Below are 57,671 nucleotides of genomic sequence, written 5' to 3'. Positions count from 1 at the left end.
TGATCGCTGTCCACCAGCCGCACCGCTATTCCCGCCTGTCCAACCTGTTCGACGATTTCTGCACCTGCTTTAACGATGCCGACGTCGTCGCCATTGCCGAAGTGTTTGCTGCCGGAGAGGACCCAATCGAAGGCGCGTCCCGTGACGATCTGGTCGAAGGTCTGATCCGTCACGGCCACCGCCATTCCCGCGCGATCTTGAGCGAAGATGATCTGGAACGTCTCGTTCGGGAACAGGCTCGTCCGGGCGATATGGTCGTCTGCCTCGGGGCCGGTACGATCAGCGCGTGGGCCAACGGGCTGCCTGAGAGATTGCAAAGAAAACAAGCAGTTTGACGTTCATCCTCATTTGCCGCACAACCTGAAAGTGTGATAGAGTATTCACTGATACCGCGTACCCGTGGAGGGGGCGAATGGACTATTCGATGATCTTTGCCGCACTTTGGGTGATCTGCGCGACTATCGTGGCGCTGTTGCCGATGCGGCTGCAATTCCCTCCGGGTATCTTGCTGCTGATCTGCGCGCCGGTCCTGATCCTGTGGCTGGGTTATGATCACGGCTGGTTCTGGTCGGTTGCGGCCTTTGCCGGGTTCGTGTCGATGTTCCGCAATCCCATCCGCTTTTACTGGCGCAAATGGACGGGCCGGGAGGTCACGGAATGAGCTGGTCGATTGCTCTCGCCGCTGCTTGGGGTGTGGCCGCCAACGTGCTGGCGATGATCCCCAGCAAGGACAACCACTGGACCCGCGCCTACATCCTGATCGCGGTTGGCATCCCAATCGTTGGGTATGTCACGTTCGAGCATGGCCCCTGGATTGGCTTGCTGGTGCTGGGAATGGGGATGTCCGTGCTTCGGTGGCCAGTGATTTATCTGGGGCGGTGGCTGCGTCGGCGGGTCTGAGAAACGTATCCCTTATACGTCTTGCCTTGGACGCCTAAATCCGCGATCTAGCGGCCATGAGCACTCTTCCATCAACACGCGGCAGGCTGTCCCAAAATCGCAGCCTCAACGACCTGACATGGCTCCGTGTCGGAGGGCCGGCGGACTATCTGTTTCAACCTGCCGATCTGGAAGACTTGCGGGGCTTTCTGCGCGATCTGCCCGCAGATACTCCTGTTTTTCCGATGGGCGTCGGGTCTAACCTGATCGTGCGCGATGGTGGTTTGCGTGCCGTGGTGATCCGGCTGGGGCGCGGTTTCAATGGTATCTCCATCGACGGTAACACCGTCACCGCAGGCGCTGCGGCCTTGGATGCGCATGTGGCGCGGAAGGCGGCGGATGCGGGGGTTGACCTGACGTTTCTGCGCACCATTCCCGGATCTGTCGGAGGCGCGGTGCGGATGAACGCGGGCTGCTATGGCAGTTACACAGCGGATGTTCTGCGCAAAGCCACCATCGTCACGCGGCAGGGTGAGGTCGTGGACCTGACCCCAGCGGATCTGAACTTCCGATACCGCCAGACCGATCTGCCCGAAGGCGCGGTGTTGGTTTCGGCGACGTTCGAAGGCCCCTCGGGCAATCCGGAAGAACTGCACGCCCGCATGGACGCACAATTGAAAAAGCGGGATGAGACGCAGCCGACCAAGGACCGTAGCGCCGGATCGACCTTCCGTAACCCGGCGGGGTTCTCGTCAACGGGGCGGGAAGACGACGTGCATGACCTCAAGGCGTGGAAGGTGATCGATGACGCGGGGATGCGCGGGGCCACCAAGGGCGGCGCGCAGATGAGCCCGAAGCACTCGAATTTCCTGATCAATACCGGTGACGCCACCGCTGCCGACCTCGAAGGGCTGGGCGAAGAAGTGCGAAAAAAGGTTTACGAAACAAGCGGCATCACGCTAGAGTGGGAAATCATGCGGGTCGGCGATCCGCTGACAGAATAAAGCCCCAACCGTCAGACCATAACAGGCAAATTCAGGCGACGGATCAAAGGCATAACGCAGTACGGACCACGACATAAGGTCCGGGGACATTGAGGCGCACAAAGTGGGACTGTCGAGCAGGACAAACCCCAAAGTGGCGGTATTGATGGGCGGCCCCTCGGCGGAACGCGAGGTGTCACTCAGCAGCGGGCGCGAATGCGCAGCCGCCCTTGTGGGAGAAGGCATTGAAGTGGTCGAGCTGGACGCGGGTCCCGACCTCTATGCGCGCCTATTGGACATCAAACCGGATGTTGTATTCAACGCCCTGCATGGCCGCTGGGGTGAGGATGGCTGTGTGCAGGGTCTGCTGGAATGGATGCGCATTCCCTATACGCATTCGGGCGTGCTGGCCTCGGCCCTGGCGATGGACAAGCAGCGCAGCAAAGAGGCGTTTCGGGTGGCCGGGCTGCCCATCGCGGAAAGTGTGATTGCCGCCAAGTCGGATGTGATGGCCGATCACGTCATGCCACCGCCCTACGTGGCCAAGCCCAACAACGAAGGGTCCAGCGTCGGCATTTATATCGTGCATGAAAACGCGAACGGCCCGCCGCAGCTGTCCGAGGACATGCCCGATCAGGTGATGGTCGAACAATACGTGGCGGGGCGCGAGTTGACGGTGACGGTGATGGGCGATCGCGCCCTGACCGTGACCGAGATCATGACCGATGGCGGCTGGTATGACTATGACGCCAAATACAAGCCCGGCGGCTCGTGGCATGTGTTGCCTGCCGAGATTCCGTCCGAGATTTTCGATCTGTGCATGGACTACGCGTTGCGCGCCCACAATGTGCTGGGCTGCAAGGGCGTCAGCCGGACCGATTTCCGCTGGGACGACAGCAAGGGGCGCGACGGCTTGTTCCTGCTGGAGACCAATACTCAGCCGGGCATGACGCCGACCTCGTTGGTGCCCGAGCAGGGGCAGCATCTGGGCATGACATTCGGCCAGCTTTGTGTGTGGATGGTGGAGGACGCCTCATGCGACCGCTGACAGCCACCCGCGCGCCAGTGATTCACCGAACCAAGGCCTTGGCCGGTCCGGATGCCGATTTTGAATCTGCGGATACGGAACCCCATGACACTCAGCCCGTTCTGCGCTTGAGCGGAGTAAAGCTGTTCAACCGCACAGCGCGCCGGGCTGATCCTGCGCCGTCGCGGCTCAGCTATCGGTTCCAGCGGTGGATGCTGACGCCGGGCATTCGACTGGGTGTCAAGCTGGGCCTGCCGATTTGCGCGGTGGCTGCTGCCATCGGCCTGTACTTTGCGTCGGAAGATCGGCGCGAGGCGGTCAGCACCTATATCGCCGACATCCGCACCTCGATTCAGGAGCGTCCGGAATTCATGGTCAACCTGATGGCCATTGATGGCGCAGGGGCCGGTCTGGCCGACGATATTCGCGAAGTGGTGCCGTTGGATTTCCCGATCAGTTCCTGGGATCTGGATGTCGAACAGATGCGCGACACGATCACCGGGCTGGACCCGGTGAAATCCGCGACCGTGCGAATCCGGCCCGGAGGCATCCTTCAGGTCGATGTGGTCGAACGGCAGCCCGTGATCGTCTGGCGCACCCGTGACGGCGTTGAGCTGTTGGATGAGACCGGTGTGCACGTGGATCAGGCGGTCTCGCGCAAGGATCATGCGGGCCTGCCCTTGATTGCGGGCGAAGGTGCGGATGCGCATGTGGCCGAGGCGCTTGAGATTTTTCAGACCTCGCGCAGCCTTGGCACTCGTGTCCGGGGATTGGTGCGCGTGGGTGAGCGCCGCTGGGATCTGGTGCTGGATCGTGGTCAGCGGATCATGCTGCCGACCGAGCGCCCGGTGCGCGCGCTGGAGCGTGTGCTGGCGGTGAACGAGGTGCAGGACCTGCTGGAGCGTGATGTGGCCGTGGTCGACATGCGCCTTGGGAACCGGCCAACTATAAGAATGACCAAAGCCGCCAGCGAAGACTGGTGGAATACAAAAGTGAACGCGAGTAACGGGCAGTAGCAACCATGATGACCGATCTTTATCAGTCCCAGCGCGCCATGCGGCAGATGCGCAGACAAGCGATGCAACGGGGCGTTATCGCCATTCTGGATGTGGGCAGTTCCAAGATCGCATGCCTTGTGCTGCGGTTTGACGGGACCGGTCGGCTGAGCGAAGACAACACCATCGGGTCGATGGCCGGGCAGACCGGGTTCCGCGTGATTGGCGCGGCGACCACACGCTCGCGCGGGGTGCAATTCGGTGAAGTCACCGCGATGCAGGAAACCGAGCGCGCCATTCGCACCGCATTGCAGGCAGCGCAGAAGATGGCCGATATTCGTGTCGATCACGTGATCGCCTGTTTCTCGGGCGCAAACCCGCGCTCTTACGGTCTGGACGCGCAAGTCGATCTGGAAGGCCAGCTTGTGACCGAGGCCGAGGTGGGCCGAGTGCTCAACGCTTGCGACGTGCCGGATTACGGGGCAGGGCGCGAGGTGCTGCATGCCCAGCCGGTGAATTTTGCGCTGGACAACCGCTCGGGCCTGATCGATCCGCGTGGGCAGTTGGGGCAGAGCCTTGCCGTGGACATGCACATGCTGACTGTCGACGCTGTGGCGATTCAGAACATCGTGCGTTGCATCAAACGCTGCGATCTGGAATTGGCGGGGATTGCGAACTCGGCCTATGTGTCGGGCATCTCGGCGCTGGTCGAGGATGAGCAGGAATTGGGTGCCGCCTGTATCGACATGGGCGGTGGCACGACCAGCGTCTCGATCTTTATGAAGAAACACATGATCTATGCCGACTGCGTGCGCATGGGCGGCGATCACGTGACGCAGGACATCTCGATGGGTCTCGGCGTGCCGACTGCCGTGGCCGAGCGGATCAAGACCTTTAATGGCGGCGTCCATGCCACCGGGGCCGATGATCGCGACCTGATCGATATCGGCGGCGATACCGGCGATTGGGAGCATGATCGCCGTACCGTCAGCCGGGCTGAATTGATCGGTATCATGCGGCCTCGGGTCGAGGAAATTCTGGAAGAGGTCCGCGTGCGGCTGGATGCCGCCGGGTTCGAACATATGCCCAGCCAGCAGATCGTTCTGACCGGGGGCGGCAGCCAGATCATGGGGCTGGACGGTTTGGCCACGCGCATTCTGGGTCAAAGGGTCCGCCTGGGCCGTCCGCTGCGCGTTCACGGCCTGCCGCAATCGGCGACGGGGCCGGGCTTTTCCTCAGCCGTAGGTCTCAGCCTGTTTGCGGCACATCCGCAGGACGAATGGTGGGATTTCGAAATTCCGGTCGATACCTATGCCGCGCGCCCGTTCAAGCGCGCGGTGCGGTGGTTCCGTGACAATTGGTAAAACCCTTGGCGGCGCCGCTCTGGCGTTGTGGCCGGGTCTCGCCCCGGCCCAAACCCTGATCACGCCCGAGGTTTTTCTGGACGCCGTTATCGGCAAAACCGTCATGTTCTACGAGATCCGCAGCGGTGATCTGGTCGGAACGGAGGAATTCCTGAACCACAGAACTTCGGTCTGGCGGGAAGCAGGGAGGGGCTGCGTCTACGGGCAGATCACCACGCCCAACGGCCAGATCTGCTTTCTATATGACAATGACCCGGATGGCATTCCGGTCTGCTGGTGGCCGTTTCTGCATGAAGACCGCCTGATGGTCCGGCTGGCGTCATTGACAAACGGCGAAATTCAAGAGGTGCGCAGCATCACCGAAAACGGCTTGGACTGTCCAAGTGCCCCGATCAGCTAAAGAAACCGGTTGCGGCTGCGGGATTTATCCCTAAAGATATCCACAAGGCCCGTCAGAGGCCCGGCGGCAGGACATTGAGCAGTTTTCCGCCCTACCAAAACCGGGATTTCCGTCCGTGTGCAAATCAATCGCCACGGCGCGGTTTTCGGCTGTCTTGTGGCATCTTTAGGCCACTCCGCAAGATTTGGCGGCTGGTGCGAAATACCGCCGTTTGATGCCTTATTTCCTCCATATTTTGTGGATTTGCGCGATTTTTGACGTGACCTTTGCGCATCACAAGGATAGAATCGAACAAGGATAGGTAAGAAAAACACCGCTTTGGCGGAACAAAAATACAGGCGGACAGAGCATGACATTGAATCTTTCGATGCCCGGGCACGACGAACTGAAGCCTCGGATTACAGTATTTGGCGTTGGCGGCGCAGGCGGCAACGCGGTCAACAACATGATTGAAAAACAGTTGGACGGCGTCGATTTTGTCGTCGCCAACACCGACGCGCAGGCGTTGCAGCAAAGCCAGTCTTCGGCGCGGGTGCAACTGGGTGTGAAGGTCACCGAAGGTCTGGGGGCAGGGGCCCGTCCGACGGTTGGGGCCGCCGCCGCCGAAGAAAGCATCGAACAGATCGTCGATCATCTGGCAGGTGCGCATATGTGTTTCATCACCGCCGGTATGGGCGGGGGTACCGGTACCGGGGCCGCGCCGATCATCGCGCAGGCCGCGCGGGAACTGGGTGTGCTGACCGTTGGCGTTGTCACCAAACCCTTCCAGTTCGAAGGTGCCAAGCGCATGCGTCAGGCCGAAGACGGCGTTGAGGCGCTGCAACAGGTCGTCGATACGCTGATCATCATCCCGAACCAGAACCTGTTCCGTCTGGCCAATGAAAAGACCACGTTCACCGAGGCGTTCTCGATGGCCGATGACGTTCTGTATCAGGGCGTCAAGGGCGTGACTGATCTGATGGTGCGTCCGGGTCTGATCAACCTCGACTTCGCGGACGTGCGCGCCGTGATGGACGAGATGGGCAAGGCGATGATGGGCACGGGCGAGGCGACCGGCGAAGATCGCGCCATTCAGGCCGCCGAAAAGGCGATTGCCAACCCGCTGCTGGACGAAATCAGCCTCAAAGGCGCGAAGGGCGTGTTGATCAACATCACAGGCTCGCACGACCTGACACTGTTCGAACTGGACGAGGCCGCCAACCGCATTCGCGAGGAAGTGGACCCCGAGGCCAATATTATCGTCGGTTCGACCCTCGACACCGCAATGGAAGGCGGAATGCGCGTTTCTGTCGTGGCAACCGGGATCGATGCCACGGAAAAAACCAGCGATGTGCCGGTTGCGCGCCGTTCGATGTCCGAGCCGCTGACCCGCACCGTTTCGGCCGAAGAACCTGTGCGTGAAGAAGTGCCTGCCGCGGCAGAAGTGGCCGAGGCCGCGCCTCAGATGCCGGAAAACCGCGAACCCTCGCTGTTCGAGGCAACCGAAGAGCCCGCGCAATTCCAGCCGCGTGACGAACAGGACGATGATGGCCTTCCGCCACCCGCCTACCAACCGCGTGTCGCTGAGTTCGAACCGCAGCCGGAACCTGTTGAGCAGGCGCCGGACGCCTACGCCGCGCATCCACACGCGGCGGGAACGCCTTCGCCCGAAGCGCTGCAGCGCTTGCAGGCGGCGGTGCAGAATGTCCCCTCGGCAGCGCAGCGTCTGACCGCAACACGGTCGCCGGAACCCGCGCCGCAGCCGCAAGCTGAAGCCGAAGAGCGCCCCCGCTTTGGCTTTAACCGACTGATCGATCGGATGACCGGTCACGCCGCGGATACCCCCGCGCAGCCGGTCCGTCAGCAGCCCGCGATGCGGCAGGCTGACGCCACGGCACCTGCGCATGAAGAAGCGGATCCCGACCAGGAGCGGATCGAAATTCCGGCTTTCCTGCGCCGTCAAGCCAACTGATCGCGGTAACAAAATGAGCGTCAAGGGTCGCCATCAGGCGGCCCTTTTTCTATATTTGTTAAGGATTTATGAGCAGATAAGCAGGGTTTTGCCGATCTGTTACATTGATGTTTCATTCAGTTGCAAAGAGTGAGTTGAGCCTGACCGCCCGCTTCCTTAACTGGGTGTCCAACACAGCCGTCCGAGGCTGGACACCACTCGCTGAGGCCCATTTTGCAACATACGCTCAAATCTCCGGTCACGTTCAAAGGCGTCGGACTGCACGGCGGTCAGCCTGTTGTCATGGTTCTGAAACCGGCAGCAGCAGGTCATGGCATCTGGTTCAAACGGACGGATATCGAGCTGGGCAACGCTTTGATCCCTGCCATCTATGACATTGTCGAACGTACGCCGCTGTGCACCCGGCTGATCAATGAAGCAGGCGTGTCGGTGTCGACCGTCGAACACATCATGGCGGCGCTGGCGGGTTGCGGCGTGCACAACGCGCTGATCGAGATTGACGGGCCCGAAGTGCCGATCATGGACGGGTCGTCCATCGACTTTGTCCGGGGCATCATGGCCAAGGGTGTGCGCCGTCAGGCCAGCCCGGTTCTGGCTTATGAAGTGCTGAAACCCGTCACCGCATCGCGCGAGGGGGCCAGCGCATCTATCGCTCCGGCGGATGGGCTGATCATCGATTTCCATATCGACTTTGAAGATGCCGCTATCGGCAATCAGACCAAAACGCTGGATATGCGCAACGGATCCTTCGTGCGCGAGCTGAGCGATTGCCGCACCTTCTGCCGTCGCATCGACGTGGAAGCCATGCGCGAAAACGGTCTGGCCCTGGGCGGTACGCTGGAAAACGCTGTTGTGGTGCAGGGTGACGAGGTTCTGACCCCGGGTGGCCTGCGCTATGCGGACGAAGCCGTTCGTCACAAGATGCTGGATGCGTTGGGTGATCTTTATCTGGCGGGTGGTCCGATCCTGGGTCATTTCACCGGTGACAAGTCCGGCCATTCGATGACCAACACCCTGCTGCGCAAGCTGTTCGAGACACCCGGCGCCGTGCGTCCGATCCTGTGCACACCTGAACAGGCAGCCCGCTTGCCGGGTCAGGGCCTTGTTCTGGATGAAATTCCGGCGGTCGCCTGATTCAATCAACTCTGACGACATTTGCGACAGAGCGCGCATAAGGCGTTTTGCACCGGAAATATCTATGCTAGACCATGGCTCAATTCGGGGCAAACCTCGTTGAGTATGATGACAAGGATGGGCGGTATGGTTGGCAGCAAAGCGGCAGTCAGGTTCGCGGGCGCGATTCTTCTGGCAGCAGTTTTGACAGCATGTGGTAACAGGGGCGCTGACCGCGAACAGAACCTTGAAGGCTTCACGCCCGAGCAGATTTATACGCGTGGCGAATATGAGCTGTCGCAGAATCGCTCGGACGACGCGGCTTGGTATTTCTCGGAAGTCGAACGGCTGTACCCCTATTCGGATTGGGCCAAACGCGCGCTGATCATGCAGGCGTTTTCATTCCATGCCGACAAGAATTACGAAGAAAGCCGCGCCGCCGCGCAGCGCTATATCGACTTTTACCCCACCGACGAAGATGCGGCCTATGCGCAGTATCTGTTGGCGCTCAGCTATTATGACCAGATCGACGAAGTTGGCCGCGACCAGGGCCTGACCTTTCAGGCCCTGCAAGCGCTGCGCACGGTGATCGAGGTTTACCCCGACAGCGAGTATGCCACCTCGGCAGTGTTGAAGTTCGATCTGGCCTTTGACCATCTGGCGGGCAAGGAAATGGAGATTGGGCGCTATTACCTGCGTCAGGATCACTATATCGCGGCCATCAACCGCTTCCGTGTCGTGGTCGAGGATTTCCAGACCACGTCGCACACAGCCGAAGCGCTGTATCGTTTGGTCGAGGCCTATCTGTCCTTGGGTCTGTTTGATGAGGCGCAGACCGCAGGCGCGATCCTTGGGTACAACTACCAGTCCTCGGAATGGTATGACGATGCCTACAAGCTGTTGACTTCGCGCGGGCTGGATCTGAAGAGCCGTGGCAACAACTGGCTCAGCCAGATCTATCGCCAGACGATCAAGGGTCAGTGGTTGTAAGCTGGTGACGGTCTGGGGATGCTAACACCCGATGCTGCGCGCCTTAGATATCCGTGACATGCTGATCATCGACCGGTTGGAACTGACGTTCCAGCCGGGTCTGAACGCGCTGACGGGTGAGACCGGGGCGGGTAAGTCGATCCTTTTGGATTCGCTGGGGTTCGTTCTGGGTTGGCGCGGTCGGGCCGAACTGGTTCGGCAGGGTGCAGCGCAGGGTGAAGTTGTAGCCGAGTTTGAGCTGCCCGACGACCATCCGGCCCATGCGGTTCTGGCCGAGGCCGGTTTGCCGGGCGGAGAGGAGTTGATCCTGCGCCGTGTTAATACCGCCGAGGGCCGCAAAACCGCCTGGGTCAATGATCGTCGTTGCTCGGGCGAGGTGCTGCGGGCGCTGTCCGAAACGCTGATCGAGTTGCACGGCCAGCATGATGATCGCGGATTGCTGAACCCGCGCGGCCACCGGGTTTTGCTGGATGACTACGCTCAGGTCTCGGAACAGTTGGCATTGGTACGCCGTGCGTGGTCCGAGATGTCGCGCAGCCGCAAGGCATTGGCCGAGACCGAGGCCGCGCTGGCCGCGATGCGCGCTGAAGAGGAATTTCTGCGTCATTCCGTGGCCGAGTTGGACAAGCTGGACCCGCAACCGGGTGAGGATGCCGATCTGGATGCGCGCCGCCGCATGATGCAGGGGGCCGAGCGGATCCGCGATGACGTCGCCCGCGCATTTGACCTGTTGGGCGGTGAAGGTGCCGAAGGCGCGATGTCGGACGCAATGCGCTGGCTCGAAGGTGTGTCCGACAATGCAGGCGGGCAGTTGGAAGACCCCATCGCTGCGCTGGGGCGTGCCCTGATCGAATTGGGTGAGGCGCAGGACGGTGTGAACGCCTGCCTTCAGGCGCTGGACTTCAATCCGGCGGAACTGGAAGCCGCCGAAGAACGCCTGTTCGCGATCCGCGCGCTGGCCCGCAAGCATGACGTGGCACCGGATGATCTGGGCCCGTTTGCAGATACTCTGCGGGATCGTTTGGGGCAGTTGGATGCCGGTGACGCCGATCTGGCCGAGCGTCGGGCCGCCGTCGAGGCTGCGCAGGCCGCATATGATACGGCTGCGGCCAGGCTCAGCGCGACCCGCCAAAAGGCCGCCGGGCAGTTGGATGCGGCGGTCATGGCCGAGCTTGCACCGCTGAAAATGGAACGGGCGGTGTTTCAGACAGAAATCTCGCCAGCCGATCCCGGCCCCGAAGGCACCGATGCGGTGGCCTTCACGGTTGCCACCAACCCCGGCGCGCCGTCGGGGCCGCTGAACAAGATCGCCTCGGGTGGTGAACTCAGCCGGTTTCTGCTGGCGCTCAAAGTTTGCCTGTCCGGCGATGACAGTGCCCGAACGATGATCTTTGACGAGATCGACCGGGGCGTTGGCGGTGCGACGGCGGATGCGGTGGGGCGGCGGTTGGCGGCCCTTGCGCAAGGCGGGCAGGTGCTGGTCGTCACACACTCACCCCAAGTGGCTGCGCGCGCTGCGCATCACTGGCGGGTGCAGAAGCAGGTAAACGCGGGTCAGACCCTTTCGACGGTTGTGCCCTTGGCCGAAGGTGATCGCGTGGATGAGATTGCCAGAATGGTGTCGGGCGACACGATCACCGACGAAGCGCGCGCTGCCGCCCGCGCCTTGCTGGACGCCTGACGCCGCTTGTGGCGTTTCCTGGTGCCTCCACCGTCGCTATCGCACTTTTATATGGCCGCCCCGTGGCTTACTAAGGGGTATGTATTGATCCCCGAGGGCCAATGACCCAGTCAACCCGCACCGTTCTGCGCAACCAGCTCAATCAGGCCATGGCCGCGATCAAGGATGCGTGGCGGGTGATGCGGCGGCGTGGGCCCAGCCAGATTCAGTTCTGGTTCATCGCCCTGGCCATCGGAATCGCCGCCGGGTTCATGGCGCTGGGGTTCCGCAAGGCGATCCGCGCGCTGCAGGCGTATCTCTACGACACCGAGGATATTCTGCTGCTGCACAGCCATGCAGAGATGCTGCCGTGGTTCATGGTGTTGATCATCCCCATCATTGGCGGTCTAATCGTCGGTATCATCCTGAACAAGTTTACCGATGATGGCCGCGTGCGGTCTGTCGCGGACGTGATCGAAGGGGCCGCCGTCAGCGATGGCCGGGTAGAAACCAAGGCTGGTATCGCCTCGTTCTTCGCCTCGCTGATCACGCTGAGTTCCGGCGGCTCAACCGGTCGGGAGGGACCGGTGGTGCATATGGCCGGTGTCATCTCGACCTGGGTCAGCAACCGCATCCACGCCGACGGGATCACCGGGCGGGATCTGCTGGGGTGCGCGGTCGCCGCCGCCGTTTCAGCCAGCTTCAACGCGCCCATCGCCGGGGCGCTGTTCGCGCTTGAGGTTGTGTTGCGCCACTTCGCCGTGCACGCCTTTGCGCCCATTGTCATCGCCTCGGTCGCAGGGACTGTGATCAACCGGCTGGAATATGGCGATGTCACTGAATTCACGCTGGATACACCCGGATCGCTGCAATTCTACGTGGAACTGCCCGCCTTTCTGATCCTCGGGCTGATCTGCGGGTTTGTGGCCTTGCTGCTGATGCGCTCGATCTTCTTTGCCGAGGATATTGGCAACCACATCCAGAACCGCCTGTCTCTGCCCGGTTGGCTGCGTCCGGCTGTGTCCGGTGCGATGCTGGGCCTGCTGGCGATCTGGTTCCCGCATATCATCGGTGTGGGGTATGAAACGACGACCCGCGCCCTGACCGGCGATCTTGTGTTGACGACGGCCATCCTGTTTGCCGTGGTCAAGACCGTTGCGGTTGCCATCACCATGGGCGGGCGCATGGGGGGCGGGGTATTCTCACCCGCGTTGATGATCGGCGCGCTGACGGGGCTGGCCTTTGGTCTGATTGCCACCGGTTTGTTGCCCGACGTGTCGGGAACCCACACGCTCTATGCCTTTGCCGGAATGGGGGCGGTTGCGGCGGCTGTTCTTGGTGCGCCGATCTCGACCACACTGATCGTGTTTGAATTGACCGGAGACTGGCAGATCGGTCTGGCCGTGATGGTGTCGGTGTCGATGTCCACAGCGCTGGCCTCGCGCCTTGTGGATCGGTCGTTCTTCCTGACCCAGCTTGAACGTCGCAATGTGCATCTGGCCGCCGGGCCGCAGGCCTATCTGCTGGCCATGCTGCGAGCCGGGGCGGTGATGCGACCCATTGGCGACGCGCGCTCGATCACCGCTGACGAGGCGCGCGCGCTGATCGAGCAGGGCCTGTGTGTCAAGGCCAGCGCCACGCTGGAGGCTGCGATGCCCTATTTCGACCGGGACGACATTCCATGCATCCCGGTGATCATCCTGGAAGACGACGGGACCGAAACCCCGGTTGGTGCCTTGTATCACGTCGATGCGCTGAAGGCGTATAACCGCGCGCTGGCGGCCACAGCGGCCGAGGAGCATTCCTAGCCCCGATACACGCTCGCGGCGTCGCCCAGATAGTTGTCCCAGGCAAACCAGTACGAGATATGCCCGGCCACCCGTGGCAATTGGGTGCCATCCGGGCCGATCAGCATTTCTTCGGTCAAGGTCCATTTGCGGCCTGCTTCATCCACCAGACCGCCATCCGCAGCCGTGAACCTGTGGCCGGCACGCTCATAGGCGCGGACGGTGCGCCGATCCGGGTTGCCGATCAAAACCAAAGGCCGGTTTGCAATCGCATCGTTGATCACGCGCGTCCGGCTGAACGCATCCAAAGGCCAGGCCCGTGCCGCACCAAACTGGCGGATCGCAAACACATAGTCCTTTTGCCGGTGCTGCGACTGATCCACCTGCGCCGGGAACATCAGTTCGGATGAGGCAAAATACTCGCGATACACCACGCCCGAGCCATAGTTCCGCCGATGCCCGGTATTCAACGACAAGGCCCGCGTGTCAGGGTGCGAGGTTTTCCAGCTATCCCAGGTGGTGATGACAACCGGCCGCTGTTTCAGTTCTATCCCGCTGTCAACCAGTGGGCCGACGACGGGCTTGCCGGTATATTGGTTCCACAGCGAATGCGTCTCGCGGTCAAACATCAGCTTGTTCGAACGGTAAAGGAACCCTGACGAGCCAAACACAAAGGGCTTGCGCCGACCCGCGACCTGCGTTTCGAACAAAATACCGGACCCGCATAGGGTGCAATAGGCCAGGGCGACAGGGACCCCGCCGATCACCTCGTTAAACATCTCGTGCCAGCCCATGATCCGCAGCGGATAGGCGCGCGTGTCGCCGTTGATCGAGACGCCAAAGACCAGATCATCGTCCCTGAGGTAACTGGCATCCGAGGCCGAGATCAGCGTCGGATTGTCCAATGAGGGAATGCCATCCTTGTAAACGCCGCCCCATGCGATCTCTTCCAGCCGGATTTTCATCCTGTCGCGCGTCAGGTATTCGGGCCGCAGGAACAGATCGAAATTCTGATCGATCCCCAACAGAACTTCGCGTTTGAACGGGATGAGCGACGGATGGGGGACCAGTTGCGGGTTCCGTTCCTGCCAGAGCATCCAGTCAAACCAGTCAGTGCCGTATTTCTGGCCCGAGAGGGTTTCAATCACTTCGGAAATCTCGTCCCGCCGCCGGTCAGAAAACCGCATCGCGGTGATCAGGGCCGGAACCACATCCGGGTTTCCTCGCCGTATCAGGTAAGCCATCTGTGCTTCAAAATCGGTACGACCGGAATACAGCGTGCTGCGTATGGCCTCCAGCACCGAATCGCTTTGCGCCCATACCGACCCCGGCACTAACGCTCCGACCCCGATCAACCCGGCAAATCTGCGACGTGAAACAGACATGGCACCCTCCTGTTCGCATCCACATTCAGTGTGCACGCCACACGCTTCACATGCACACCACAGTCGCGTGAGCAGGATACGCGAATTTGAAATTGGCTTTGCGTCGAAATTCGAATCTCGTCATGGTCGCGTCAGAATCCCGGAAACGGGACCAACACATGCGGTTGTTTCATCTGCCAGGAGCCAGCGATGTCGAACACAAATGGTGCGGTTGCTCTGAAAGATCAGGGGCTTGTTCTCCACACCGGTGGGCAGGACGTCTATTTCAACTATTACTGGCTGCGGGACAATTGCACCTCGTCTTTTGATCCCGAACTGCGTGAGCGCACGTTTGACATTACTTCGCTGACTCAAGCCCCGCAGGCCAGATCGGCCGAGGTTGAGGGCAATGATCTGATCATCGATTGGCTGGGTGAAGACCACCAAAGCCGGTATTCAATCGACTGGCTGATGGGGTTTCAGACACGCGGCGGGCGGGATGATCCGGCGGTGCTTCCCAGAAAGCTCTGGCGGGCCGGGCATAGCGACAGCTTTCCACGGTTCAGCCAACAAGACGTGATCCACGACATGCCAACCCGCGCGGCCTGGGCCCGTGCCTTGATCGAAGAAGGCGTCGCCGTTATCACGGATATGGAGGACAGCGACGAGTCCTTGACCAAACTCACCAATTGCCTCGGGCTGGTCCGGCCCTCGGTCGCTGGTGAATATTTTGATGTGAAGGTCCATGTAGACCCCGTCAATCTTGCGTTCACCGCCAATGCGCTGGAGATGCATACCGACACACCGTCAGAAGAAATGGCGCCCGGTGTTCAGTTTCTGCATTGCCGCAGAAACAGCGTGGATGGGGGCTACAGCCTGTTTGTCGACGGGGCCGCCGTGGCCGAAGATTTCCGCGCCGAACACCCCGAAGACTTTGATCTGCTGGTCCAGCACAAAGTGCCGTTTTTCTATGACCACGAAGATTTCGACTGGCGCGCGCATCAGCACGTGATCGAACTGGATACAAATGGCACCGTGTCAGGCGTGACCATCTCGCAGCATATGGCGGATGTGTTTGATTTGCCCCAGGACGTTCTGGATGCCTATTACCCGGCTTTCAGCAAGTTCCTGCGGGCAATCAACAGCCCCAAATACCTCAACCGCTTTCGCATGCAGGCCGGAGAGTGCTTTGTCTTCGACAACCACCGGATCGTTCATGGCCGCGAGGCATATTCTGCCACAAGCGGAGAGCGCTATCTGCGGGGATGTTACATCGACCGGGGCGAGATGCGATCAAGCTACCGCACGCTGGTGCGCAAGGGTTTTGCCTGATCCGCGCCGCAGCCCAGGGCAAATACAGGTGGACCAAACAGGTTTAAATCTGTTCAACCTTCACTGACTCCGCCGGATAAAACGCCAGATACCCCTTGATGTCGGCCACGGCAGGGATCGGGCTTTCATAGCTCCAGGCGGCGTTTTCTGTCACCGATGACTTGTTCACGATCGAATAATGCGTCGCGTCGCCCTTATGCGGGCAATGCGTAACCTTGTCCGTCTGATCCAGAAACGCCATCGCGATATCCGCGCGAGGAAAATAGACCACTGGATCCAGGTCGCCTTCCAGCAGTACCAGAGCATTGCTGCTTTCGCCCAGAACCGCACCGCCCGAGCGAACGCTCCACTTTCCGTCCGCCTTCTCGATTGTGATCTCAGTCATATTTCGTCTTTTCCTCGCCTTTTTCGGGCCTCTCCTCTGCCCGTTCCATGTAACAGTCCGATGTCAAATCGGCGCTGTTGCGGCATCCAACCACAGTTGAGCCTCAGGGCCCAGCCTTGGCCGGATCTTTTCTGCAACGGCCTGATGATAGCTGTTCAGCCAGGCGCGTTCGGTGGAGGTAAGCATATCTACCAAGATCAGGCGCCGGTCAATCGGCACGTAAGTCAGCGTACGCCATTGCAGCATGGCGCGTTCATCATCGCCGTCAGGCAGGTTGGGGGCTTCTTCGACCACGACAAGGTTTTCGATGCGAATACCAAACGCGCCTTCGCGGTAATATCCGGGCTCGTTCGACAGGATCATGCCGGGCTCCAACGGCACGTGGCTGATCCGCGACAGGCGCTGCGGGCCTTCGTGCACGCTTAGGTAAGCGCCGACACCGTGACCGACCCCGTGATTGAAATCCTGTCCCGCCTGCCACAGCGGCACCCGGGCGATGCATTCAATGTCGCGCCCGGCCAGCCCGACCGGCCAGCGCAGCATCGACAGATTGATCATGCCCTTCAGAACGCGGGTGAAGCAGGCTTTTTCGACCTCTCCGACCTCGCCGATTCCAATGGTTCGAGTAATATCGGTGGTCCCGTCCAGATATTGCCCGCCACTGTCCAGCACCAGCAGATGGCCGTTTTCCAACCTGCTATCGGTCGCCTCGGTCACCCGGTAGTGCATGATCGCACCATGGGGGCCGGTTCCCGCGATTGTGTCGAACGAAATGTCCTGCAACGCATTGTCTTTGCGCCGGCTCTCTTCCAGCCGTGTCACGACCTGGGTTTCAGAGACGGTACCGGGGCCTTGTCCATCCAACCAGCACAAGGTTTCGATCACCGCAACCGCATCACGCAAATGCGCCTCGGCGCTGCCTGCGATTTCAGCCGGGTTTTTACAGGCTTTCGGCACGGCGCAGGGATCGCCGCCATCAACCATCTTGTCCCCCAAAGCGTCTGCAACGATCTGAGGTACCGTGTTCGGATCCACCTGAACGCGCCCCTCCAACCGACCGACAGCATCCAGAAACTCCGCAGGGTCCCGGACCGAGACCTGATCCCCCAAATGCTCGCGTACACCGTCCAGCTTTCCGGCGGCCATGAACAGATCAACCTGCCCGACGGCGTGCAAAATCGCGAACCCGTGCGCCACAGGGTTATAGGCGATGTCCGAGCCGCGAATATTCAGCAGCCACATGATCGAATCCGGCAAGGTGATCAGCGCCGCCGCGCGCCCGGACGTATTCAAACCCTCCGCCAGTCGCGCGATCTTGCTTTCGGCGGTTTCCCCGGCAAATTCAATCGGATGGGCTGCCACAGGGTTCATTGGCGGGGCAGGCTGATCCGCCCAGATCCGGTCTACCAGATTGTCACTGCGCACCAGTTCAATACCGCTGCCCGCAAGCTCTTTCGCCACGGCCGAGACCTGACCGGCCGCGTGCAACCAGGGGTCAAACCCGACCTTGCCGCCCTGCGGCAACTGCTCTTTCAACCAGGTGCTCAGGCTGACATCCGGCCATGGGACCGGAGTGTAGACCTCGGCAACCTGCGCCTTGACTTGCGTCCGATACCGCCCATCGACAAACACACCGGCCACATCGCGCAGCGCAGCGCAGAACCCGGCCGAGCCGGTAAACCCGGTCAACCAGCCCAGCCGCTCATCCCGCGGGGCCACATATTCCCCCTGATGCGCATCCGCGCGCGGGATCAGAAACCCGTCCAGTCCCTCACGCTCCATCTCGGCCCGCAATGCAGCCAAGCGCGGCGGCCCCTGTTCCGGACGCGCCGTAACTTCAAAAGACTGAAACATCGTTCCCTCCCTCAAACCGAAGGACGGCTTGAAACGCCGCCTCTTCTTCTTGTCCAAAATACGGCCGCCGGAGGCAAGGCCAGCCTTAGCTGGCCTTTTTCATTCCCATCACACGGGCGCGGGCGCGTGGATCGCTGTCAAACAGCGCCGCCAGTTGTTCGGTCATCGCGCCAGCCAACTGCTCGACATCGGTGATCGTGACGGCCCGATCATAATACCGGGTCACGTCGTGGCCGATCCCGATTGCCAGCAATTCGACCATCTTGCGTTTTTCGACCATGGCGATCACATCGCGCAGGTGTTTTTCCAGATAATTTGCCGGGTTCACGCTGAGCGTTGAATCATCGACCGGAGCGCCATCCGAAATCACCATCAGGATCTTGCGCTGCTCCCGTCGTGCCAGCATGCGGCGATGGGCCCATTCCAGCGCCTCACCGTCGATATTTTCCTTCAGCAACCCCTCTTTCATCATCAGACCCAGATTGGCCCGCGCGCGCCGCCAGGGCGCATCGGCCCCTTTGTAGATGATATGGCGCAGATCGTTCAGACGCCCGGGCTGTTGCGGGCGGCCATCGTTCAGCCATGCCTCACGCGCCTGACCGCCTTTCCACGCGCGCGTGGTAAAGCCCAGAATCTCGACCTTCACATTGCAGCGCTCCAGCGTCCGCGCCAGAACATCGGCGCAAACCGCCGCGATCGAGATCGGACGCCCGCGCATCGATCCTGAGTTATCCAGCAGCAGAGTCACCACGGTATCGCGGAACTCGGTGTCTTTTTCGACCTTGAAGCTCAGCGGCGTGGTCGGGTTCGCCACGACACGCGCCAGACGTCCGGCATCCAGAATGCCTTCCTCGCGGTCAAACTCCCACGACCGGTTCTGTTGCGCTTGCAAACGGCGTTGCAGCTTGTTGGCCAAACGGCTGACAGCCCCTTTCAACTGATCCAGCTGCTGATCGAGATAGGCGCGCAGCCGTTCAAGCTCGGCCGGTTCGGCCAGATCTTCGGCGGCGATCTCTTCGTCATGCGTGTTCAGGTAGACCTTGTAATCCGGGTCAGCCTCGGACGCGGGCGGTGGGGCAGGCGGTTCCAGTGGAGCCTCGCCATCCGGCATTTCGGCCTCATCGCCCATCTCATCTTCGGCCATCTCATCCATCGAGACCTGGGCCTGAGACTGATCTTGCTGTTCTTCCTGCGTTTGCTCGGGCGTGGCGTCGGCGTCTTGCTCGTCCTGATCATCCTGCCCGGTGCTGTCGGGATCGGGCTGTTCGTCCGCGTCGTCCTCGGCCTGATCTTCCTGCTCGTCATCCAGCTCATCCGGGTCATCGCCCAGCTGGTCGCCATAGCCCAGATCCTTGATCACCTGACGGGTGAATTTGGCAAACTCGGCCTGATCCGAGAGAATATCGTCGAGGTTTTCCAGCGTGCCGCCCGCCTGTTCCTCGATAAACCCGCGCCACAGGTTCATGACGTTTTCCGCTGCAGGCGGCAGATCGCGCCCGGTGGCCAGATGCCGGATCAGATAGCCTGCCGCCACCGACAGGGGCGCTTCGGCCGGTTGCTTGCATTGATCATACCCGCGCCGCAGCGCTTCGTGGCCAATCTTTACGTCGATGTTCGACGCCGTGCCGGGCATATCCCGCGCACCCATCGCCTCGCACCGCGCGACCTCCATCGCTTCATAAAGATCCCGCGCCATGTCGCCCGGAGGCGCATAGCGCGCATGGGTCGCGTCATCATGGTATTTGCGTTGCAACGCCAAGGCATCCGCCGTGCCGCGCGCCAGCAACACCTCTTCTCGAGTCATCCGGCGCGACACCTGAGGCAGCCGCATCGACTCACCCGACATGCCCGAGGGATCGACTGTATAGGTCACCGACAGTTCGGGATCATCGGCCATGACCTTGGTGGCCTCGGCCAGGGCCTTCTTGAACGGATCAGCAGGGTTGTCGTTCTTCTGTGCCATGTCCTAAGCCCTCATCAAAGTGACCTGCCCAACGCGGAGAAGACTAACGGATCCGCCTTCATCTGGCCAAAAATATCCCCGCCGGAGGCATTGCGCCCGAAACGGGCGCAATTCGGGTGCTTACCCCAAGCTCGCGCTCGCCGCGCTTTCCGGCAGTTCCTCATCAAAGCAACGCTGATAGAACTCGGCCACGGTCTGACGCTCCAACTCGTCGCATTTGTTCAGGAAAGACAGACGGAAGGCATAGCCGACATTACGGAAAATCTCGGCGTTCTGGGCCCAGTTGATCACGGTCCGTGGGCTCATGACGGTGGACAGATCGCCATTCATGAACGCGGTCCGGGTCAGGTCGGCGACTGTGACCATCTGGCTGACGGTCTTGCGGCCCTTCTCGGTGTTGTAATGCGGGGCCTTCGACAGAACGATCATCGTTTCGGCGTCGTGGCTCAGGTAGTTCAGGGTCGAGACCAGTGACCAGCGGTCCATCTGCGCTTGGTTGATCTGCTGCGTGCCGTGATAAAGGCCCGTGGTGTCGCCAAGACCAACAGTGTTGGCGGTGGCGAACAGGCGGAAGTTCGGGTTCGGCGTAATGATCTCGTTCTGGTCCAGCAGGGTCAGCTTGCCGTCATGCTCCAGAACACGCTGGATCACGAACATCACGTCGGCGCGGCCTGCGTCGTATTCGTCGAAAACGATGGCAACGGGGTTGCGCAACGCCCAGGGCAGGATGCCTTCGTGAAATTCAGTCACCTGCTTGCCGTCGCGCAGCTTGATCGCGTCTTTCCCGATCAGGTCGATCCGGCTGATGTGGCTGTCCAGGTTCACACGTACGGCGGGCCAATTCAGGCGGGCGGCGACCTGTTCGATATGGGTCGATTTCCCGGTGCCGTGATAGCCCTGGATCATCACCCGGCGGTTATGGGCAAAGCCTGCCAGAATCGCCAGCGTCGTCTCCGGGTCGAACTTGTAGGTGTGATCAATGGCAGGCACACGGTCGCTGGCCTCGGCGAAGCCCTTGACCGCCATGTCGCTGTCAATGCCAAACACTTCACGGACCGAGATCTCTTCGGTTGGTTTTGCGTTGATGTCGATCGATCCGTCAGCCATGCGCCTTGTCCTTATCCTTTGACCCGTATTGCCGGGTTTGAACCCGTGTGTGGTGCAACATATTGCAGGCAAGGGCAAGGGAAAGCCGCCACTTGAAGAAGCTGACCGGATGTTTCTTTTCAACTGGCCTTATCGGTTGGTCTGAAACGATTACTGCAGGATCTCCTTACGCAATCTGATCAGGCTGCGCTCATCAACAAATCGTGGCGTTTGGCGCATGTAGTCCTGAAAGGAGCGGCCATAGCCCTGAAGCAGCCATCTTTCTTCGTTCAGAACGAACAGAAAGTAGATCAGGAACAGAATGGCGGCCAAGGCCAGGGTCAGCCACGATCCGCTGGAGATCCCCAGACCCACCGTTGCCAGCACCGAGGTAACATATTGCGGGTTGCGCGAATAGGCATACATGCCGCTTGTCACCAACCCGTCGCTTTCGCAGTAGGTATTGTCGAGCCCCAGAAAGCGGTACCCGCGCAGCGTGATGCCGAAGGAAAGCACCATGATCGGCACGCCGATAGCGTAGCGCACCCAATGGCCCCAGCCGTTCACCCAAACCTCGGACAAGGCGAACACGACGGTGGCGCCGCAAAACAGCCGAAACAGCCCGAATGCCGCGTGATGCCGCCATCCGCTGGCGCTGGGCCACAGACCCAAACGCGGCAAGCGCAGGTTCAGGGCAAGATACAGGCTCAACATCAGGGCCGAACCGAGGGCCAGCACCACTGAGACCTCGTGAACGGTGTAGATCAGGTTGTCCATATCACAGTCCAAACTCGCTGTTCGCGTCAAATCGGATATGGGCAGAGTACGCGGCCCACGGGACAGGCCGTAACAAGGGTTTGTAACAGGTTGAGGACGACGAGATGCTCTGAACGATCAGGTTCGTATTGGACGTCACGCTTGAGGGCTGTGGGGCCACCGCATGCAGGTGTCAGAGTTGCAATTTACTAGCGCCGGTGATCGGCCAGAACCGCTCAGTCCTGATGCGCTTTTTCATATTCCAGCCGCGCAGCCTTGACCTGCTCCTGTCGCGTGCTGGACCAGAAGACCAACGGTTTCAGATGCTCCAGAAGGCTACGACCCAGCGGGGTCAGTTCGTAAGACACAGCGACCGGAGGACCAGGATCAACGGTCCGTGTCAAATACCCATCGCGCTGAAGCCCCCGCAGGTTTTCGGTGAGAACCCGCTGTGTCACATCGCCGATGCAGCGCTTGATCTCTCCAAACCTTTTCGGTTCATCCTCAAGCGACAAGATGATGATCATGCGCCACTTGCCCGTAACATTCGACAGAACGGAGCGAATGGGGCAGTTCGATGCTTCGGCTTTGCTTTCAACGCCTATGGGTAGCATTTTCGCCTCGGTGCAAATTGAATACCAGCGTCGATTACCATACCGATGTTCGGCGATTCAAGCGCCCTTGGACCAGACCAGGTATCCTAAAACATACCTTGTTTCATTTTAGTGCGTAATTGAAACGTAGTGCATTTTTGATACCAGCTATTGCCATAACGCGAATCGAAAGGACGCACGATGACACCTAAGGAACTGGTTATGGCTCTGTTTACAGCAGCCTTTGTTGAACATGACCCGCAAGCGGCCAAAGATCTGCTGGCTCCGGACTACATTCAACACAATCCTTCAATTCCAACCGGGGCCGACGCATTGCTGAGCGTTATTCCGGCAATCGAAGCCTCAGGCATGACCGTCACAACCCACCGCGTCATTGCCGAGGGGGATTATGTCGTCTTGCACAACACTTTTGAAAACGCCGATGCTTTTGGCGCCCCGACCCTTGTTGCCTTCGATGTGTTCAGGGTCGAAGACGGGCTGGTTGCTGAACACTGGGACAACTTGCAAGCCCCGCCTGAGACCACGGCGTCGGGACGCTCAATGACAGATGGGCCGGTCGAGTTGGCCGATCATGGGAAAACGGCTGAAAACAAACAGCTTGTCGTCGGCTTCGTGCGGGATGTCCTTGCCGGAAATGCCCCCGAGAAAGTCACCGATTACATGGACCCTGCCGTTTATCGTCAGCACAATCCGAACATCGCGGATGGCTTGGATGGCCTAATGGCAGCGGTCGAGGCATTTGCGGCGCAAGGGATGGTCATCACCAAGTTCGAACCGCAGATTGTTGTTGCCGAGGGGAACTTTGTCTTCGTGGCGTCGGATGCCGTCATGGGTGGCGAGCCGTGGGCGTTTTTTGATCTTTGGCACGTCGAGAATGGCAAAATCGTCGAACACTGGGACGTCGTTTCGCCCATCCCAAACGAAATGGCCCACGACAACGGTAAATTCTGATTGTGCTTGGCAAGACCTATTGCATGGGGTGGGGGATTCCAGCCCGTGCAATTCGATCTTCAAATCAGGCGTATCTGATGATCCCACAACCCTATTAACAAGCGAGGCTTGGGCCAGACGTCACTTGAAGTTCCGGCTATCCTTGATCTGATCCCAGGCCCAGACGACCTCTTGCAGCTGTTCCTCTTGCGAGCGGTCGCCGCCGTTCATGTCCGGGTGCAGTACCTTGATCAGCTTCTTGTAGGCCTTGCGGACCTCGGCTTTGGACCAGCTGTCATTGGCTTCCAGAATCTCGATTGCACGACGCTCGGTGGGCGGCAGGCGACGGCCTCCTCCGCCTGAGGTGCGGCCCTTGTTCTGGGTGCTGTTCGAACCCAACACCTGATGCGGGTCTTCGATGCCCAGGCGGGCCCAGGCACGGGCTTCGGGATCGCCCATGGGTTTGGTTTCACGTTCCCAAACCTTGTCTTTCGAACGCTGCGCGTTCAGCTCGGCCTCGGTCGTGCCGTCGAAGAAGTTCCATTTCTGGTTATATTCGCGCACATGCTGCTGGCAGAACCAGTAGAAATCATCCAATACATCCGGTGCTTTGGGCGCGCGGTACTTGCCGGGTTCTTCACATCCCGGGTGGTCGCAGATCCGCACCGAGGTCTCAGACGCGCCCGACATACCCCGACGCCCGCGCGGGTTCTTTTTCTTGGCGCTGGAAACGGACATATCAAATCCGAAGGGGTCTGACTTCGCCATGCTGTGATCCTCACGAACGCATCTTTTCGACTCGGAGGCAGCAGTTTAGTCTAAGCAGCCGAAAGTAGAAGAGGGGCGCGGCAAAATTTTTGCCGCTGAGCATAAAAATGAGCGTGACCGACGAAATCCGAACCCGCCTGCAAGCCGCATTCGATCCGCGCGAGCTTGAGGTTGTCGATGACAGCGAAAGCCATCGTGGGCATGCGGGGTATCAGGACGGAGGCGAGAGCCATTTCAACGTCCGCATCCGAGCCTCTGCATTCGAGGGGCAGTCCCGCGTCGCCCGCCATCGCGCGGTGCACAAGGCGTTGGGGGATATTGTGCCCCGGATCCATGCTTTGGCGCTGGATATCGACGTCTGACCCTGTTCCAAGCAAATCACAGAATCGCTTGGGCCGTTTTCCAGCGGTCGCCGTCAAAATTGCGTTTCTAATTCGCATGGGATTCCGGACTTGCAGAGCGATTGTTCAGGCTATGACTTTGGCGAGAGTTATAGAAACAGGCCAGGGACCAATTAGAGCGCCGTTTTTCGTCTTAATTTTAATTTAACAAACGATTTGTTGTATGAACATCTGGCGTGGTTTAGCGTCACGAAGCCTGCTGATTTGTTTTAGGGTGTTTTGGTGCGAGTACTATTTGTACAGGCCGGATTTGGGCCGGGTGGGGCGGAAAAAGTCATCTCAATGTTGTCGGGGCATTTCGCCCGGCGTGGGCTGAAGGTGCATGTGACGGCCTTCAGCATGCCCGAGCAGGGGCCGTACTTCGAAAATCACCCCGATGTTGAAATCAGCGCGCTGACCGGGAAGTCGGGGCAGCTCAGGCGCTTGATGCACATCCGAAAAACAGTGCGCCAATTCAAGCCAGATCTGGTGATCTCATTTCTGACCAAGGTCAACGTGCTGACCTTGCTGGCGACGCTGGACAAGCGCATTCCAGTCATCATTTGCGAGCGCAACAACCCAAAACGGCAAAATGCCCATCCCTTGTGGTTGAAGCTCAAGGCCGTGTTGGGGATGCGGGCTGCCAAAGTGGTCGCTTTGACACAGAAAGGTCTGGCGGATTTGCCACCGACACTGCGCAAGCGCGGCATTGTTATTCCGAACCCGATTACGCCCTTTGATGTCGTTGCCCCGACAAAGACCGGACCCGCGAGTCAATTGGTTTCGATCGGACGGCTGGTGCCCCAAAAGGGCTTCGATATGCTTTTGCAAGCCATGCAACGTATTCACGCGCACAGCCCCGAAACGACTCTGACAATATACGGAGAGGGCCCCGAACGCGGCGCATTGGAAACGCTGCGTCGGGATCTGGGGCTTGAGGGCGTTGTGAATTTGCCGGGCAATACGCCCGAGGTCGGTCTTTGGGCAAAAAACAGTGAGATCGTTTTGGCGACGTCCCGCTTTGAAGGGTTTCACAATGTTGTCGCCGAGGCGGCGGTCAGTGGTATCCCCATTGTGTCCTTCGATTGCGACTATGGCCCATCCGATCTTATTGATCACGGTCGAAATGGTTTTTTGGTGCCGACCGGAGATGTCGATGCGCTGGCCGCGTCTGCTTTGCAGCTGATACAGGATCCGCACATGCGCACGGAAATGGCGGCCAATCACACTGACATCCGCCACCGGCTGGCGCCGGACCTTGTGTTTTCGGTCTGGGATGACCTGATCGCGGAAGTCACGTCTTAGCGGTTGGGTACAGTCGGCAGGGCTTAGGCTTTGTCCGGCTCTTTTGCCGCATCATCGCTGTGTTTCAGCGTCAGGGGCGGTTCGTCTGCTTCTTCGGCGATGGGCTCGGGCGCTTGCACGGCCTCCGGCCCCGGAACAGGTTGCGCAAGCGGCACGCCTTCGGGTGTTTCGGTCGGGGACGGGGTGGGCACAACAGCCGCCGCGATCATCCGCCGGAACACCAGAACATTGCGCCAGTTCGTGGTCGATTTGGTCAGGCCCGAGCGTTCCTCGCTAGGCAGCAGTTCCGCCCGCTGGTATTCCCACCCGTCCTGCGCCATTTGGTTCAAAACCTGCTCAACCGAGGCCGCAAAGCGCCCCTCGACCGTTTTGACGCCCTTGGCCTTGGTGCCTTTTTGCGGGGCGGGGATCACCTTGTATTCGTAGCGCTGCATCAATTGTTTCCTAATGCCTGTTGCGGCCAACTTAGCACGCCAGTCCATGGGCGAAAGGGAGGTTGCGAAAATGGCGTCATTCAGCCGGTTTTCTGCGCCGCCTTGGCCACAACCGACAGGCACAGTTCGGTTGCCTGTGCCATGTCCTGTACCGAAATCCATTCCAGCGGTCCGTGAATGCATTGCATCCCGGTGAACAGGTTGGGGCAGGGGGTTCCGAACTCGGTTAGACGGGACCCATCCGTGCCGCCCCGAATGGGAACGGACAGTGGTTCGATGCCAAGCTCCTGACAGGCTTCGCGGGCCAGATCGACGGGCGTCATGTCGTTTTCCAGCCAATAGCGCATGTTGCGGTATTGATGGCTGATGTCGCAGGTGATGGTCGCACGCGGTTCGGTGGCCTGCACGGCGTCGCAGACCTGACGCACGATCTGCCGTTGCGCCTCAAGCCCCTCCATCTCGAAATCGCGCAGGATCAGTTTGAGCTCCATCTCGGATGAGCCGCCATTCATATCGGTGATATGGATGAAACCATCACGCCCATCAGTGGTTTCCGGAGTCATGGTCGCCTGCGGCAAGGTCTGCACGATCTTGGCGGCGAGGTGGGCGGCATTGACCATCTTGTCCTTCGCCAGTCCGGGATGGATCGAGACGCCGGTAATTTTAATCACCGCGCGGTCGGCCGAGAAGCTTTCGTATTCGATCTCGCCCACTTCCTGACCGTCCAGCGTATAGGCGAAATCGGCCCCCAGATCTTTGGGCAGTTGCGGGGTCACACCACGGCCGATTTCCTCGTCGGGGGTGAAGGCGATGCGGATCGGGCCGTGGGGGATGTCAGGGTTTTCAATAAGATGCCGCGCCATTGTCATCAGGATCGACACGCCCGCCTTGTCGTCGCCGCCCAGCAGCGTGGTGCCGGATGCGGTGATCAGGTCATGACCGATCTTTTCCGCCAGATAAGGATGTTCCGCAGGTGACAGCACCAGATCAGGATCATCGGGAAAGCTGATATCGCCGCCGTTATAGCCCTTGATCACACGCGGTTTGACACCGGTTGCGTTGAACTGTGGCGCGGTGTCCACATGGGCCAGAAAGCCGATGGTCGGGCCGGGGGCGGTACCGGGGATGGTCGCCACAACAACGCTGTCGCCGGTCAGTTCAACATCCTGCGCGCCGATAGCTGTCAACTCGTCACGCAGCAGGTTCAGCATGTCGAACTGAATGTCGGTGCTGGGGGTGGTGGCCGAGGTCTCATCGCTTTGGCTGTCGATGGCCGCGTAGCGGACCAGACGGTCCTCGAGTTCCTGATCAAATCTGTTCTGCATGGCACCCTCCGTCATCTCTGCCGAAGAAAGGGCGCAAATGAAAACGGAGTCAAGCCGGTGGCCTGACTCCGTTCAATCCGGGTGAGCGGGGGCTTACGATCCCAGCTTTTTGGCAACCAGTTCGTTCACGGCCTTGGGGTTGGCCTTGCCGCCGGTGGCTTTCATCACCTGACCAACAAACCAGCCCGCCAGTTTCGGGTTTATTTTGGCTTTTTCGACCTGCGCCGGGTTGGCGGCGATGATCTCGTCCAAGGCGGCCTCGATGGCGCCCGTGTCCGTCACCTGTTTCATGCCGCGATCTTCAACGATCTGCGCCGGGTCGCCGCCTTCGGTATAGACGATTTCGAACAGGTCCTTGGCGATCTTGCCGGAAATGGCGTCCGAGGCGATCAGGTCGATGATCCCACCCAACTGCGCAGGCGAAACCGGCGAGTCAGTGATCTCGTGATCTTCTTTCTTCAACCGGCCGAACAGTTCGTTGATGACCCAGTTGGCGGCCAGTTTACCGTTGCGGCCTTTTGCGACCTCTTCGAAATAGGCGGCGCTTTCGACCTCGGCAGTCAGAACGGATGCGTCATAGTCGGTCAGGCCAAACTCGCTGATGAAGCGTGCCTTTTTGTCATCGGGCAGTTCCGGCAGCTTGGCTGCGATGTCATCCACCCAAGCCTGTTCGATCTCCAGTGGCAGCAGGTCGGGGTCGGGGAAATAGCGGTAATCATGCGCCTCTTCCTTGGACCGCATCGACCGCGTCTCGCCCTTGTCCGGGTCGTACAGGCGGGTTTCCTGATCGACCTTGCCACCCCCTTCGACAATGGCGATCTGGCGGCGGGCCTCGACCTCGATCGCCTGCTGGATGAAGCGCATCGAGTTCATGTTCTTGATCTCGCAGCGCGTGCCCAGATGCGAGAAATCCTGCGTTTCCTGATATTTCTCATACGCGCCCGGCAAGCAGATCGAGACGTTCACGTCCGCCCGCAGGTTGCCGTTCTGCATGTTACCGTCGCAGGTGCCCAGGTACCTCATGATCTGGCGCAGCTTGGCGATATAGGCGGCGGCCTCCTCGGGGCCGCGAATATCGGGGCGGCTGACGATCTCCATCAGGCAAACGCCGGTCCGGTTCAGGTCGACAAAGGACATATGCGGGTCCATGTCGTGGATCGATTTACCCGCGTCCTGCTCCATATGGATACGTTCGATGCGGACCATGCGCGCGGTGCCGTCGCCCATCTCGACCAGCACTTCACCTTCGCCCACGATAGGGTGGTACAGCTGAGAAATCTGATAGCCCTGCGGCAGGTCAGGATAGAAATAGTTCTTGCGGTCGAAAGCAGATTTCAGGTTGATATCTGCCTTCAGGCCCAGCCCGGTGCGCACAGCCTGTTCAACGCAATACTCGTTGATCACCGGCAGCATGCCCGGCATTGCCGCGTCCACGAAGGCCACGTTCGAGTTCGGCTCGGCCCCGAATTGGGTTGACGCGCCGGAAAACAGCTTGGCATTGGACGAGACCTGAGCGTGCACCTCCATCCCGATCACCAGTTCCCAATCGTGCTTGGCCCCGGCAATGGTTTTGACTTTGGGCATGTCGTAGGTCAGGTCGAGCATGGCGCGCCTCATATCCGCAGAAATCTAAGCCTGCGTATTAGGCCCGGCACGGGCTAGGGGCAAGGGGGAAGGCGCGATTCAGTGCTGCGAAAACCGCAGGCCGGTGGGAGTGAAGGTCACATCCTTGCCACTGCCCAGCTCATCCCGGAAGAAATCGCCAATCGCTCGCAAAGCATCGCGCTGTCCGCGCGCGGCAAACCGCTCGGGTGAGTTGATGCGGACCGAGTTGTTAAATCCGGCCGCCGCATGGGCCCAGATCAGCGGGTGAAGCTCGGTCAGGTGATCGCGGATCAGCCAGTTTGCAGCTTCGCGCATCTGGCTGCGCACCAGATCGGCCTGTTCGTTCAGGCCCAGCCCGTTTTGCAGCGTGATCGCGCAATAGGCGGACAGCATGTTGACCATCTGCTGATCGGGTCGCCGTTGCAGGATATCCCGCAGACCTTCGAGGAAATACTCAACATCCAACCGCGCACAGGCCTCTTCGTCCAGCGCGATGGCGTCGAACTGAACCCAGGTATAACCACCTGCGCCCCATGTCTTATGGGTACGAGCAGCGTTGCGCAGGGCCTGAATTTCCAGCTCCTCATAGCTGCCGAACCAACGGGGCAGCAGGTGACTGCCCATCGCGCGCATGTGGCGCTGATTGTTCGGGTCCAGGGTGATCAGGCGTTCATATTCATCCGCAACACGCGCCGTCGCCTTGCGTTGACCGGCCAGCAAGGCACATGCCGCAGCCGCGATCAGCGGGCTGTTGGGGGCGGCGGCTTTGCAATCCGGCAGGATTTGCGCCGCCCGGTCGAAATGCGCCGCACAGCGCGACCGATGCAGCGGCGGCAGGGTCGCATCCGCCGCGTTTCCGCGCCACGCCCATGCGATGTCGATATGGGCCAGCGCCACGACCAGAGCGATCATGGGGTCGTCGGGATTGTCGCGCAACTCGGATTCCAGATCTGAAATGCCACCCAGAAGATCATAATCCGAAATCGGTTTGCCGTCGGACAGGGCATGTTCTGCCGCCAGCACCACGTCGGAACGCGCGCCAAAGGCCAAAAGATCGGCGATTGGCATCCCGTCCGGGGCCGCCTTGCGCGCGTCATCAGCGGCACGCATTTCCTTGGACAGTTCAGCCCAGCGATCCTGACGCGCCAGATGGCGGCCACGCTCGATCGTTTCGCGCCCGACCATGTCCTCGGGGCCCAATTTGGCGACGGGAATATTCAGCTGACCCTGCTCGGGCAAGGCCGCAGCCAAGGCGGACGTTGCGCTGAAATCAGACGCGGTTTGGGGTTTGGAAGCTGTCAATCGGGCAGAAAGCGCCCGTGCAAACCAGAACATGGTGGAACTCGAAAACTTAAAAACTGGTAACGTACGACTCAAAATTGGCCGGAAACTGCGGCTATTTCAAGTTAAATGCTCGTTACCTTTTATGAATTCTGCGCAATCTTGCATTGTTGCACGGATCGTTTCAGAAAACGGTAAAATGGTGGCGTTTGACGCGAAAACCGGCCTGTTCCAGCACGGTTTCGAATGCGCGATGCGGTGGAATCGACTCATCCGGCAGGCGGACCTTTTTGTCCGAGTGCAGAACCAGTGAGACGCGGACCGAGAAATCCCAGCGCGTGTCAAAGCGGATGTATTGGATTTCATCCAAGGCCATTTCGCCCTGTCTTTTGCCTGAAAACCAGCGCAGGCGATCCTGATCCAGTTGAACGCCGGCGCTGCTGTCCTGAACGACGTCCCAGATGGCGGGCAAGGTCGCAAGGGACAGTAAACCGACGATCCACCACGCCGCGTCGAACAGTATGATCAGCGACAGCAAAGCGGCATAGACGCCGATCAGAATCAGGATCGTGCGCGGGTTCCGGTTGTGCCGCGTGAACGTGTAGGTCGTCATGCGCCCAGAATGCGCGACACCATTTCGGTTGTGTCGCGCGACAGGTCTGGTGTCTCGGAAATGCGGGTTAGTTGCGCGCGGATCAGGTCCTGACGGTCTGCGTCGTATCGCCTCCAGGTCTGGAAGGCCGAACACATGCGCGCGGTGGTCTGCGGGTTTACCGGGTCCAGGCGAATGAGCCAATCGGCCAGCAAGCGATACCCTGCGCCATCGGCCTGATGAAACCCGGCATGGTTCATCGCCAGCCCGCCCATCACAGCGCGGAAGCGGTTGGGGTTTTTCCAATTGAAATCAGTGTGCTGTGTTAGCGTTTGGGCGGTTTTTGGCGTTGCCTCGGGCGCGGCCATCGCAATCTGCAGCCCGAACCATTTGTCGATCACCAGACGGTCATGCTGCCACTGATCATAGAACGCGGCCAGTTCGGCCTCGCCCTTGCGGGCGCGCAACAGGCAGGACAGGGCCGAGAGTTGCAGGGTCATGTTGTCCGATCTGGCATAGGCCTCTGCCGCCATCGCGCCGCCGTCCAACCGCGTGGTTAGGGCCAAAGCCGCACCTCCCAGCGCGCGCTTGCCGGATTGTTCCGCATCCGGCTTGTAGGGCGCGTCCACCAAAGCCTCGCTGTGCAGGCGGGGCAGCAGGTCTTGCAGATGCTGTGCCGTGGCCTGCCGCAGGGTCTCGGTCGCTGTCCAGATTGCCATCGGGTCGGGCGTTTCGCCCCGTTCATACAAAGCCGCCGCCAGTTCGGATTGCGTGGGCAGGCCCAGCATCAACGCGCGGTAGGCCGGGTCCAGATCGCCATCGCGTAATACCGCCAGCAAACCATCCAGGTAATCGGCATCCGGCACCGCCTCATCCGAGATCATCCGCAGCAACGTATCCTCGGCCAGCGCGCGCCCCGCCTGCCAGCGGTTGAACGGGTCGGTATCATGGGCCAGCAGAAACGCCCGTTCGGCATTCGAGTGATCTTGTTCCAAGATCACCGGGGCCGAGAAATCGCGCAGGATCGAGGGCACGGGTTTGGCCGCCAGACCGGTGAAGGTAAAACTCTGCTCGGCCTCGGTCAGTTCTAGCACCTCGGTTGCGCGGACCTCATCGCCATTGGGGCCAAGCAGGCCCACGGCGACGGGGATCACCTTCGGTTCTTTGGTGTCCTGACCCGGCGTGGGTTCGGTGCGCTGGCGCAACGTCAGGGTATAGGCGCCATCTTCCCAATGTTCGGCAACCGATACCCGAGGCGTTCCGGATTGGCTGTACCAGCGCTTGAATTGGGTCAGATCGCGGCCTGTTGTGTCCTCGAACACCTTGATCCAATCCTCGATGGTGCAGGCCTGCCCGTCATGGCGGTCGAAATACAGGCCCAGCGCCTTTGCGTAGGCTTCATCCCCGACAAGTCGTTTCAGCATACCGATCACCTCGGCCCCCTTTTCATAGACGGTCGCGGTGTAGAAGTTGTTGATTTCCTGAAAGCTTTCTGGTCTCACCGGATGCGACAGTGGCCCGTTATCCTCGGGGAATTGCCGTGCACGCAGATCGATGGCGTCATGGATGCGCTTTACCGGGGCCGAACGCATGTCGGACGTGAACTGTGCATCGCGGAAGACGGTCAGCCCCTCTTTCAGACACAGTTGGAACCAGTCGCGGCAGGTGATGCGGTTGCCGGTCCAGTTGTGGAAATACTCATGCGCGATGATCGCCTCGATCCGTTCGAAATTCACATCGGTCGAGGTTTCCGGGCTGGCCAGAACGGCCGAGGAGTTGAAGATGTTCAGTCCCTTGTTCTCCATCGCACCCATGTTGAAATCGTCCACGGCGACGATGTTGAACACATCCAGATCGTATTCGCGGCCATAGACGTCTTCGTCCCATTTCATCGACTTTTTCAGGGCTTCCATGCCAAAGGCGCATTTGCCCTCGTCTCCGGGGCGGACCCAGAGGTTCAGGTCCACGTCGCGGCCCGACATGGTGGTGAAGCGGTCGGAATGCGCGATCAGGTCACCTGCGACCAGCGCGAACAGGTATGCGGGCTTGGGCCATGGGTCGGTCCATTCGGCCCAACCTTCGCCCTTGCCGGACGGGTTGCCGTTGGACAGCAGTACGGGCAGGTCGCCATTGATGCGCACAGTGAATGTGGACATCACATCGGGCCGGTCGGGGTAATAGGTGATCTTGCGAAACCCTTCGGCCTCACATTGGGTGCAGTACATGCCGTTCGACATATACAGCCCTTCCAGCGCGGTGTTGTTGCCCGGGTCGATTTCGACCTCGGCCTCCCAGATGAACGGCGCATCCGGGGCGGCGGCGGTCAGGCCCTTGTCGGTGAGTTCGGGCGTGACATCGACACCGTCAATGGCGGCGCGGATCAGGGTCAGGTCTTCGCCATGCAGGAAAAACGTGCGGTCTGTGGCCTCGCGGTTTGGCCGGAATGCAATGCGCGAGGTGACGCGGGTTGCGTGATCAGCCAGATCAAAGGTCAGATGCACATTATCCACCAGATAGCCGAAGGGCGCGTAGTCTTTCAGGTAGATTGTGGGGGCGGCGTCGCGCATCGGGGGCCTCGCATCGGTTCGTGTCTGGCGCGACGTTAGGGGCTGCGCCGCCGGGCTGCAAGCAGGGTGGCGTCGGCCATCCAGGCCTCGGGTTTTGGTTTGATCTGGTGTGTGTGGCGGGTTTGGGGGATGAATTTCCCAACAAGAGTTGCCTATCGGAAACATCCGTCCTAATTGAGGACGGCATACAGTGGCGTACAAAAGCGGGAGAAATGGTAGATGAGCAGCAGAGAAACCCGGAGCGGCCTGCAGATCTCCGCAGAGTTGACAGGTTTTATCGAGGGTCAGGCGCTGCCGGGTACGGGTGTGTCGCCGGAAACATTCTGGTCCGGCCTGTCCCGAATGGTCGAAGAGTTGGGGCCGAAGAACAAGGCGCTGCTGGCCAAACGCAACGAGATTCAGGGCCGCATCGACGGCTGGCATCTGGCGAATATCGGTCAGGATCATGACGCCGCCGCCTATCAGGCCTTCCTGCGCGAGATCGGCTATCTGGTTGAAGACGGCGCGGCGTTTCAGATCGAAACCACCAATGTCGACCCCGAGATCGCGCTGACCCCCGGCCCGCAGCTGGTGGTGCCGATCACCAACGCCCGCTTTGCGCTGAACGCCGCCAATGCGCGCTGGGGCAGCCTGTATGATGCGCTGTACGGCACCGACGCGATGGGTGATCTGCCCGAAGGTGGCGGGTACGATACCGAACGCGGCGCCCGCGTGATCGCCTGGGCCAAGTCGTTTCTGGATGATGCCGTGCCACTGGCCGAGGGGTCGTGGGCAGATGTTACCGGCCTGCACGTCGCGGGCGGTGCGCTGGTGCCCTCTCTGGCCAACCCGGCGGGCTTTGTGGGCTTTGGTGGCGCCGCGGACGCGCCCGAATTTGTGCTGCTGAAAAACAACGGCCTGCACATTCAGATCATGATCGACCCAACAAGCAATATCGGCGCGACGGACCCTGCCGGGATCGCGGATATGCGTCTGGAATCTGCGCTGTCCACGATCATGGACTGCGAGGACTCGGTCGCCTGTGTCGATGCCGCGGACAAGGTGGTGGCCTATAGCAACTGGCTGGGTCTGATGAAGGGCGACCTGACCGAAGAGGTCACAAAGGGCGGCAAGACCTTTACCCGCAAACTGGCGGACGACTTGGGTTACACCACCGCTGGGGGAGAGCAGGCAACGCTGAAGGGCCGCTCGCTGATGCTGGTGCGCAACGTGGGCCACCTGATGACCAACCCCGCCGTACTGGACGGCGAGGGGAACGAGATCGGTGAAGGGCTGATGGATGCGCTTTGTACCACTCTGATCGCGATGCATGACCTCAAGCGCGAGGGCGGGAACTCGGTCGCCGGGTCGGTCTATGTGGTCAAACCCAAGATGCATGGCCCGGAAGAGGTGGCCTTCTCGGTCGAGATTTTCGACATGGTCGAAGACATTCTGGGCCTGCCGCGCAATACCGTGAAGCTGGGCATCATGGATGAGGAACGCCGCACGTCGGTGAATCTTGGCGAGTGTATTCGGGCTGCGAAATCGCGGGTGGCCTTCATTAATACCGGGTTCCTTGATCGGACGGGGGATGAGATCCATACCTCGATGGAGGCCGGTCCGATGCTGCCGAAAGGCGACATCAAGAACACGCCGTGGATTGCGTCCTACGAGGATCGCAATGTCGATATCGGCCTGGCCTGCGGCCTGAAAGGCAAGGCACAGATCGGTAAGGGCATGTGGGCGATGCCGGATCGGATGGGCGACATGCTGGAGGCCAAGATCGGCCATCCGCAATCCGGTGCCACCTGCGCCTGGGTGCCGTCACCAACTGCCGCGACCCTACACGCGACGCATTATCATAAAGTCAGTGTTCTGGACCGTCAGGACGAACTGGCCGCTGGTGGACCCCGTGGCACGCTGGAGGATCTGCTGACCATCCCGCTGCTGGGTGGGCGCAACCTGAGCACGGATGAGATTACCCGCGAGATCGAGAACAACGCGCAGGGCATTCTTGGCTATGTAGTACGCTGGGTCGATCAGGGTGTGGGCTGTTCGAAAGTGCCGGATATCAACGATATCGGCCTGATGGAGGACCGCGCGACCTGTCGGATTTCGTCTCAGGCACTGGCCAACTGGTTGCACCACGACGTGGTGAGCGAAGAACAGGTCATGGCGGCGATGCGGAAGATGGCTGCAGTGGTGGATCGCCAAAACGCGGATGATGCGGCCTATGTTCCCATGGCACCCGGCTTTGACGGTATCGCTTTCCAGGCCGCTTGCGATCTGGTTTTCAAGGGCCGCATTCAGCCTTCGGGCTATACCGAGCCGGTTCTGCATGCGCGGCGGTTGGAATTCAAAGCCAGCCGGGGCTAGGCGGCAATGGCGGGAACGAGGGGGCTGTCTGCCCCCTTGCGCTCCCCCAAGGATTTTTTTGGCCAGATGAAAGGGATCAGGTATGGGCATTTCCTTGCGCAAGGCGCGCACCATCATTCGTAAGGCGCTGGAAAAGGGGCATGAGATGGAGCTGAAGCCTCTGTCTGTTGTGGTTCTGGACGCGGGCGGCCATGTCATTGCGTTTGAGCGCGAGGACGGCGCGGCCCCCGGTCGGTTCGCGATTGCGCAGGGCAAGGCCTATGGTTCGGTCATGCTGGGCATGGCGGGGACGGCGCAGATGCAACGGGCCGAGGCGCAGGCCTATTTCATGGCCTCGGTGAACGGCGCCTATGGCGGTCAGGTCATTCCTGTGCCGGGCGGCATTCTGTTGCGGGACAAGAAGGGCGCTGTGATTGGCGCGGTTGGCGTGACCGGCGATACCTCGGACAACGACGCCGTGGCGGGCATGGCCGGGATCGAGGCCGCCGGGTTGACAGGGGAGATCTGATCAACCGGTCGCAGGTTTACGCTTGTGCGCAGTTGAACATTGCGTTGCGCTGTCATGCAGGGCGTGTTCTGTTGCACGTTCCCAAGTCTGCCGTTAGCGTCCATTCCAATCAGTGCAACAGCAAGGACATTGGAATGGCGCGGCCCGTCGTAGGCATCATTGGCAACTCTTACCTGATGAATGATCAATACCCGACCCATGCGGGCGGGACGATGAATTCGGATGCGGTGGCCAATGTCTCGGACTGTTTGCCACTGCTGATCCCGGCGGATCCGCGGTTTGTCTCAGTCGATGAGCTGCTTGAGACCTGCGACGGGTTTCTGCTGACCGGTGGTCGCCCCAATGTGCACCCCGAGGAATATGGCGAGCCTGCAACCGATGCCCATGGCGATTTCGACCGGGCGCGGGATGCGATCACCTTGCCGCTGGTGCGCGCCTGTGTAGAGCGTGGTCAGCCTTTCTTAGGCATTTGCCGCGGGTTTCAGGAAGTCAACGTGGCCATGGGCGGCACGCTTTACCCCGAGATCCGGGACCTGCCGGGCCGGATGAACCACCGGATGCCGCCGGATGGTACGCTGGAGGAGAAATTCGCCTTGCGCCACGTGGTGACGCTGACCGAAGGTGGCGTTTTCCACGACCTGTTTGGTGCTTCCGAGGTGATGACCAATACGTTGCACGGGCAGGGGATCAAGACCGTCGGCCAGCGGGTTGTGATCGATGGTCACGCACCGGACGGCACGCCAGAAGCGATGTATATCAAGGATGCGCCGGGCTTTACCCTATCGGTGCAGTGGCATCCGGAATGGGATGCGGTCAACGACCCTGTGTCCCGCCCATTGTTCGAAGCCTTTGGGGCGGCTGTGCATTTATGGAGTTGCGGCCGCAAAACAGGTGCCTTTCAGAAATCAGCCTGATACGCATCGGGCGTTTGCATATCCGCCACATTCTCAAATTTAGATTTTATTGTAGTCAATTTGGCTTGCCTGGCCGTGTTTGCGTTTGAGAGGCTTGAGCCATCGTGCTTTGCCTTGGGCCGTTTGCCCGAAACGCAACTTTGGGGCCTGACATGCGACGACCTTTAAAGCGGATGCGGCGGTACTCTGGTCTTATTACGGCCGCGTGTTTTGCGACTTTTGGAATTGCCGCTGATGTAGCGGCGCAGCAATGCGGTTCTTTGGGTGAGTTACTTTATATCGGTCGCACCCCGAACTCGGCGTCATCCGTTTGGCTATCCGCGACAGGGCAAGGAAATTTCCGTCTTGAAGCCGCGCAGCGCAACACAACGGTCGATACATGGAGCAGGTCACGCAGTGGCGTTCATCTGAGTTTTTCACCTTTTGTGTCGAACGGAAACGGCGGCGTGCATCGGCTGTTCGAGGTAGGCGGAGCCCCAAACGGTCGCGATTGTTTGATCGACACCCAAAACCAACAAAGAAATTGGAGCTTGCCCGGTGGTGGCGGTAGCTCTGGTGGCAGCAACGGCGGGTCTGGTGGAGGGAACGGTAGCGGCGGTTCCGGTGGCAGCAGTGGTGGAACCGGTGGCGGCAGTGGTGGCTTCGGTGGCGGAAGCAGCGGTGGCGGCTTTGGCGGCGGAAGCGGCGGTTTTGGCGGCGGCAGTAGCAGTGGTGGAACCGGTGGCAGCGGCGGCGGCACCGGTGGCAGCAGCAGCGGCGGCACTGGTAGCAGCAGCGGTGGCACTGGCAGCAGCAGCGGTGGCGGCACTGGTAGCAGCAGCGGTGGCACTGGCAGCAGCGGCGGAACGGGTGGTTTCGCGGGGAGTTCTGGCGGATCTGGCGGGTTTCCCGGAGGTGGGTCGACAGCGGTCGTTGTGCCGCGTACACAGCCCGGCTCGTCTGGTGGTGGAACCGGCGTTGCCCGAGCGGAATGTGTAAACGCGGCGACAGGCAAGCTGGATCCCGCGCTATGTGACCCTCAAGTTGTTCCTATTGTTGCCGGGCCGCCATTGACGGAAGGCCGGGATCTTGCGCCGCCATCGCCATGGAACGTCTGGACGGATTTCTCCTATACGGAAATTGAGGATACGCGCGGCGCCAATGAGGTTGATGTCAATGACAGGTATTTCGCTGCTGGTATCGATCGGCTGGTACGAGAAGATCTGGTGATTGGCTTTCAGGTCGAGATGGAAAGTATTGATGTCGAAGGTTTTGAGGGTCAGTTCACTCAGGACACCCAAGGATTCGCGGCCGGTCCCTATTTCGCCTGGCGCATGTCAGACCGATGGGTTCTCAATGGCGTGGCAACGTTCGGCGAGTTTTCAACAGATGTCGGTGTGCTTGAGCTGAGCGGCGACTTTGACCGCACGCGCTGGCGCGCCAATTTGGAAGCTATTGGCCAATACGAGGCCGGGCGGTACCTGATCAGACCGTCTATCGCCTTTGACTACTACAATTACAGCGCCGAAGAGTACGACCTGACCGGCACGGTTCTGGGCCAGCCTACCAACATAATCGGCGAGGTTGCCAAAGTCAGATACAGTGCCCTAACGCCGGAGTTGGAGGTGAGCAGGCCGTTTGTCACGTCGCGGTCCGTTGTATCTCCGTTTGCGTCGCTCAGCGCAACCTACTGGTTCGAGCGGGACGAAATTGGGGTCAGCTCAACATCGCAGTCAGATGTGACATGGGCTACGCGTATCGGTGTACGGGGAAGAGCCAGCGAGGCTGTTTTCCTGGAAGCGACACTGGGGTATCTGGGTCTGTTCGAGGATGATTTGGATGCGACCGAGGCATCCATCTTCCTGTCGGTCAATTTCTGACTGTGTCGAGGGCAGATTGATCCCCGGCCCTGTACGGACAGGACCGGGGTGTTCGCTCAGATCAGCAGATTGAACTGCTTCATCAACGGCAGGGTGCGGGCGCGTTCGCCGGTCAGGTCGAACAGTGCGTTGCCTAGTGCTGGCATTGAAGGCGGCGTGCCGGGCTCGCCCGCGCCGCCCATATGACGGTTGGTTTCCAGCACGCGCACCTCGACCTGCGGGGCTGTGTGCATGCGGATCGCGTCGTAGTCGGGGAAGTTGTACTGCTCGACCTCGCCTTCGGCAAAGGTGATCTCGCCGTAACAGGCCGCCGACAGGCCATACATCATGCCGCCAAACAACTGGGCCTTGACGTTTTCCGGGTCCAGCGCCAGCCCCATGTCGCAGGCGATCCACGCTTTGTTGATGCGGATGGTGCCGTCTTCGTCGACCACTTCGATGACCTGAGCCACAGGTGTTCCGAAGCTGTACGTAAAGGCCACGCCGCGCCCGACGCCGTTGGGTGTTTGACCCGTCCAGCCGGACATTTCTTTCACTGCTTCCAGGCAACCGGCCGAGGGTGCATGTTCGCCCTTCATCAACTCCAGCCGGAATTCCAGCGGATCGCGGCCAGCGGCGTGGGCCAGTTCGTCCATGAAGGTTTCATGAAAAAACCCGTTGTGGCTGTTCCCGACCGAGCGCCAGAAGCCAACGGGGACATTCAGATCGGCGATATGGCCGCTCATGCGATAGTTCGGAACGGCGTAGGGCTGGTTAAAGAACCCTTCGACCAGCACCTTGTCCGGACCCGCGCCGGGAAGGCCGGTGTAGCGCCCGACCGCCTGCTGCGTGCAGGATTGTGCCGCCACTTGACCGTCGATCAGAACTGCCTTGCCGTCCTGAACCGCGCCCCGCATCCGGGCGATGGCGCCGGGGCGGAAATAGTCGTGGCGCATGTCTTCTTCGCGGCTCCAGGTGGTTTGCACCGGGGTTCCGGGCATGGCCATGGCAACCTTGGTGGCGATCTCGCCAAAGTCCAGCTCTCCGCGCCGACCGAATCCGCCGCCCAGATAGGTGGTGTGAATCTGCACCTGCTCGGTCTCTAGTCCGGCGGTGTTGGCGACGCGGAACTGGATCAGGGTCGGGGCCTGATTGCCGCACCACAGCTCCAGCGCGTCTCCGGTGTAAAGCGCAGTGGCGTTCATCGGCTCCATCGTCGCGTGGGCGAGGTAGGGCAGCTGGTATTCCGCCGTGATCTCGGTTGCGCCTTCGGGCGTGACGCTGACATCGCCGTCGTCGCGCATGGTCGAGTTCGGCGAGTCGTCAAAGGCTTCGGCGATCTTGGCGAAGATACCATCGGTGTCGGGCGGATAGGGCGCGTCGCCCCAGTCGACCTCGATGGCCTCGACCGCCTGATTGGCGAGCCAGGTGTTGTTGGCAATGACCGCAACGCCGGTGCCCAGATCGACGATCTGTTCGACGCCGGGCATGGATTTTGCGGTGCTGTCATCAAAGCCGTTCATCGCTCCGCCCAGTTTGGGGTTCATACGAACGGCGGCGAATTTCATGCCGGGCAGGCGCACATCGACGCCGAATTCAGCGGTGCCGGTGGCCTTTTCCACCATATCCAGACGCGGCTGGGTCTGACCAAGATAGCGCCATTCGGACGGATCGCGCAGGGGCACCTCGACCGGCTCCAATCCGGCGGCGTCCATCGCAAGCTCGGTATATGCGATCTTGTCGCCATTGGGGGCGATCACATGGCCCGAGGCGGTTTGCAGTTGCGAGGGGTCAACGCCCAACCGGTCCGCCGCAGCCCGTTTCAGCGTCTCCCGCGCCGATGCCCCGGCCTGACGCATTCGTTCGAACCCGTCCTTCATCGAGGTCGAACCGCCGGTGACCTGCAGGCTGAGTGTTCTGCCCAGAACGCCCAGAGCCTCGCCCAGATTGTGCTGGAAATTCGAGATATCGTAGCCCTTGTTGGGCAGACCTTCACCAATCAGGGCCGAGTTGTAATAGGCCGCCGCTGCAGGGCCATGCAGAACGGTGATCTGGTCCAGATCGACGTCCAACTCCTCGGCAATCAACGCGGCCCAGGTGGTTTGCACGCCCTGTCCCATCTCGGCGCGGGGGGCAAACAGCGTCACGCCGTTCTGGTCGATCAGGATGAACGGGTTCAGCGCGGCCTCGCCGTCGCCGGGTTTCAGCGGGTTGGCGGCGGGCCGGGTGACGTAATAGGCCCCAAAGGCCACGCCGCCAACAATAGCGGCAGACCCGATCAGGAAGGTGCGGCGCAGGATTTTTCCAACTTTGCCCATAACTTACGCCTCCTTCAACTTGCCAGCAGCGTCGTGGATCGCTGCGCGGATGCGGGGGTAGGTGCCACAGCGGCACAGGTTGCCCTGCATCGCCTCGTCAATGTCAGTGTCCGTGGGCGAGGGGTTTTCGGCCAGCAATGCCGCCGCCTGCATGATCTGCCCGGACTGGCAGTAGCCGCATTGCGCCACCTGATGGTCAACCCAAGCCTGCTGGATCGCCGACATCGCCGCGGGGCTGCCGACGCCTTCGATCGTGGTCACATCGCCCCAGACATCCGACAGGGCGACCTGACAGGATCGAACAGCCTCGCCATCGATATGAACCGTGCAGGCCCCGCAGGCAGCGACGCCGCAGCCGAATTTGGTGCCGGTCAATCCGACCTCGTCGCGCAAAACCCAAAGCAGGGGGACGTCATCAGGCAGGTCAACCTGATGCGCTGTTCCGTTGATTTTCAGGGTGGTCGCCATGGCACACCTCTCGCTCGCTGTGGCAGTTTATGACATAATTGGTGAAAAGTGTCAGTATGTCAATTGACAAAATAGACGAAAACTGTCAGAGCTTCGGGAATGAAGGATTCAAGTGAAGACAAGCGGCAAAAGGCCATCCTGGACTCGGCGTTTCAGGCGTTTTCCAGCTATGGCTTCCGCAAGACCTCGATGGACGACATAGCGCGCGGCGCTGGAATGTCCCGCCCTGCTGTCTATCTGCACTACAAGAACAAAGAGGCGATCGTTCGCGAGCTGACGCAACTGCATTACGCAGAGAAGATTGCCGCCGTGGCCAAGGCTCTGGCGGGCGAAGGATCGGTTTCGGATATTCTTGCGTCAGCTGTCAGGGCACAAATGGATGGTATGGCGGCTATTCTGGCCTCGCCCCACGGGGTCGAAATGCTGGATACGACCAAATCGATGTCGACCGACATTGTCGAACAGGGTGAGGCCGATCTGACCGATCTTTTCGCCGCGTGGCTGACCAGGATGCAAGCCGAAGGCCGCGCGCAAATCTTCGACGCGCCGCATGAGACGGCCACGACCATTACAGCAAGCCTGAAGGGCATCAAGCTGACCTCATCCAGCGCTCAGGATTTTGAACAGCGCATTGCCCAGTTGGCGGCGTTGATCGGGGCCGGGTTGGAGGTCAGGTAACCCGCTGGCGGATCTTGTATTCGGGCCGGTCCCAAAGCCGGTTGCTCATGATATCCGCCAGTATTTCGACGGCCCAATCCACATCCCCTTCATCGATGTAAAGCGGTGTGAACCCAAAGCGCATGATGTCCGGGGCCCGGAAATCTCCGATCACGCCACGGGCAATAAGCGCCTGCATCGCGGCATAACCGTCAGAGAACCGGAATGAGATCTGGCTGCCGCGCTGGGCCGGATCACGGGGACTGGCAAGTTCCAGATCAGGGCAGGTGGCCTCGACGCGGGTAATAAAGCGCTGGGTCAGTTCAATGGACTTGGTGCGAACATCCGCCATCTCGGCCATGTCCCAGATGTCCATCGCTGCCGACAGGGCGGTCATCTGAATAACCGGCGGGGTCCCGACCCGCATCCGTTCGATCCCGGCGCCGGGGCGATAATCCAGATCAAAGGCAAACGGAGCCTCGTGGCCCAACCAGCCGGACAAGGCCGGGCGCACCTGGTCAGAAAGGCGCGGCGCGACGTAGATAAAGGCGGGAGCACCCGGTCCGCCGTTGAGATATTTATACGTACAGCCGACGGCGAAATCGGCATTGCACCCGGCCAGATCCACCGGGATCGCACCTGCCGAATGCGCCAGATCCCAAACCGTCACCACGCCTTTGGCATGGGCCTGGTCGGTCAGCGCTTTCATGTCATGCATCCGCCCGGTGCGGTAATCGACCTCGGTCAGCATCAGAACGGCGATCTCATCCGTGATCGCTTCGGCCACCTGTTCGGGCTCAACCACGCGCAGTTCGTAGTCCGCGCCGAGCGATCGTAACAGCCCGTCGGCCATATACAGATCGGACGGGAAGTTGCCATTGTCCGACAGCACAACCCGGCGGTCCGGGTTCAGTTCCAAAGCCGAGGCAACCGCCTGATAAACCTTGATCGATAACGTGTCGCCGACAACAACGCTGCCGGGTTCGGCCCCGATCAGCCGCCCGATCCGGTCGCCCAGACCTACCGGCATCCCCATCCAACCGGCCTTGTTCCAGCCCGTGATCAGCATCTGGCCCCATTCGTCGGACATCATGGCCTGAACCCGGTCGGCCGCCCCTTTGGGTACAGGCCCCAAAGAGTTCCCGTCCAGATACACCATGCCATCTGGCAGCGTGAACATGGCCTTGGTTGCGGCGAAATCAGTCATGGCAGCTCACTTTATCGTTTCAAAGTCGCGGGTTACCTTGGGCGTAAACGATCCCCGCCGCCCTGTCCATTGATGCGACATACTGAGGTTTTGCTATTTTGGCCTGAAAACGATAGGACAGCGCCCAGAAACGACACGTGCCCTTACGTGGCGTCAATCTTCGAGGATTGCGATGCGCTGGATCGATGTTCCCCCTGTTTGGCTTGCGGGTTTTGTCCTGTTGGCCTGGCTGCAGGCGCGGTTCCTCAGCTTTGGTCTGTCGCTTGACGGGGGGCTGACCGATCTGATCAGCGGAGTGCTGATCGGCGGCGGCATCCTTCTGGCGGTCCTGGCCGTTGTCGAGTTTCGGCGGCATCAGACCACCGTCATCCCCCATGGAACGCCCAGCGCGATGGTGCAGTCCGGCATCTACAAGCGCAGCCGCAACCCGATCTATCTGGGCGACGTTCTTATTTTGGCAGGGCTGATCCTGCGGTTCGACGCGGTCGTGTCGCTTGCCCTTGTCCCGATCTTTGTCTGGGTGTTGGAGCGGCGCTTCATTCTGCCCGAAGAAGACCGGCTGCGCCGCACCTTTCGCGCTGATTTCGCCCGCTACGAACGCAAGACACGGCGCTGGGTTTAGGAGGGGGCGGCAATGACACAACGTAACAAATGCTGCGCTTGCGAAATAAAATTGCGCGAGATACACGTTTTCTTAACAATCAATACCGAGGACCTGCTCGGCCTTGGAACCACGGGAGATTGCCAGTGAAAATAGGCACACCAAGAGAGATATATGAGGGTGAGAATCGGGTTGCGATGACGCCTGAGTCTGCGGTTCAGTTGCAGAAGCTGGGGTATGCGTGCCTGATTGAGACGGGTGCGGGGGCTGCGGCCGGGTTTTCGGATGCGGTTTATGAGGCGGCGGGTGTTGAGGTTGTGAAGACCGCGGCGGCGCTGTGGAAAGAGGCTGACATTGTTGCCAAGGTGCGCCAGCCGAATGCGACGGAACTCAAGCGTCTGACCAAGGGCAAGACCCTGATTTCCTTCTTCAACCCTGCCGGGAACGAAGAAGGCATGGAGCTGGCCAAATCCAAGGGCGCGAATGTGATCGCGATGGAGATGGTGCCTCGGATCAGCCGCGCGCAGAAGATGGACGCGCTGTCCTCGATGGCCAATATCGCCGGTTATCGTGCGGTCATTGAGGCGGGCAACAACTTTGGCCGGTTCTTCACCGGTCAGGTGACGGCGGCGGGTAAGGTGCCGCCTGCCAAGGTGCTGATCGTGGGGGCCGGTGTGGCTGGTCTGGCGGCGATCGGGACCTCGACCTCGCTGGGTGCGATCACCTATGCGTTCGACGTGCGCCCCGAAGTGGCCGAGCAGGTCGAATCGATGGGCGCCGAGTTCGTCTATCTGGATTTTGAGGAACAGCAGCAGGATGGCGCGGCCACCGGCGGCTATGCCAGCGTTCAGTCGGAAGAATTCCGCAACGCGCAGCTGGCCAAGTTCCGTGAGTTGGCGCCAGAAATGGATATCGTCATCACCACGGCGCTGATCCCGAACCGCGAAGCGCCTGAGCTTTGGACCAAGGACATGGTCGAAAGCATGAAGCCGGGCTCGGTCATCGTTGACCTTGCGGCGGAAAAGGGCGGCAACTGCAAGCTGACCGTGGCGGATGAGAAGATCGTGACCGACAATGGCGTGACCATCATCGGCTATACCGACTTCCCCAGTCGGATGGCGGCGCAGTCCTCGTCGCTTTATGCGACGAACATCCGTCACATGATGACTGACCTGACGCCTGAAAAGGACGGCCAGATCAATCACAACATGGAAGATGACGTGATCCGCGGCGCGACCGTGACCCATGAGGGCGAGATCACCTTCCCGCCGCCACCGCCGAAAGTGCAGGCGATTGCGGCGCAGAAGAAACCCGAGGTCAAGGAACTGACCCCGGAAGAGAAAAAGGCGCAGGAAATTGCGGCCTTCAAAGCGCAGACCAAACAGCAGTTCACCCTGCTGGGGGTCGGCGGCGCGCTGATGCTGCTGGTGGGGCTGATCGCTCCGGCCAGCTTCATGCAGCACTTCATTGTCTTTGTGCTGGCCATCTTCGTGGGCTTCCAGGTGATCTGGGGCGTCGCACATTCGCTGCACACTCCGCTGATGGCGATCACCAACGCGATCTCGTCGATCATCATCGTTGGGGCGCTCATGCAGATCGGATCGGGCTCGTTCCTGGTTATTCTGCTGGCGGCGCTGTCTGTCTTCATGGCCGGGATCAACATCTTCGGCGGCTTCCTCGTAACCCGGCGCATGCTCGCCATGTTCCAGAAATCTTAAGGAGGCCGGGCACATGGAATTTGGCTTCACCACTGCCGCCTATGTTGTTGCGGCTGTTCTGTTCATCCTTTCGCTCGGCGGTCTGTCGAACCAGGAAAGCGCCAAGCGCGCGGTCTGGTATGGCATCGTCGGTATGGCGCTGGCGGTCTTTGCCACGCTGGTTGGCCCCGGTTCGGGTCTGTGGCTGCTGTCGCTGCTGCTGATCGCGGGCGGTGGTCTGATCGGTCAATATGTGGCGCAGCGCGTCCAGATGACCGAGATGCCGCAGCTGGTGGCCGCGATGCACTCGCTGGTGGGTCTGGCGGCTGTGTTTGTGGGCTTCAACGCGCATTTTGAGATCGGCAACGTGGCGCAGGTCATGGCGATTGCCGACAGCGCGTCTCAGGCGGATCTGAGCGATCTGGGCGCGTTTGCCAAGCTGATCGCCAAGAAAACCTCGGCCGAGCTGGCGATCCTGCATGTCGAGCTGTTCCTGGGCATCTTCATCGGTGCGATCACCTTTACCGGGTCGGTCGTGGCCTATGGCAAGCTGGCGGGCAAGGTGACCTCGGCGGCGACCAAGCTGCCCGGCGGTCATGCGCTGAATGCGGCGGCTGCTGGTCTGTCGCTGATCTGTCTGGTCTGGTACACTATGTCGGGCGGTCTGCTGCCGCTGATCCTGATGACACTGGCGGCGCTGTTCATCGGCTATCACCTGATCATGGGCATCGGCGGGGCCGACATGCCGGTGGTTGTGTCGATGCTGAACAGCTACTCGGGCTGGGCGGCTGCGGCGATCGGCTTCAGCCTCGGCAACGACCTGCTGATCGTGGTTGGCGCGCTGGTGGGCTCGTCCGGTGCGATCCTGTCCTACATCATGTGCAAGGCGATGAACCGTCACTTTGTCAGCGTGATCCTGGGCGGCTTTGGAGGCCCGCAGGGCGAGCAGATGGCCGTTGAGGGCGAGCAGGTGGCCATTGACGCCGATGGCGTGGCCGCTGCCCTGAACGAGGCCGACAGCGTGATCATCATCCCCGGTTACGGCATGGCGGTTGCGCAGGCGCAGCAGTCGGTGTCCGAACTGGTCCGCAAGCTGCGCGCCAAGGGCAAAGAGGTGCGTTTTGCGATCCACCCGGTCGCGGGCCGTCTGCCGGGCCACATGAACGTGCTGCTGGCCGAAGCCAAGGTGCCCTATGACATCGTGCTGGAGATGGACGAGATCAACGATGACTTTCCGGAAACGGATGTGGCCATTGTCATCGGTTCGAACGACATCGTGAACCCTGCGGCGCAGGAAGACCCCAACAGCCCCATCGCCGGAATGCCGGTTCTGGAATGCTGGAAGGCCAAGCAGGTGTTCGTGTCGAAACGTGGTCAGGGCACCGGCTATTCGGGCATCGAAAACCCGCTGTTCTTCAAGGAAAACACCCGCATGTTCTATGGCGACGCCAAACAGTCACTGGACAAGCTGCTGCCCATGATCGATTGATCAAACGGGTCGTAATCCAAACGCAAAGGGCGCCAATGGGCGCCCTTTTCTTTTTGCGTTTGAATGGGGGCTTTGCCCCCAAAACCCCAGGGTATTTGTGGTCAGATGAAGCGGGCGGAATGTGGTAATCTGGGTCGGAACCAAACTATGCAGGAGGTCGGAGATGGAAAAGGTAAATGGCATCGGTGGCGTGTTCTTCCGCGCGCGCGACCCAAAAGCGCTGAGTGCCTGGTACGAGACACATTTGGGCGTCAACCACTATGACCCCGCCCCCTGGAAGCAGCGCGAAGGCTATACGGTCTTTGCTCCGTTTGCTGAGGACACCGAATATTTCGGCAGGGCCGAGCAGCAATGGATGATCAACTTTCGGGTCGATGATCTTGCAGCCCTGACTGAACAACTTCAGGCGGCGGGGATCGCTGTGGAAACCAACCCGGACTGGGACAGCGAGGTGGGCAAGTTCGCCCGAATTCACGACCCTGAAGGCAATCCGATTGAACTGTGGCAACCAAATCAATGAGATAGCGGATTTGTATGCCGTTGCATTCATGTAAGTATATGAAATAAAAAGAGAATTGATGTATTCGCTGGATCGCATATAGTCCGTGGCACGGTACGGAGCGATCTATGACACCCATTCAGGACCACCCATTGCGCTATGCGCTGGCCAATGAGCTGCATGCGCGGCCCTTTCCGGTTGCTCAGGTGCCCTGCACGGTTGCCTTCCTTGCGATCAAAATGCCGGTTGATGCAGCCGGTCGGGACAAGAGCGACGATATCGCTCATCTGACGGATCTTCTGGATCGTCACGGGGCACCGCATCCGCAGCCCGCAGCAACGCATTATGCGGGTCAGATCGGTCGTCATTGGTTGAAATGGGAACAGCACACCGAGTTTGTCACATACACGGCCATTACGCCGAACGTGAGCGACCGGGCGTTCAATCCCGCCGATTTTGAGGTCTTTCCGCCTGATTGGCTGATGTCCAGCCCGGGCCAACGGGTGACCTCGATTCTGATGCGCGTTGTACCGCGCCCGGATGACGCGCAGATCAGGACGCAACTGCTGGACTGGTTCGAACCCGAGAGTCTGGCCGTTGCCGGTGTTCTGGATGGCGCGGCCATTTGCGCCAGTGATTTTCGCATCGATCCGGCCGGGCATATGCGCTTTGCCCTGTTTGTCTCGGACGGAACCGGCAACAGGCGCACCGGGCGGGTCATCCAGCGCCTGTGTGAAATCGAAACCTACAAAGCCATGTCGATGCTTGGCTTTGCGCGGGTCAAAACCCTGATGCCGCGCATTGGTGAGTTGGACAAACGGTTGTCCGAGCTGATGGTCGAGATGACAGACGGCAGCAAACATCCCGACGATCTGCTGCCCGATCTTCTGACAACTTCAACCGAGTTGGAGACATTGTCGGCCCGCTGTGCCTTTCGCTTTGGGGCCACCGGTGCCTATGAAGCCATCGTAAACCAGCGCATTGAGGTGCTGCGGGAAGAACGGTTTCAGGGCGGGCAGAGCTTTGCGGACTTCATGATGCGCCGATACGATCCGGCCATTCGAACCGTAAAATCCACCGAAAAGCGGCTGCAAACCTTGTCGGACAGGGCAATCCGGGCGGGCGATCTTCTGCGAACGCGGGTGGATGTAGAGCGCAGCGCGCAGAATCAGGCATTGCTGGAAAGCATGGATCGCCGCGCTGATCTGGCCCTGCGTTTGCAGCACACGGTCGAGGGGCTGTCGGTTGTTGCGATCAGCTATTATGCGGTTTCGCTGGTCAGTTACCTGTTGTTCCCGCTGACGTCCGCGGGGTTGAGCAAGGGCACATTGACCGCGCTGATAACCTTGCCTGTCATTCTGGCAGTGTGGTTCGCGGTGCGCCGGATTCGCAAGCGGTTGGAGTGAACGACGCTTGCGCAAGCCCTTGGGCTTTGTAGTAGTGGCCGGGCAGAAAGCCAATCGGAGCGTTCAAATGATCAGTGTTGTGTCGGCATGGCGGGCTGTGACCGCGATGTTCATTCTGAACGGTGCCCTGTTTGGCATCTGGGCGTCCCGTATTCCTGCCGTCCGTGACCACCTGCAACTCAGCCACGAAGACTTGGGCTATGGTCTGCTGTTCATGGCGGCGGGGGCAGTGTGTTCCTTTCCCATCACCGGGCGGCTGACCGACCGGTTCGGGGCAGTTGCGATCACCCGGATCATAGCCGTTCTTTATACCGGGTCCCTGATCCTGTTGGCGATGGCGGACAGTTTCACCATGTTAGCCGCCTTTCTGTTTCTGTTTGGAGCCTTCCACGGGTCGATGGACGTGGCCATGAATGCCTGGGCGGCTGAGGTCGAGCAGGCCTTTGACAAACCGCTCATGTCCTCATTCCACGCGATGTGGAGCCTTGGGGCAGGGCTGGGGGCCATCAGCGGATATGCCGCGGTTCAGTTGCAGATGAACGTGTTGCAGCACTTTCTTGCCGCAGGTGCTGTCGTCGTGGCTTTGGCATTGGCGCTGTCCTGGGTGCAGTGGACGTCTCGCCGGGCAGAACAATCGCATGGCGCGGTTTTTGCCCTCCCGTCCGGCGTGTTGATCCTTGTTGGCTTCACGGCGCTGTGCGGCGCGCTAGGGGAAGGCGCAGTCGCCGATTGGAGCGCCTTGTTCCTGCGCGATGTCACCGGAGCGGCTGAGAGCGTTGCGGCGTTGGGCTATGCGGTCTTCTCGGTCGCGATGGTGGTGTGCAGGCTGGCCGGAGGCTTTCTTATTGCGCGGGTCGGGCCGGTTGCGGCGGCGCGCGGCGGTGGCGTCTTTGCGGCGGTGGGTGTGTTCTGCGTGGTCTCGGCAGGGGCCGCGCCTTTGGCGCTGGTGGGATTCACTTTGATGGGTGTGGGCTATGCGGTGATCATGCCATTGGCGTTCAGCCGGGCGGCCAATGATCCGCAGATACCGCCGGGGCAGGCCATCGCCAGTGTTGCTACGCTTGGTTATGGGGGGCTGTTGATCGGGCCGCCGCTGATCGGGTTTCTGGCCGAGTTGCTGACGCTGCGGATGGCGTTTGCCGTATTGCTGCCGCTTGCCGTTCTGATCGTGGTGTGTGCCGGCGCGCTAAGGCGCGCCGACTGAGTTCGCTTAACGCCCGCGAATACGCGGATCCAGCGCGTCGCGCAGGCCGTCGCCCAGGTAGTTGACGCTGAGCACGGTGAGCGAGATCGCAAGGCCGGGCCAGAACACACGTTCGGGGTATTGCTGCAGGTAATCGACACCATCAAACAGCAGGCGGCCCCAGGTCGGGAAGTCGGGCGGGAAGCCCAGCCCAAGGAAGGACAACGCGCTTTCGGTGATGATCGCGGTTGCAATGCCCAAAGTGGCCGACACCATGATCGGGGACAGCACATTGGGCAGGATATGCCGCGTGATGATCTGCGTGTTGCTGGTGCCTATAGAACGCGCGGCCAGAACGAATTCACGTTCCTTGATCGCCAACACGTCGCCCCGCACGATCCGTGCGGTGGGCATCCATGAGGTGATGCCGATGGCGCAGACGATCAGGATGAAGATCCCACGCTCCAGCCCGAAGGCCGCCGACAAGGGCTCGCGGAACAGCAGCATCATGACCAGCAGCAGGGGCAGCAGGGGCAGGGCCAGGAACAGATCGGTCAGGCGCATCAGCGGTCCGTCGAGCCGTTTGAAGAACCCGGCGACCACGCCGATGAACGAGCCCAGGAACAGCGCCAGCAACATCGCGGTGATACCCACCGAGACCGAGGTCTGCCCGCCGGACATCATCCGCGCCAGAATATCTCGGCCCAGTTGGTCAGTGCCAAACGGGTGCGCCCAGCTTGGCCCCTGATTGCGCGCCCGAATGTCGATCTGCGTCGGATCGATGGTCCAGACATAGGGGCCAAGATAGACGGCAGCGACGATAAAGATGAACAGCATCGCCCCGATCATCGCGCCCTTGTGGGTCTTGAACTGATCCCACACGTCGCGCCACTGACTGCGCGGCGGGGTGGTCAGGTCGTCCATCACGCCTGCAGTTGGCAGGGCGGTGGACGCTGGCGCAATGCCTTCATCCGGGACCAGCGTATCGGTACGATCATGATCAGTCATAGCGAATCCTCGGGTCCAGAATGCCGTAGAGCACGTCTGCGATCAGGTTGAACAGAACGATCAGCACGGCAAAGATGAAGGTCAGGGTCTGCACCATCGGCAGGTCGTTGGCCTGAATGGCCCCGATCAGCAATTGGCCGATGCCGTTCACCTTGAACACCTGCTCGGTGATGATGGCGCCGCCGAAGATGGCCGGAATACCCAGCGCGATCACGGTGACCACGGGGATCATCGAGTTGCGCAGGACATGCACCATTACGACCGTATATTCACTGAGGCCCTTGGCACGGGCGGTGCGGACGTAATCCTGATTGAGGTTGTCCAGCATTGACGCACGCATGAAGCGGCTAAGCTGTGCCGTGATCTGTAGTGCCAGAACCATGACGGGCATGATCATCTGTTTCAGCTGCAGCATGAAGCTGTCCCAACTGTTGACCACAAGAGTTGTGTCATAGATCGACGGGAACCAGCCCAGTTGCACCGAGAAGATCACGATCACCAGAACGCCCGAGAAAAACGGCGGGACCGAGAAGCCGACCATCGACACGAAGGTGCCCATCTGGTCGAACCACGAATACTGGCGATAAGCGGAATAAATGCCGATGGGCAGGGCGATCAGGATGGCGACCACATAGGCGGTGCCGACAACCCACAGGGTCTGCGGGATACGCTGAACGACGATGTCCATGACGGGCGAGCGGGTCTGCCACGAAATCACTCGCAGATCACCTTCCGAGAAGGTGGTGCCGAACATATGGTCGACCAGCACCTGCGGTTCGATCCAGAAGAACTGCACGATCCATTTCCAGAACCTGATATGCATCGGCTGGCCAAGGCCAAGCGCCTCGCGCATCTTCTCTTTGACTTCGGGGGGGACGGTAAGCGGAACCTGCGCCATCGGGTCGCCGGGTGCGAGTTCGAGGAGCAGGAAGATGACGAGGCTGATGAACAGCAGCGTGGGTACGGCCAGCACCAGTCGTCTGATGGTAAAATTGAGCATTAAGAGGCGCCTTTATATGCGTCTTCTTGTTGGAGTGGTGTGCAAAGGGCCGCGCCCCGAAGATCGGGGCGCGGCTTTGCAAGGCTAACGCTTAGGAACCGGTCTTGCGGTACCAGTCAGCGATATTCCAAAGTTCGCTGTCCCAAACGTTCAGGACAACGCCACCCAGCGTGTTTGCATGTGCCGACAGACGACCACGGTGCACCAGCGGGATCATGCCGCCGTTCTGAACCATGATGTCGTTCAGCTGCTTCGCGATCTCGGCACGGGCCTCCAGACCGGCGGTTTCGGCCAGCTGACCATGCAGCTTGTCGAACTCTTCGTTGCAGAAGCGGCTGATGTTCTCACCCTGCCACTGCGTGTCCGGACGCGGAGCCTTGTCGCACAGGCCGTTGCCCAGATAGGACTGCGGATCGGTGCCGTTGAAGGTGTTGGCGTACATTTCAACGTCGGCGTAGAACTTCTGGAACGTGTCGGGCGAACCCGGGTCACCACCGAAGAAGACCGATGCGTTGATGTTGCGCAGTTCGGTTTCGACACCGATCTGGCTCCACCATTCCTTGATCAGCGCCTGGAAGTCCTGACGGACGGCGTTGGTCGAGGTCTGATAGACGATTTTCAGCGGAACGCCGTCTTTTTCGCGGACGCCATCGCCGTCGCTGTCCACAATACCGGCATCATCCAGCAGCTTCTTCGCGCCTTCGATGTCCTGCGTGTCGCAGCTCATCGAGGTCGAGTTGAACGCGGCGGGGGCCGGAACCCAGTTACAAGTCACTTTACCCGCCTGACCGTAGCCGATCTCAACCAGCAGCGGCCGGTCGATTGCCATGGACAGCGCCTTGTAGACGGCCGGGTCCTGCAGGAACGGGTGCGGATGCGCAGCCGTTGAACGCTCACCTTCCGGCAGGTCGGGCGACGGGTTGGTCTGGTTCAGCATGATACGCTCGACCAGCGGGCCAAAGCCTGCGACCGGGGTGCCCTTGCCGCCTTCTTGCATCTGCGCGATCACTTCGGGCGCAAGCTGCAGGTTCCAGGCGTAATCGAACTCGCCGGTTTCCATGACCGCACGACCGGCAGCCGTTGCATCGCCGCCGCCCTTGAAGGTCACGGTCGCGAAGGCCGGTTTCGCCGGGTCACGATAGTTGTCATTGGCTGCAAATGTGATCACGTCGTTCGGCTTGAACTCGGTAACGACAAACGGGCCGGTTCCGATCGGGTTAAAGTTCTGGTCGGTGCATTCCGGGGCCTTCGCACCCAGGCAGTCTGCGAACTGAGCGGCCTGAATGATCGGGCTTTCACCGCCCACGAACGGGCCGTAAGGGAAGGGGGTCGGTTTGTCGAAAGTGACTTTGACGGTCAGATCATCCACCGCTTCGACCGAGGTGACGCCCTCGAACTTGGTGACCTGAGCACAACCGCCTTCCGGGTGCATGCAGTAGTCAGCAGTGAATTTCACGTCTGCCGAAGTGAACGGAGTGCCGTCCGACCAGGTGATTCCCGGTGCGATCTTCCATGTGATCGAGGTCAGATCCTCGCTGACACCACCATTTTCGACGGTCGGAATTTCCGATGCCAGGAAGGGCACCATGTTGCCGTCCTGGTCGTAGCGCGCCAGCGGTTCGATCACCAGCGAAGCTGATTCCACATCCTTGGTACCGCCCGACAGGAACGGGTTCAGGATCGAGGGTGCTTGCCAATAGATGATGCTTACATTGCCGTCCGAGCCGCGCTCGGCAAAGGCCATTGGGGCCATCGCCGTGCTTGCGATCGCACCAAGCAAAAGGGCTTTGATTTTCATCATACACTCCATGTTGGACACTTGCGTGTCTCGATTTTCTCCGCAAGGCCTGCGGATTAGGCGTTGCCGCAATGGGGGTAAGACGCTGATTTCATATCGCAAAATCAGTTCGCATTTTTGTGATGCCGTATTCTCCCCAACACGGTTACGCGAGGTATCGAAACAGAACTTTGGAAAAAAGCAAGGGTTGCCGTCGGGAAAAATTGCGACGGGTTTGACTTTTCCCGCCTCAGCGCCTTAGCGTCGGGCATTCGAACAAATCAGCCTGCCAAGGGGAGTGCGCACGTGCTGGACCAACCTATTGCCCAGATAAAAAAACTTCGGGTCGAGTTCCAAACCAAGGATGGCCCCGTGGTGGGCGTCGAGGATGTCTCGTTCGAGGTGAAGCCCGGCGAAACCGTTTGTATCGTTGGCGAATCCGGGTCCGGCAAGTCCGTTTCCTCGCTGTCTTTGATGCGGCTGGTCGAGTTTGGCGGCGGCGAAATCGCGGGCGGAGAATTGCTGTTTGATCGCCGCGACGGGGACGAAATGGACCTGTCCAAAGCCGATCAGGATCTGATGAAACAGATTCGCGGCAACGAGATCGGAATGATCTTTCAGGAGCCGATGACAGCCCTGAATCCGGTTTTCACCGTGGGCCGACAACTGACCGAAGGTCTGCGCATCCACAAGAATATGTCCAAGACTCAGGCCGAAGAACGCGCCCTTGAACTGCTGCGTCAGGTGAGGATTCCCGAGCCGGAACGCCGTTTGAAGCAATATCCGCATGAACTGTCCGGCGGAATGCGGCAGCGCGTTGTGATTGCGATGGCAATGGCGTGCGAGCCCCGGCTTTTGATCGCGGACGAGCCGACCACGGCGCTGGATGTGACCATTCAGGCCGAGATTCTGGCCCTGATGGACCGGTTGAAGCGGGAAACCGGCACGGCGGTGATGTTTATCACCCATGACATGGCTGTGGTGGCACAGATGGCCGACCGCGTGGTGGTTATGTTCCGTGGCAACAAGGTCGAGGAAGGCACCGTCAAGGAAATCTTCGAAAACCCGCAGCATGATTACACCAAGGCGCTGTTGGCTGCGGTGCCCAAGCTCGGGGAAATGCAGGGGAAATCCGCGCCCGAGCCGATGAAATTGCTGGGGGTAGAAGGCCAGACCATCGCCCCGATTCCCGGCACCGAAGAGGTTTTGCTGACGGTCAAAAACCTGACTACACGCTTCCCCGTCAAAGGCGGGTTGCTGCGCCGCACGATTTCGAACGTTCACGCGGTCGAGGATGTGTCCTTTACGTTGAATCGCGGTCAAACGCTAAGCCTTGTGGGCGAATCAGGCTGTGGTAAGTCCTCGGCCGGGCGGTCGATCCTGCGTCTGGTCGAGCCAATGGCGGGCGAGATCGATCTGGATGGCGTCGATATCATGAAGCTGGATCCCGGCGGCCTGCGCAAGGCGCGGCTGGACATGCAGATGATCTTTCAGGACCCGTTCGCCTCGCTGAACCCGCAGATGCAACTGGTCGATCAGGTGGCCGAACCGATGCGCAACTATGGCGTCGCGACCGGGTCGGAACTACAGGACCGCGTGGCGCAATTGTTCGACAAGGTACAACTGCCGCGCAGCTTCATGCGCCGCTTCCCGCACGAGATGTCGGGCGGTCAGCGTCAGCGGATCGCGATTGCCCGCGCACTGGCCCTGAACCCCAAGCTGATCATCGCGGATGAGGCGGTCTCGGCGCTGGACGTGTCGGTGCAGGCGCAGGTTCTGAACCTGATGATGGAACTGCAATCCGAACTCAGCCTGTCATACCTGTTCATCAGCCACGACATGGCCGTGGTCGAGCGGGTCAGCCACCATGTCGGCGTTATGTATCTGGGCCGGATCGTCGAGCTTGGGCCGCGCGCGCGGGTGTTCGAGAACCCTCAGCACCCCTATACACAGGCGCTGATGAAGGCGGTTCCGATTGCCGATCCGAACCAGCGGAAATCGGAAAAAGACCTGAATTTCAAACCGATCCCGTCGCCAATTCATCCAATCGACTACACGCCTGAACCCTCGGTCTATCATGAGGTCGAACCGGGCCATTTCATCCTGACGACGGATAGCGGGTACTAAATTCCATGGCACAGCGCCTGACGCCGCTTGAGATCATGACCAAGCTGATCTCGTTCCCGACCGTAAGCCGTGACACCAACCTGCCGCTGGTTGATTGGGTCGAAAGCTATCTGCGGGAACATGGGATTGAACCGCATCGCTGGCCCGACCCGGACCAGCCGCACAAGGCGGCGGTATTTGCCCATGTCGGCCCGTGGGAAGAAGGCGCGGTAGTCCTGTCCGGCCACACGGATGTGGTGCCGGTGGACGGGCAACCGTGGGACACTGATCCCTTCACCGTTGTCGAAAAAGACGGCAAATATTTCGGGCGTGGCACCTGCGATATGAAGGGGTTTGATGCGCTGGCCATCTGGGCCTTGGTCGAAGGCCATTACGCAAACCTCCAACGCCCGCTGCAACTGGCGCTGAGTTTCGACGAAGAGATCGGCTGCACCGGCGCGCCGCCCATGATCAAGGCGATGCAGGGTGTTCTGCCCAAAGGCTCTGCCGTGATTGTGGGTGAGCCTTCGACAATGCAGGCGGTCACAGGGCACAAGGGCAGCTTTGGCTATGACACGCATATGGTGGGGTTCGAGGTCCACAGCTCGATCATGCACACCGGTGTCAATGCGATCATGCAGGCGGCGCCGCTGATCGATTGGGCAAATGATCAGAATGCACGTAATCAGGCGGCAAGGCCCAGCGATACCGCTGCGGTGTTCAACCCACCATGGTCGACCCTGCATGTGGGCATGATCGAAGGCGGTACGGCGCATAACATTACCGCCAAGGATTGCCGGTTCATGATGGACTTCCGCATTGTCCCGGACGAACGAAAAGCCGATTGGCGCGACGCGTATTTCCAGCAGGTGCGCGAGGTCGAGGCACGGATGCAGGCGGTCCACCCCGAGGCGCGGATCGACCTGTCCGAGAACTTCTCGATCCCCGGT

At 60.3% G+C, this 57,671-nt stretch carries 51 protein-coding genes (2 of these 51 running past the window's edge); 31 read left to right on the top strand and 20 right to left on the bottom strand.

The features are described 5' to 3' along the window. From murC to ACR0AC_RS02590, 13 genes are all read left to right on the top strand, one after another. A protein-coding gene (gene murC, locus ACR0AC_RS02650; RefSeq protein ID WP_170452091.1) for a UDP-N-acetylmuramate--L-alanine ligase crosses the window boundary here: on the top strand, nt 1-335 show its 3' portion. Its footprint begins 1,075 nt before the window's first position; only the last 335 of its 1,410 coding nucleotides appear in the window; its start codon lies beyond the left edge, outside the window; the stop codon is at nt 333-335. A 77-nt stretch (nt 336-412) separates the two neighbouring features. Next, nucleotides 413-661 (top strand): DUF2484 family protein, encoded by a 249-nt coding sequence (locus ACR0AC_RS02645; RefSeq protein WP_170452089.1) that lies wholly within the window; start codon nt 413-415, stop codon nt 659-661. Next, entirely contained in the window at nt 658-900 is a 243-nt protein-coding gene (locus ACR0AC_RS02640) for a DUF2484 family protein (protein ID WP_170452087.1), read from the top strand. Before ACR0AC_RS02645 ends, ACR0AC_RS02640 begins: the two co-directional genes overlap by 4 nt. 56 nt (nt 901-956) lie before the next feature. After that, on the top strand, nt 957-1,883 hold the full coding sequence (gene murB / locus ACR0AC_RS02635; RefSeq protein ID WP_170452085.1) for a UDP-N-acetylmuramate dehydrogenase: 927 nt from the start codon (nt 957-959) through the stop codon (nt 1,881-1,883). 103 nt (nt 1,884-1,986) lie between these two features. Continuing rightward, on the top strand, nt 1,987-2,910 hold the full coding sequence (locus ACR0AC_RS02630) for a D-alanine--D-alanine ligase (protein WP_170452083.1): 924 nt from the start codon (nt 1,987-1,989) through the stop codon (nt 2,908-2,910). Next, entirely contained in the window at nt 2,898-3,905 is a 1,008-nt protein-coding gene (locus ACR0AC_RS02625; RefSeq protein WP_480871822.1) for a cell division protein FtsQ/DivIB, read from the top strand. Before ACR0AC_RS02630 ends, ACR0AC_RS02625 begins: the two co-directional genes overlap by 13 nt. A gap of 8 nt (nt 3,906-3,913) precedes the next feature. Next, entirely contained in the window at nt 3,914-5,248 is a 1,335-nt protein-coding gene (ftsA, locus tag ACR0AC_RS02620; RefSeq protein ID WP_170452079.1) for a cell division protein FtsA, read from the top strand. After that, nucleotides 5,235-5,648, top strand: a complete 414-nt coding sequence (locus ACR0AC_RS02615; protein WP_170622368.1) for a hypothetical protein — start codon at nt 5,235-5,237, stop codon at nt 5,646-5,648. Before ftsA ends, ACR0AC_RS02615 begins: the two co-directional genes overlap by 14 nt. Nucleotides 5,649-5,997: 349 nt before the next feature. Next, a complete protein-coding gene (gene ftsZ / locus ACR0AC_RS02610) occupies nt 5,998-7,599 on the top strand; it encodes a cell division protein FtsZ (RefSeq protein WP_480871820.1) in 1,602 nt (533 codons plus the stop codon). 213 nt (nt 7,600-7,812) lie between these two features. Beyond that, entirely contained in the window at nt 7,813-8,733 is a 921-nt protein-coding gene (lpxC, locus tag ACR0AC_RS02605; protein ID WP_170734332.1) for a UDP-3-O-acyl-N-acetylglucosamine deacetylase, read from the top strand. A 126-nt stretch (nt 8,734-8,859) separates the two neighbouring features. Continuing rightward, nucleotides 8,860-9,702: an outer membrane protein assembly factor BamD gene (locus ACR0AC_RS02600; RefSeq protein ID WP_170452073.1), complete on the top strand. Its 843-nt coding sequence runs from the start codon at nt 8,860-8,862 to the stop codon at nt 9,700-9,702. Nucleotides 9,703-9,733: 31 nt separating this feature from the next. After that, nucleotides 9,734-11,383 carry a DNA repair protein RecN gene (gene recN, locus ACR0AC_RS02595; protein ID WP_480871818.1) on the top strand — a complete coding sequence of 550 codons (1,650 nt, stop codon included), beginning with the start codon at nt 9,734-9,736 and terminating at the stop codon, nt 11,381-11,383. 101 nt (nt 11,384-11,484) lie between these two features. Beyond that, a complete protein-coding gene (locus tag ACR0AC_RS02590; protein WP_170452070.1) occupies nt 11,485-13,170 on the top strand; it encodes a chloride channel protein in 1,686 nt (561 codons plus the stop codon). Here ACR0AC_RS02590 and ACR0AC_RS02585 read toward each other — a convergent pair. Next, nucleotides 13,167-14,534, bottom strand: coding sequence for a DUF3179 domain-containing protein (locus tag ACR0AC_RS02585; protein ID WP_480871816.1), 1,368 nt, complete (start codon nt 14,532-14,534; stop codon nt 13,167-13,169). The genes ACR0AC_RS02590 and ACR0AC_RS02585 overlap by 4 nt on opposite strands. Nucleotides 14,535-14,723: 189 nt before the next feature. Here ACR0AC_RS02585 and ACR0AC_RS02580 point away from each other — a divergent pair, with 189 nt between their 5' ends. Beyond that, nucleotides 14,724-15,845, top strand: a complete 1,122-nt coding sequence (locus tag ACR0AC_RS02580; RefSeq protein ID WP_480871814.1) for a TauD/TfdA family dioxygenase — start codon at nt 14,724-14,726, stop codon at nt 15,843-15,845. Between the two features lie 43 nt (nt 15,846-15,888). Here the strand turns inward: ACR0AC_RS02580 and ACR0AC_RS02575 are convergent, their stop codons facing one another. From ACR0AC_RS02575 to ACR0AC_RS02550, 6 genes are all read right to left on the bottom strand, one after another. Further along, nucleotides 15,889-16,230, bottom strand: a complete 342-nt coding sequence (locus ACR0AC_RS02575; RefSeq protein WP_480871812.1) for a DUF427 domain-containing protein — start codon at nt 16,228-16,230, stop codon at nt 15,889-15,891. Between the two features lie 63 nt (nt 16,231-16,293). Next, nucleotides 16,294-18,084 carry an aminopeptidase P family protein gene (locus ACR0AC_RS02570; RefSeq protein ID WP_480871810.1) on the bottom strand — a complete coding sequence of 597 codons (1,791 nt, stop codon included), beginning with the start codon at nt 18,082-18,084 and terminating at the stop codon, nt 16,294-16,296. A gap of 85 nt (nt 18,085-18,169) precedes the next feature. Beyond that, nucleotides 18,170-20,047 (bottom strand): cobaltochelatase subunit CobT, encoded by a 1,878-nt coding sequence (gene cobT, locus ACR0AC_RS02565; RefSeq protein WP_170452060.1) that lies wholly within the window; start codon nt 20,045-20,047, stop codon nt 18,170-18,172. A gap of 120 nt (nt 20,048-20,167) precedes the next feature. Beyond that, nucleotides 20,168-21,154 (bottom strand): cobaltochelatase subunit CobS, encoded by a 987-nt coding sequence (gene cobS, locus ACR0AC_RS02560; RefSeq protein WP_170452058.1) that lies wholly within the window; start codon nt 21,152-21,154, stop codon nt 20,168-20,170. Nucleotides 21,155-21,304: 150 nt separating this feature from the next. Then, nucleotides 21,305-21,910 carry a methyltransferase family protein gene (locus ACR0AC_RS02555; RefSeq protein ID WP_480780314.1) on the bottom strand — a complete coding sequence of 202 codons (606 nt, stop codon included), beginning with the start codon at nt 21,908-21,910 and terminating at the stop codon, nt 21,305-21,307. A 215-nt stretch (nt 21,911-22,125) separates the two neighbouring features. Further along, nucleotides 22,126-22,503: a winged helix-turn-helix transcriptional regulator gene (locus tag ACR0AC_RS02550; protein WP_170452054.1), complete on the bottom strand. Its 378-nt coding sequence runs from the start codon at nt 22,501-22,503 to the stop codon at nt 22,126-22,128. 201 nt (nt 22,504-22,704) lie between these two features. Here ACR0AC_RS02550 and ACR0AC_RS02545 point away from each other — a divergent pair, with 201 nt between their 5' ends. After that, on the top strand, nt 22,705-23,454 hold the full coding sequence (locus tag ACR0AC_RS02545; RefSeq protein ID WP_480582262.1) for a nuclear transport factor 2 family protein: 750 nt from the start codon (nt 22,705-22,707) through the stop codon (nt 23,452-23,454). Between the two features lie 120 nt (nt 23,455-23,574). On the opposite strand, the gene ACR0AC_RS02540 is transcribed toward ACR0AC_RS02545, so the two are convergent. Continuing rightward, nucleotides 23,575-24,201: a J domain-containing protein gene (locus ACR0AC_RS02540; protein ID WP_170452049.1), complete on the bottom strand. Its 627-nt coding sequence runs from the start codon at nt 24,199-24,201 to the stop codon at nt 23,575-23,577. Between the two features lie 107 nt (nt 24,202-24,308). Here ACR0AC_RS02540 and ACR0AC_RS02535 point away from each other — a divergent pair, with 107 nt between their 5' ends. Both ACR0AC_RS02535 and ACR0AC_RS02530 read left to right on the top strand, forming a co-directional pair. Then, complete coding sequence (locus ACR0AC_RS02535; RefSeq protein WP_170452047.1) at nt 24,309-24,563, top strand: BolA family protein; 255 nt, start codon at nt 24,309-24,311, stop codon at nt 24,561-24,563. 261 nt (nt 24,564-24,824) lie between these two features. Then, nucleotides 24,825-25,886 (top strand): glycosyltransferase family 4 protein, encoded by a 1,062-nt coding sequence (locus tag ACR0AC_RS02530; protein WP_170452045.1) that lies wholly within the window; start codon nt 24,825-24,827, stop codon nt 25,884-25,886. Between the two features lie 23 nt (nt 25,887-25,909). On the opposite strand, the gene ACR0AC_RS02525 is transcribed toward ACR0AC_RS02530, so the two are convergent. The 6 genes from ACR0AC_RS02525 to pepN form a co-directional block, all read right to left on the bottom strand. Then, on the bottom strand, nt 25,910-26,320 hold the full coding sequence (locus ACR0AC_RS02525; RefSeq protein WP_170452043.1) for an MSCRAMM family adhesin: 411 nt from the start codon (nt 26,318-26,320) through the stop codon (nt 25,910-25,912). 80 nt (nt 26,321-26,400) lie between these two features. Then, entirely contained in the window at nt 26,401-27,645 is a 1,245-nt protein-coding gene (gene pepT, locus ACR0AC_RS02520) for a peptidase T (protein ID WP_170452037.1), read from the bottom strand. 93 nt (nt 27,646-27,738) lie between these two features. Then, nucleotides 27,739-29,250, bottom strand: a complete 1,512-nt coding sequence (gatB, locus tag ACR0AC_RS02515) for an Asp-tRNA(Asn)/Glu-tRNA(Gln) amidotransferase subunit GatB (RefSeq protein WP_170452035.1) — start codon at nt 29,248-29,250, stop codon at nt 27,739-27,741. Nucleotides 29,251-29,328: 78 nt separating this feature from the next. Then, entirely contained in the window at nt 29,329-30,585 is a 1,257-nt protein-coding gene (locus ACR0AC_RS02510; RefSeq protein ID WP_480871806.1) for a hypothetical protein, read from the bottom strand. 130 nt (nt 30,586-30,715) lie between these two features. After that, a complete protein-coding gene (locus tag ACR0AC_RS02505) occupies nt 30,716-31,144 on the bottom strand; it encodes a hypothetical protein (RefSeq protein ID WP_170734346.1) in 429 nt (142 codons plus the stop codon). Then, nucleotides 31,141-33,690 (bottom strand): aminopeptidase N, encoded by a 2,550-nt coding sequence (pepN, locus tag ACR0AC_RS02500; RefSeq protein WP_480871803.1) that lies wholly within the window; start codon nt 33,688-33,690, stop codon nt 31,141-31,143. The genes ACR0AC_RS02505 and pepN overlap by 4 nt, the downstream gene beginning before the upstream one ends. Before the next feature lie 219 nt (nt 33,691-33,909). Here pepN and ACR0AC_RS02495 point away from each other — a divergent pair, with 219 nt between their 5' ends. The 5 genes from ACR0AC_RS02495 (at nt 33,910) to ACR0AC_RS02475 (ending at nt 39,326) form a co-directional block, all read left to right on the top strand. Then, entirely contained in the window at nt 33,910-36,045 is a 2,136-nt protein-coding gene (locus tag ACR0AC_RS02495) for a malate synthase G (protein WP_480780319.1), read from the top strand. Nucleotides 36,046-36,127: 82 nt separating this feature from the next. After that, nucleotides 36,128-36,553 (top strand): heme-binding protein, encoded by a 426-nt coding sequence (locus ACR0AC_RS02490; protein WP_170452025.1) that lies wholly within the window; start codon nt 36,128-36,130, stop codon nt 36,551-36,553. A gap of 134 nt (nt 36,554-36,687) precedes the next feature. Continuing rightward, a complete protein-coding gene (locus ACR0AC_RS02485) occupies nt 36,688-37,467 on the top strand; it encodes a gamma-glutamyl-gamma-aminobutyrate hydrolase family protein (protein WP_480625729.1) in 780 nt (259 codons plus the stop codon). A 540-nt stretch (nt 37,468-38,007) separates the two neighbouring features. Then, nucleotides 38,008-38,445: a hypothetical protein gene (locus ACR0AC_RS02480; protein ID WP_480871798.1), complete on the top strand. Its 438-nt coding sequence runs from the start codon at nt 38,008-38,010 to the stop codon at nt 38,443-38,445. Beyond that, nucleotides 38,382-39,326 (top strand): autotransporter outer membrane beta-barrel domain-containing protein, encoded by a 945-nt coding sequence (locus ACR0AC_RS02475; protein WP_170622385.1) that lies wholly within the window; start codon nt 38,382-38,384, stop codon nt 39,324-39,326. Before ACR0AC_RS02480 ends, ACR0AC_RS02475 begins: the two co-directional genes overlap by 64 nt. A gap of 56 nt (nt 39,327-39,382) precedes the next feature. Here the strand turns inward: ACR0AC_RS02475 and ACR0AC_RS02470 are convergent, their stop codons facing one another. Together ACR0AC_RS02470 and ACR0AC_RS02465 are read right to left on the bottom strand one after the other, a co-directional pair. Further along, nucleotides 39,383-41,623, bottom strand: coding sequence for a xanthine dehydrogenase family protein molybdopterin-binding subunit (locus ACR0AC_RS02470; RefSeq protein ID WP_480871796.1), 2,241 nt, complete (start codon nt 41,621-41,623; stop codon nt 39,383-39,385). Between the two features lie 3 nt (nt 41,624-41,626). After that, nucleotides 41,627-42,091, bottom strand: coding sequence for a (2Fe-2S)-binding protein (locus ACR0AC_RS02465; protein ID WP_170452014.1), 465 nt, complete (start codon nt 42,089-42,091; stop codon nt 41,627-41,629). Nucleotides 42,092-42,190: 99 nt separating this feature from the next. On the opposite strand from ACR0AC_RS02465, the gene ACR0AC_RS02460 reads away from it, so the two are divergent. After that, the gene (locus tag ACR0AC_RS02460; RefSeq protein ID WP_170452013.1) at nt 42,191-42,769 is read left to right on the top strand and encodes a TetR/AcrR family transcriptional regulator; all 579 of its coding nucleotides are present in this window, start codon (nt 42,191-42,193) and stop codon (nt 42,767-42,769) included. Here ACR0AC_RS02460 and kynU read toward each other — a convergent pair. Continuing rightward, complete coding sequence (kynU, locus tag ACR0AC_RS02455; RefSeq protein ID WP_170452011.1) at nt 42,762-43,955, bottom strand: kynureninase; 1,194 nt, start codon at nt 43,953-43,955, stop codon at nt 42,762-42,764. The genes ACR0AC_RS02460 and kynU overlap by 8 nt on opposite strands. A 172-nt stretch (nt 43,956-44,127) precedes the next feature. On the opposite strand from kynU, the gene ACR0AC_RS02450 reads away from it, so the two are divergent. The 6 genes from ACR0AC_RS02450 (at nt 44,128) to ACR0AC_RS02425 (ending at nt 50,851) form a co-directional block, all read left to right on the top strand. Next, a complete protein-coding gene (locus tag ACR0AC_RS02450) occupies nt 44,128-44,577 on the top strand; it encodes a methyltransferase family protein (RefSeq protein ID WP_170452009.1) in 450 nt (149 codons plus the stop codon). A 125-nt stretch (nt 44,578-44,702) separates the two neighbouring features. Next, entirely contained in the window at nt 44,703-46,274 is a 1,572-nt protein-coding gene (locus tag ACR0AC_RS02445; RefSeq protein WP_170452007.1) for a Re/Si-specific NAD(P)(+) transhydrogenase subunit alpha, read from the top strand. A gap of 13 nt (nt 46,275-46,287) precedes the next feature. Then, the gene (locus ACR0AC_RS02440) at nt 46,288-47,742 is read left to right on the top strand and encodes an NAD(P)(+) transhydrogenase (Re/Si-specific) subunit beta (protein WP_170622391.1); all 1,455 of its coding nucleotides are present in this window, start codon (nt 46,288-46,290) and stop codon (nt 47,740-47,742) included. A gap of 163 nt (nt 47,743-47,905) precedes the next feature. Next, on the top strand, nt 47,906-48,262 hold the full coding sequence (locus ACR0AC_RS02435) for a VOC family protein (RefSeq protein WP_170621339.1): 357 nt from the start codon (nt 47,906-47,908) through the stop codon (nt 48,260-48,262). 107 nt (nt 48,263-48,369) lie between these two features. Beyond that, the gene (locus ACR0AC_RS02430; protein ID WP_480871792.1) at nt 48,370-49,647 is read left to right on the top strand and encodes a DUF3422 family protein; all 1,278 of its coding nucleotides are present in this window, start codon (nt 48,370-48,372) and stop codon (nt 49,645-49,647) included. A 67-nt stretch (nt 49,648-49,714) separates the two neighbouring features. Beyond that, a complete protein-coding gene (locus ACR0AC_RS02425; RefSeq protein ID WP_480871791.1) occupies nt 49,715-50,851 on the top strand; it encodes an MFS transporter in 1,137 nt (378 codons plus the stop codon). Between the two features lie 6 nt (nt 50,852-50,857). Here the strand turns inward: ACR0AC_RS02425 and ACR0AC_RS02420 are convergent, their stop codons facing one another. From ACR0AC_RS02420 to ACR0AC_RS02410, 3 genes are all read right to left on the bottom strand, one after another. Beyond that, nucleotides 50,858-51,838: an ABC transporter permease gene (locus ACR0AC_RS02420; RefSeq protein ID WP_170451997.1), complete on the bottom strand. Its 981-nt coding sequence runs from the start codon at nt 51,836-51,838 to the stop codon at nt 50,858-50,860. Beyond that, on the bottom strand, nt 51,831-52,838 hold the full coding sequence (locus ACR0AC_RS02415) for an ABC transporter permease (RefSeq protein ID WP_170523487.1): 1,008 nt from the start codon (nt 52,836-52,838) through the stop codon (nt 51,831-51,833). Before ACR0AC_RS02415 ends, ACR0AC_RS02420 begins: the two co-directional genes overlap by 8 nt. A 91-nt stretch (nt 52,839-52,929) precedes the next feature. Next, nucleotides 52,930-54,636 carry a peptide ABC transporter substrate-binding protein gene (locus tag ACR0AC_RS02410; RefSeq protein WP_170451993.1) on the bottom strand — a complete coding sequence of 569 codons (1,707 nt, stop codon included), beginning with the start codon at nt 54,634-54,636 and terminating at the stop codon, nt 52,930-52,932. A gap of 285 nt (nt 54,637-54,921) precedes the next feature. Here ACR0AC_RS02410 and ACR0AC_RS02405 point away from each other — a divergent pair, with 285 nt between their 5' ends. Both ACR0AC_RS02405 and argE read left to right on the top strand, forming a co-directional pair. Beyond that, the gene (locus tag ACR0AC_RS02405; protein WP_170451991.1) at nt 54,922-56,742 is read left to right on the top strand and encodes an ABC transporter ATP-binding protein; all 1,821 of its coding nucleotides are present in this window, start codon (nt 54,922-54,924) and stop codon (nt 56,740-56,742) included. A 5-nt stretch (nt 56,743-56,747) separates the two neighbouring features. Further along, nucleotides 56,748-57,671, top strand: partial view of an acetylornithine deacetylase gene (gene argE / locus ACR0AC_RS02400; RefSeq protein WP_170451989.1) — the 5' portion only. 243 nt of this gene lie beyond the right edge of the window; 924 of the gene's 1,167 nt are visible here — the first part of the coding sequence; the start codon lies at nt 56,748-56,750; its stop codon lies beyond the right edge, outside the window.

It is taken from the genome of Ruegeria sp. H7, from assembly GCF_056532945.1.
This window is presented reverse-complemented; position numbering and strand designations above follow the sequence as displayed.

What these genes read in the sequence shown, in the direction of transcription:
- ACR0AC_RS02645 (WP_170452089.1), top strand. Translation starts at nt 413, where the DNA reads ATGGACTATTCGATGATCTTTGCCGCACTTTGGGTGATCTGCGCGACT.
- ACR0AC_RS02640 (WP_170452087.1), top strand. Translation starts at nt 658, where the DNA reads ATGAGCTGGTCGATTGCTCTCGCCGCTGCTTGGGGTGTGGCCGCCAAC.
- murB (WP_170452085.1), top strand. Translation starts at nt 957, where the DNA reads ATGAGCACTCTTCCATCAACACGCGGCAGGCTGTCCCAAAATCGCAGC.
- ACR0AC_RS02625 (WP_480871822.1), top strand. Translation starts at nt 2,898, where the DNA reads ATGCGACCGCTGACAGCCACCCGCGCGCCAGTGATTCACCGAACCAAG.
- ftsA (WP_170452079.1), top strand. Translation starts at nt 3,914, where the DNA reads ATGACCGATCTTTATCAGTCCCAGCGCGCCATGCGGCAGATGCGCAGA.
- ftsZ (WP_480871820.1), top strand. Translation starts at nt 5,998, where the DNA reads ATGACATTGAATCTTTCGATGCCCGGGCACGACGAACTGAAGCCTCGG.
- ACR0AC_RS02600 (WP_170452073.1), top strand. Translation starts at nt 8,860, where the DNA reads ATGGTTGGCAGCAAAGCGGCAGTCAGGTTCGCGGGCGCGATTCTTCTG.
- recN (WP_480871818.1), top strand. Translation starts at nt 9,734, where the DNA reads ATGCTGCGCGCCTTAGATATCCGTGACATGCTGATCATCGACCGGTTG.
- ACR0AC_RS02590 (WP_170452070.1), top strand. Translation starts at nt 11,485, where the DNA reads ATGACCCAGTCAACCCGCACCGTTCTGCGCAACCAGCTCAATCAGGCC.
- ACR0AC_RS02585 (WP_480871816.1), bottom strand. Translation starts at nt 14,534, where the DNA reads ATGTCTGTTTCACGTCGCAGATTTGCCGGGTTGATCGGGGTCGGAGCG.
- ACR0AC_RS02580 (WP_480871814.1), top strand. Translation starts at nt 14,724, where the DNA reads ATGTCGAACACAAATGGTGCGGTTGCTCTGAAAGATCAGGGGCTTGTT.
- ACR0AC_RS02575 (WP_480871812.1), bottom strand. Translation starts at nt 16,230, where the DNA reads ATGACTGAGATCACAATCGAGAAGGCGGACGGAAAGTGGAGCGTTCGC.
- ACR0AC_RS02570 (WP_480871810.1), bottom strand. Translation starts at nt 18,084, where the DNA reads ATGTTTCAGTCTTTTGAAGTTACGGCGCGTCCGGAACAGGGGCCGCCG.
- cobT (WP_170452060.1), bottom strand. Translation starts at nt 20,047, where the DNA reads ATGGCACAGAAGAACGACAACCCTGCTGATCCGTTCAAGAAGGCCCTG.
- cobS (WP_170452058.1), bottom strand. Translation starts at nt 21,154, where the DNA reads ATGGCTGACGGATCGATCGACATCAACGCAAAACCAACCGAAGAGATC.
- ACR0AC_RS02555 (WP_480780314.1), bottom strand. Translation starts at nt 21,910, where the DNA reads ATGGACAACCTGATCTACACCGTTCACGAGGTCTCAGTGGTGCTGGCC.
- ACR0AC_RS02550 (WP_170452054.1), bottom strand. Translation starts at nt 22,503, where the DNA reads ATGCTACCCATAGGCGTTGAAAGCAAAGCCGAAGCATCGAACTGCCCC.
- ACR0AC_RS02545 (WP_480582262.1), top strand. Translation starts at nt 22,705, where the DNA reads ATGGCTCTGTTTACAGCAGCCTTTGTTGAACATGACCCGCAAGCGGCC.
- ACR0AC_RS02540 (WP_170452049.1), bottom strand. Translation starts at nt 24,201, where the DNA reads ATGGCGAAGTCAGACCCCTTCGGATTTGATATGTCCGTTTCCAGCGCC.
- ACR0AC_RS02535 (WP_170452047.1), top strand. Translation starts at nt 24,309, where the DNA reads ATGAGCGTGACCGACGAAATCCGAACCCGCCTGCAAGCCGCATTCGAT.
- ACR0AC_RS02525 (WP_170452043.1), bottom strand. Translation starts at nt 26,320, where the DNA reads ATGCAGCGCTACGAATACAAGGTGATCCCCGCCCCGCAAAAAGGCACC.
- pepT (WP_170452037.1), bottom strand. Translation starts at nt 27,645, where the DNA reads ATGCAGAACAGATTTGATCAGGAACTCGAGGACCGTCTGGTCCGCTAC.
- gatB (WP_170452035.1), bottom strand. Translation starts at nt 29,250, where the DNA reads ATGCTCGACCTGACCTACGACATGCCCAAAGTCAAAACCATTGCCGGG.
- ACR0AC_RS02510 (WP_480871806.1), bottom strand. Translation starts at nt 30,585, where the DNA reads ATGTTCTGGTTTGCACGGGCGCTTTCTGCCCGATTGACAGCTTCCAAA.
- ACR0AC_RS02505 (WP_170734346.1), bottom strand. Translation starts at nt 31,144, where the DNA reads ATGACGACCTACACGTTCACGCGGCACAACCGGAACCCGCGCACGATC.
- pepN (WP_480871803.1), bottom strand. Translation starts at nt 33,690, where the DNA reads ATGCGCGACGCCGCCCCCACAATCTACCTGAAAGACTACGCGCCCTTC.
- ACR0AC_RS02495 (WP_480780319.1), top strand. Translation starts at nt 33,910, where the DNA reads ATGAGCAGCAGAGAAACCCGGAGCGGCCTGCAGATCTCCGCAGAGTTG.
- ACR0AC_RS02490 (WP_170452025.1), top strand. Translation starts at nt 36,128, where the DNA reads ATGGGCATTTCCTTGCGCAAGGCGCGCACCATCATTCGTAAGGCGCTG.
- ACR0AC_RS02485 (WP_480625729.1), top strand. Translation starts at nt 36,688, where the DNA reads ATGGCGCGGCCCGTCGTAGGCATCATTGGCAACTCTTACCTGATGAAT.
- ACR0AC_RS02470 (WP_480871796.1), bottom strand. Translation starts at nt 41,623, where the DNA reads ATGGGCAAAGTTGGAAAAATCCTGCGCCGCACCTTCCTGATCGGGTCT.
- ACR0AC_RS02465 (WP_170452014.1), bottom strand. Translation starts at nt 42,091, where the DNA reads ATGGCGACCACCCTGAAAATCAACGGAACAGCGCATCAGGTTGACCTG.
- ACR0AC_RS02460 (WP_170452013.1), top strand. Translation starts at nt 42,191, where the DNA reads ATGAAGGATTCAAGTGAAGACAAGCGGCAAAAGGCCATCCTGGACTCG.
- kynU (WP_170452011.1), bottom strand. Translation starts at nt 43,955, where the DNA reads ATGACTGATTTCGCCGCAACCAAGGCCATGTTCACGCTGCCAGATGGC.
- ACR0AC_RS02450 (WP_170452009.1), top strand. Translation starts at nt 44,128, where the DNA reads ATGCGCTGGATCGATGTTCCCCCTGTTTGGCTTGCGGGTTTTGTCCTG.
- ACR0AC_RS02440 (WP_170622391.1), top strand. Translation starts at nt 46,288, where the DNA reads ATGGAATTTGGCTTCACCACTGCCGCCTATGTTGTTGCGGCTGTTCTG.
- ACR0AC_RS02435 (WP_170621339.1), top strand. Translation starts at nt 47,906, where the DNA reads ATGGAAAAGGTAAATGGCATCGGTGGCGTGTTCTTCCGCGCGCGCGAC.
- ACR0AC_RS02430 (WP_480871792.1), top strand. Translation starts at nt 48,370, where the DNA reads ATGACACCCATTCAGGACCACCCATTGCGCTATGCGCTGGCCAATGAG.
- ACR0AC_RS02425 (WP_480871791.1), top strand. Translation starts at nt 49,715, where the DNA reads ATGATCAGTGTTGTGTCGGCATGGCGGGCTGTGACCGCGATGTTCATT.
- ACR0AC_RS02420 (WP_170451997.1), bottom strand. Translation starts at nt 51,838, where the DNA reads ATGACTGATCATGATCGTACCGATACGCTGGTCCCGGATGAAGGCATT.
- ACR0AC_RS02415 (WP_170523487.1), bottom strand. Translation starts at nt 52,838, where the DNA reads ATGCTCAATTTTACCATCAGACGACTGGTGCTGGCCGTACCCACGCTG.
- ACR0AC_RS02410 (WP_170451993.1), bottom strand. Translation starts at nt 54,636, where the DNA reads ATGAAAATCAAAGCCCTTTTGCTTGGTGCGATCGCAAGCACGGCGATG.